Origin of the sequence: Sphingobacterium sp. N143 (genome assembly GCF_030325625.1) — a bacterium.
Taxonomy (GTDB): Bacteria; Bacteroidota; Bacteroidia; order Sphingobacteriales; family Sphingobacteriaceae; genus Sphingobacterium.
The window spans coordinates 403700-461370 of sequence record NZ_JACAIS010000004.1 but is presented as its reverse complement, the minus strand read 5'-3'; the positions used below and the strand labels follow the sequence as shown (position 1 = coordinate 461370).

Here is a 57671-nt window from a genome sequence, read left to right as displayed (position 1 = left end):
GAGCATGGTATATACAGCATTAAGGTCGATACCAATTTTGATAATGGAGGTATGCTTCATGTATTTGATAAATTGGGATATCAGTACTGTGGTGAAGTATATTTTAGAGGAGCGGCTCGCCGGGCATTTGAAAAACTTTTGAAATAAAAAAAGCGCTTTTTAATCAAATAAAAAGCGCTTTTTTTATTGTTTTGGATGGTATTAATCGATAATAATCAGATAATAATTCTTTTTACCTCGTTGAGCAACGATGTATCTACCATTGACAAAATTGCTTTCGGTAATAATTTGTTCACTATCCGTTGTTTTTGCACGGTTGATCGAAACACCGCCACCTTGAAGCATTTTACGTGCTTCACCTTTTGATGGAAATACTTGGGTATGTACCGCCAAAAGATCAAGGATATTAATTCCTGTATTGAAGTCCTCTTTAGTTATATGGAATTGTGGTATGCCATCGAATACCTCCAATACAGCTTCGTGATCTAGGTTGTTCAAAAATTCCAATGAACCGTTTCCAAAAAGGAATTCAGAGGTTTTTATTGCTGTTTCATACGCTTCTTCGGAGTGGGTACGGATCGTAATGTCTTTAGCCAGCGCTTTTTGTACAACCCGCAAATGCGGAGCAGCGTCATGCTCAGCGATAATTGCTTCAATTTCTTGCTGTGATTTCAGCGTAAAGATTTTGATCCAATTTTTGGCATCGTCATCGGATGTGTTTAACCAAAATTGATAATATTTATATGGCGAAGTTTTTTTAGGGTCCAGCCACACTGCACCAGACTCTGTTTTTCCGAATTTTTGACCATCAGCTTTCTTGATCAGCTGTGTTGTAATAGCGTATGCTGTTCCTTGATCTTGGCGGCGGATCATTTCACTGCCTGTAACAATATTGCCCCATTGATCGGATCCACCCATTTGGACTTTACAGTCGTGGTGCTTCCAAAGGTAATAAAAGTCGTAGCCTTGAATCAATTGGTAGGTAAATTCTGTAAAGGAAAGACCATTATCTCCTTCCAAGCGTTTTTTTACCGAATCTTTTGCCATCATGTAATTTACGGTAATCATCTTACCGATGTCACGGATAAAGTCCAAGAACTTGAAATCTTTGAACCAATCGTAATTGTTGACCATTTTGGCATCATTTTGACCTTCTCCAAATTCGAGAAATTTGCCTAACTGTTGTTTTAGACAAGCTACATTGTGTTGTAACGTTGCTTCGTCTAATAAGTTACGCTCTGCAGATTTAAAAGAAGGGTCTCCGATCATCCCTGTGGCGCCACCAACCAATGCTACAGGTTTGTGGCCCGCATTTTGGAAATGGATTAAGGTCATGATCTGAGTTAAGTGTCCTACGTGTAGAGAGTCGCCTGTGGGATCGAAACCGATATAACCAGCGACTTTTTCTTTATTCAGTAAGTCTTCAGTTCCGGGCATAATATCTTGCAACATGCCTCTCCAACGTAATTCTTCTACAAAGCTCATTGTTAAATGGATTTAATTTTTTAATTTACAAGATGCAAAGATAGGAGATTAAGCGTATATTGAGCGAATAAATCCATATAAAAGCACACACTAATAAGCTAGTATGAATTTTTTATCACATTTTTATTTTGAACGGTTTGCGACTAATCCCGAACGAATTGTAGGTGGTCTGTTGCCGGACTTATTGAAAAATGCAGATAAGAGTTTTGTACTGAAACCTCGACAATATGAAGATGAACTGATGGATAACCCATTGTTGAAACAACTTTATATTGGTTGGAATCGTCATATTGAGGTTGACCGCTTATTTCATAATTCAAGCTACTTCTTTCATCATACCCATCAATTAAAACTTAACATTCAATCGAGTTTGGTTGGTTTGCCAATTCGTCCTTCTTTTATGGCTCATATCGCTTTGGAGCTGTTGCTGGACCATATCCTGACGCTGAACAAGGCTGTTTCTATTGATAAGTTTTATACTGCACTATCCCATGTGAATGAGGATGCGATACGAAAGTTTCTGACAATAAATCAACTGGGCGATATTCCTAAATTTGAGAAATTTTACCAACAGTTTATTGAGTGGCAGTATATCTATGATTATGCTCAGATAGAAAAAATTACAGGAGCCCTTTTCAATATCTGTAAGCGCCTTTGGCAATTTGAAGTGCTCGCGGAGCAGCGTGAATTATTAACGGAGCAATTGAACTGGTATTTGCAGCATCAGATGGCGGACGCTCAGGAAATTTATCAGTATATTCAATACGAATTAGTAGACTTTAATTAGTCTGACAGAAAATACCAATAGTATAAGACCTTGAAAATATTTATTTTCGCATAAATTTTACGTATAAAAATCAATTTTACATGTCACATAGACTTTTTCGGAAGAAAAGTGTTGATCAGATTCTACATGATACCCAAAAAGAAGGTGGAACTGGTCTAGCAAAAGTTTTGGGAGTAACGGACCTGGTTTCATTGGGTATAGCTGCTATCGTGGGAGCTGGGATTTTCAGTACCATTGGGCTGGCAAGCTACGAAGGTGGTCCTGCCGTTTCTCTTTTATTTATTTTTACAGCTTTTGCCTGTGTGTTTACAGCATTGGCCTATGCACAGTTTGCAAGTACAGTACCTGTTTCAGGATCGGCATATACGTATGCATATGTGGCTTTTGGAGAGCTGTTTGCCTGGATAATAGGCTGGGCATTGGTATTGGAATATGCAGTTTCAAATACTGTTATTGCCATTTCCTGGTCGCAGTATTTTGCCTCCATGCTGGAGGGGTTTGGTATGCATATTCCTGCCTGGCTTTCAATGGCACCTGGTTACGCCTATGATGCTGTAGAAAAAATGAATGAACATGGCCAGGGCAGCCTGACGGCTATTGATCAGCATGGATTGGCGGCATTCAATAGTGCACCCCGTATAGGCGGAGTGCCTATTATCTTTGATTTACCGGCAGGAGTAATTACCTTTTTGGTTACATGGCTTGTATATATCGGCATCAAAGAATCTCAAAAAGCCAGTATGATTATGGTTATGATTAAGGTTGGAATTATATTGGCAGTGATTTTTGGTGGTATATTCTATGTGAAACCTGAAAACTGGACTCCTTTTGCACCAAATGGCCTTCAAGGTGTGCTGGGAAGTGTTGCGGCTGTATTCTTTGCCTTTATTGGATTTGATTCAATTTCTACGACTGCTGAGGAGTGTAAGAATCCTCAACGTGATTTACCTAAGGCAATGATCTATTGTCTATTGATCTGTACAGTTTTGTATGTGGCCATTACCTTGGTGCTCACCGGAATGGTGAATTATACGGAACTTAATGTAAAAGATCCCCTGGCTTTTGTTTTTAAGTATGTGGGATTTGACCATATGGCCGGTATTATTTCAGTGACTTCAGTTATTGCCATTACAAGTGCTCTATTGGTCTATCAACTTGCGCAACCGAGAATTTGGATGACAATGAGCCGGGACGGGCTTTTATGGAAGAAATTTGCGACGATCCATCCTAAATATAAAACCCCTTCCTTTGCAACCATTGTAACAGGATTGGTGGTGGCTATTCCCTCCTTATTTTTCAAAATGGATTTTTTTGTAGACCTGACTAGTGTCGGTACCTTCTTTGCCTTTATTTTAGTGTGCGCGGGAGTACTTTATATGGATTATTCAGGACTTTCTGCAAAGTCTAAATTTAAGGTTCCTTACATTAATGGTAAATATCTGGTAGGAGTCGGACTTTTGCTTGCCATAATCCTCCTGGCTATCTATGGTAATGATACTTTGAGTGAATGGAAAAGACTGTCTTTTCTGGAGATCGTGGAGCATAAGATGCTGGTGATTATTTTTTGGCTGACCTGGTTAGGACTGAGTATCTATAGCTTTAAAATGAATTTCTCTCTTCTGCCTGTTATTGGGATTTTAATCAACTTATACCTCATGACAGAGTTGGGAGCAAGCAATTGGATCATTTTTGTGGTTTGGTTGGTGATTGGATTAGGTGTGTATTTTATGTACGGTTATAAACATTCAAGACTCAATAAGCAGGCTATCGAAAGTTAGTGTTTCCGTACAATTTAAGATTTTAATATAATAAAAAAGGAGCTCACAGCTCCTTTTTTATTATATTAAAATCGCCACAATAAGATCCGGCTCACCTTATTACCTTGTTCCATGCGAATGACTTCGGATTCTTTTACATTAATTTTCTTTAATTTATGTTGTAAAAATCGGACATCTTCACGGTGGGCAACAAGCGTTGAGAACCATTTGACTTGATCCTTATGGAATTGACTTTCAAATATCATACGAGTTAAGAATGCTTTTTCACCACCATCGCACCAAAGTTCACTTCCTTGTCCCGCAAAAGTTTGGTTCACGGTAATTTCTTCTATTTTAGCATCTTTGATCCCGGTGGTTTTCCGGACAGATTGCTGTAAAGCTTCTGTCTGAGAGCTGAAAAATGGGGGATTGCAGATGACCATATCAAACTTTTCTCCAGGGAGAATAATGTCTTTAAATATAGCTTTTGGATTGTTCTGAAGACGGATCTGTATACTCTTTTTTAAACTCATATTTGTCCGTGTAATTTCAATCGCATTTTTATAAGCTCTTTTAATGATCTCTGATCCTACAAAACTCCAGCCATATTCTTGATGTCCAATGATCGGATAAATACAGTTAGCACCTACGCCGATATCGAGAATTTGGATTTTGCTGCCTTTTGGAATTTCACCATTATTGTCACGTGCAAGTACATCAGCGATATAATGGATATAGTCGGCCCTTCCAGGGATCGGGGGACAAAGGTTTTCCTGAGGAATATCCCAATGCTGAATGTGATAGTATTTTTTTAAAAGTGCCCGATTTAATATCTTAACAGCTTCTGAATTGTTAAAATCTATTGTTTTGACTTTATAAGCGTTCTCGGTAATGAAATCTTTTAAGGAAGGTTCAACTTTACTGAGTTCATCAAAATTGTAGTTGTCGAGATGTCTATTTCGAGGGTGTAATTTCTTTTTTGGATTAGCGTCTGCCATGATGTGTTATTTGCAACAAAAGTAATGCAATTCTATTGAATAAAAAAGGTGATGCATTGGCATCACCTTTATGTATTAATCTTTACGGATAAGATGGACTTCGGATGTCTGTGGAAAATTGAGCGGAACCCGTTCAATTGTAACAAAACTTGAGTCCAGACCAAAGCCTTTCTCTTCAGATAAACTCATTTTTTTGAGATAACCATAGATATCCATGATGACTTTTTCTATCCAGGTCAGCTGATTGGTTTTGGATAACACTTTTTCCAATACGACAAACTTGAAATCTCCGGGGATATTATGTTTACGGAGGGTGTCATATTGACTTGTAATATCAATTTCACCCTTCTTTACCATTTCTTCCACAGCTTTTCTAAAGAGCAGACTGATACGTTGTTCTTCCCGGAAACCTAATTTAAAATCTATCCGTATCAATTTCCCAGGGATAAGCTGGTCAATGGAATATTCCCGGGTATGGGGATGGTCCATAACATCTACGTGGACCAGCCAATAGACATCGGCCCGTTTAGGTTTTTTATTAATGATGGAGTAGATAATTTTGGCTTCAATCTCAGATTTGAAATTGGCACTCGTCAGATAGACCAAATGAGATGCGTACGGGGGGACGGATTTGTCTTCACTTAATTCTGAAATAATTGGATAGTACTTATTGATATTGATAAAATTGACAAAACGGTTTTTAATTTTCCGCGCTGTATACCAACAATACATTGTGCCGAATAATGCAATGGCTAGCAACAGTGTTAACCAGCCTCCGTGTGCAATCTTCACACCGTTACCGATCAGGAACGTCAATTCAATGGCAAAATATGCAACCAAGAATATGCCGATGAGAATGCGGCTCACTTTTTTCATTGCTAGGAAGTACCCCATCAATATTGTTGTCATCAGTACGGTAAGATTGATGGCCAAACCATAGGCGGCATCCATCTTACTTGATTCTTCAAAGACCCAGATGACGATCATACAGCCAATCCAAAGGATCAAATTGATCGATGGAACGTATAACTGACCCTTATGTTCACTGGGGTAGCGGATGGCGACCTTGGGCCAAATATTTAAACGTACGGCTTCAGAAATTAAGGTATAGGATCCTGAGATCATGGCCTGACTTGCGATCACAGCGGCAATGGTTGCAATAGCAATACCATAGCCGATAAACCAGTCGGGCATGATCGAGTAAAATGGGTTTGCTCCACCTAAAACGCGACCCTGCTGGGTCAATAACCATGCTCCCTGTCCAAAATAGTTCAATATAAGGGTGATTTTAACATAGATCCAGCTGATGCGTATATTGTTTTTGCCACAGTGTCCCATGTCCGAATACAAAGCCTCAGCTCCAGTAGTACACAAGAATACGGCACCGATCAGCAGCAGGGAGTGTGGATAGGTAATTAAAATATGAACAGCATAATATGGATTAATGGCCTTCATGACCTCGGGGGCTAAATGGATATGAGATAATCCCAAGACACCAATAATTGTAAACCAAATGGTCATTAGAGGGCCGAAAACTTTGCCGACAACAGAGGTGCCGAATCGCTGAATAATAAAAAGTAAAGAAATAATGGTAACGACAATAGGTACCGTTGGTAGCCCTGGGAACTTAATGTCCAAACCTTCTATGGCCGATGATATTGTGATGGCAGGGGTAATCATACCGTCGGCCAATAAGGTTGCTGCACCGATCATTGCTGGAAAAATTAACCAGGGAGCACGTTTGCGCACCAATGAATAGAGAGACAGAATACCGCCTTCTCCTTTATTGTCTGCACGTAGGGTAATCCAAACGTATTTTACGGTTGTCTGAAGCGTTAAGGTCCAGAATACGCAGGATAGTCCGCCCAAAACAAGATCTTTCTGAATGGCTCCTTGCCCCATAATGGCTTTGAAAACATATAATGGGGAGGTTCCAATGTCTCCAAAAACGATTCCTAAACTGATCAATAAGCCAGCGAAACTTACCTTATTAATACTGTTGTGATGACTATTATCTGCCATTTATCAATTGTTTTTATTTCAGAATATATTGCAAAAATATACTTTTTGCCTGTATTTTAAGCAGGTACATTTGCAGCGCCAAATTTTAGCATTTCCTTTGACATGCGCAAGAGCTGTTAAAATTTGTTAAAAGAATCGCATGGTCCTCAGCTTTACTAAAAAACTTTTAAACAAAATACTAACTTTGTTGTTGATAATTCAAATAGTTAGCGTTATATTTGATTAAACCGTAACCAGTATTTGAAGTCTAATTTAACACTATGGGGAGAAATCTACTTAAAGCAACTTATTTAACATTTTTATCCGCACTGATTTTGTGCAGTGGGATTGTTGAGGTGTATGCAAAATCTCCTTATGACCATACTTTTACACCGCATGTTTGGGAAGGGGATGATGCATTTGGCGATAATACAAGCAAGGATGCCGAAAAATTGATTAATAATGTAAAGGTATTCTATAATCCTATTGCTGAGCAAATCAATCTTTCATTCAAATTGGCCAAGTCTTCAGGTGTTTCTATCAAGGTGATGGATGCCTTGGGAAATGAGATCTTGCAACTGATGAATGGCAATCTGGATGCTGGTGTTCAAAATCTATCTTTTGAGCATGGTGGTAAATTGACCGCAGGATTTTATTTTGTTAGGGTGGTTGCGGGTTCGGAAACAGTTGTGAAAAGATTTTCTGTACGCTAGTAATTCATTCTGTTGATTTGAGAATAGACTAGAGATCATCAAAAAATATAAATATTAAGAAGGGGAATCTAATGATTCCCCTTCTTAATATTATACTTCTACTTCATCGATCCAAAGGCCATCATCCTTGATGATTTTGATTAATTCGTCCAAGGCCTGCCCCGAGCTGACATTCTTTTTGACAACTTCTTGGCCCCGGTATAAGGTCACTTTATCAGGACCGGCTCCGACGTAGCCATAATCTGCATCAGCCATTTCTCCCGGCCCGTTAACAATACATCCCATAATGCCGATTTTCAATCCTTTTAGATGATTGGTCCGGCTCCGGATCATTTGTGTAGTTTCCTGCAGGTCGAACAGTGTTCTTCCGCAGCTTGGGCAGGAGATATATTCTGTTTTTGATATTCTGGATCGTGTGGCCTGTAAAATTCCGAAAGAGAGTGAAGCTATACTTTCCAATGCGGTTGCTGGAGAGTCTATCCATATTCCTGATCCTAGACCATCGATCAATAAAGCCCCCAGGTCTGTTGAAGCGTATAGCTGGAGCTTCGAAATGGGCTCTTCAGGATTCATGAAATCGCCAAGAGGTCCGGAAAACGCGGCTCTGTCATAGCTTCTTTTTATGATCACAGGAGGATCAATACCTATTTCCTGGAGATTTCGGAAAAATTGCCGCTGGTCTGCCATTCCGTGCATATGGCTGGTTTCTAATATAAATACAACGGTTTTATCTAATTGTAAAGACTCGAATAGTGGGCTGATTAGATCTTTGTTGCGGATTTTGATCATATTCAGGACAGGATCTTTATCGGTGGTATGGGCAAACTCTTCGAGTGTATAGAGTGGGTGAATATTTGTCTTATCCTGAAGCTGGGACCAAGTAGAAAAATTGTAGACCTGCTTTAAATTTGCAGGCATGTTAAATGAAGGTAAATGATCACCCAAATAAACAAAATCTACTGATTGCTCACCCATATGGTATTTATCCAATAGCATGTCATAACGATAACCTACTTTAGCAAGAATTTGTGCGTCTTTTAGATTTTCATTTGAAATATCGATGACAATTCTTGGGACTAATGAGCCGCCGATAAAGGTATTTACTTCCTGGCTCAGGTATGGGGAATTTTGATTTTCAGAAGATAGCTGTATAATTTCTTCCTGAGGAATTTTTTCTAAATTTATTTTTCTCTTACTGTATCTATCGACTAAGGCAATGGCTACGGGTGCCTCTCGTTCTGGTTCCTCGGTAAGCGAGACCCGGACGGTATCCCCGAGCCCATCTTCCAGCAGTGTTCCGATGCCTACGGCAGATTTCACACGTCCATCTTCTCCATCGCCTGCTTCGGTGACCCCAAGGTGCAGTGGGTAGTTCATATTTTCAGAAACCATCTTTTCAACCAGCAAACGATAGGCCTTGACCATGACCTGAGGATTGGAAGATTTCATAGAAATACACAGGTTATAAAAATTAAGATCTTCGCACATACGAATAAATTCCATGGCGGACTCGACCATTCCTTCAGGTGTATCCCCATAATGACTCATGATTCTGTCCGAAAGTGACCCATGGTTCGTTCCGATACGCATGGCCGTTCCATATTCTTTACAGATTTTTACGAGGGGTGTAAATTTATGATAAATACGTTCTAATTCTAACTGGTAAGCAGCATCTGTATAAGAGAGCTGGTCAAACTTCTTTTTGTCGGCATAATTTCCTGGATTGACACGGACTTTTTCCACGATACGTGCAGCGACTTCAGCAGCATTTGGGGTAAAATGAATATCGGCTACCAAGGGTACCTTATAACCTCTTTTTCGGAGTTCATTTTTTATGTTTGCTAGATTTTGGGCTTCCTTAATGCTGGGAGCCGTGATACGAACATATTCACATCCGGCTTCTACCATCCGAATAGTTTGCTCTACAGAGCCTAAAGTATCCATCGTGTCTACCGTAGTCATACTTTGGATACGGATCGGATTGTCTCCACCCATGGGAATATCACCAATCTGAATCTCCCTCGTCTTCCATCTCGAATAATCTACCTTGGAATTACAATAGATTCCTGGTAACGTCAACATATTACTTGTGTCCATATATAACACAAAGTTAGCTTTTATTGACTAAATATCCGCTGTGAATTAATATCTTCTGATTTTTATGGATGCGATTCCGCCATTAATATCAAAATCGAATTTCTGGGCTGCCGAATCATAGTTCGTAGATTTTACTTCGCCCTCACTTTTAAGGAAATCTCCTTCGTAATCGGTTGAGGATAAAGCATTATCGCTTGTAATCCGGCATGCTGCATTTTTAGGGATTGCAATTTCTATGGATGAAGCTCCTGCGTCCATAGCGATTTTAGTTGTGGACATTGGCTGCCCCAGTTTGAGCTTTAAACTTGTAGCACCGGCATCAATGTCCAGCTCCTCAATTTTATAAGACGAAAGATCTAAGTTGGCATCAATTGCACCAATGTCAAAATTTAACTTCCAGATAATATTAGGATTTAAAGCAATATAGGTGTTGTTGTTTTTGCTGTCAAAATCCTTATTTTTGAATTTCCCTTTGAGGTTGATGTCTAGTTTGTCTGTAGACTCTCCATGGGTAGTGATGCCCAGTAAGTATTCCTTAGATGTATTATAAGCGGTGAAAATTTCGGATGTCGTGCTGCTGTCGTTTTTTAATGAAGTAGCTCCCAGATCCAGATTTAAAGTTGCAATTTGAATTTTGTCGTCCAAAGCTACCTTCAGTTTTTCGGTAGTATAGTTTGTTTTATCGTTAGGATCGTCACTATTTCTGACACCAAGAGTCTTACTTTTTAGTAATTGTGTTAATAGTGGTTCTTTCGGTGTCGATAATCCTACGAAGGTGAGGAACCCCAAGATGACTATGGTAGCGCCGATAGCAATGAATTGACCAATTTGTTGGTCCTTAGGTACTAACATACGAATTCCTGCAAGGACAATAAATAGTGGCCAATATCTGAAAACACCTACCCAATTGAATGAGATACTATTGAGTTGAGATAATAATAGAACAATTCCTATAAAAAGAATGGTAATTCCAGTTGTTATACGTTGTGTATTCATATCCTATTCCGTTTTGTTAAATTATACCTCAAAAGTAAATAGCTTTGTGGGATACTCTACCAAAGATTAGGCTATTATACATAAAAAATCGGTAAATGTGACTAATTAGTCGGTAAGTAATTTCGTTTTTCTCGTACTTTTTGGCTTTTCGCTTGTTTATATATTTGCTGGAAATAATTACCTTTAATAGTTATATAGGCTTAAAGTTCTAGATACTGAATAGACGAGAACTGAATTTAATTAAATAATATGATCTTTCATCACATTGGCGCATATCTCATTCTGTTAAAATCAGTCTTTAAAAGACCGGAAAAAGGCCGGATCTATTGGAAAGAAACCGTGCTGGCAATGACCGACATTGGTATAGGGTCGTTAGGACTTATCGTGATTATTTCTACCTTCATTGGAGCGGTCATGACCATGCAAATTGCTTTTCAGATGGTCTCCGACCTGATTCCCAATTCGATCATTGGTTCGATCAACAGGGACTCAAATATTCTGGAGCTGGGACCAACTATTTCAGGGCTGGTGCTGATGGGTAAAATTGGTTCATCAATATCTTCCCAGATTGGCTCTATGCGTGTGACAGAGCAGATAGATGCTTTGGAGATTATGGGAATCAATGCTCCAGGCTATCTGATATTACCTAAAGTACTGGCGGGTGTTACAATGATCCCGATGTTGGTCATTATTGCGATTGTCTGTGCGCTGGTAGGAGGCCTTTTGGGCGGTTCGCTTTCAGGGGCAGTTACTCCTTCGGATTATATATTGGGAATTCAAGACAGTTTTAATGGATTTACGGTGACAGTTGCTATTGTTAAGGCCATTGTTTTCGGGTTTATTATCACCTCCATTTCAGCTTATAAAGGCTATAATGTCAAAGGAGGAGCGCTGGAAGTTGGGCAAGCGAGTACTGAGGCTGTTGTGGTGGGATGTATCACCATTTTGGTCGCGGATTATGTCATTACGGCATTAATGTTATAAAGAGATTCTATGATTCAGATTGAAAATATAAATAAATCATTTGGTGACAACCATGTGTTAAAGGGGATTAGTGCAAACTTTGAACCTGGAAAAGTAAGCTTGATTATTGGTGGGTCTGGATCTGGAAAAAGTACCTTGTTAAAATGCATTGTAGGATTACATCATCCTGAAAAAGGAAAAGTATTGTTCGATAAACAAGATTTTACACGGATGAACTTTGAGGAGCGAGTGCCTATTCGTAAAGAAATCGGAATGCTTTTTCAGAATTCAGCATTGTTCGATTCGATGACCGTGGAACAAAATATCATGTTTTCCTTGGACATGTTTACGGAAATGTCCAAATCTGAAAAATTGGACCGGGCAAATCATTGTTTGGAGCAGGTGAATCTAGAAGGACGGAATAAATTGTTTCCTGCAGAACTTTCTGGGGGGATGAAAAAACGTGTAGGAATCGCCCGCGCCATCAGTATGAATCCCAAATATCTTTTCTGTGATGAACCCAATTCAGGCTTGGATCCAGAGACATCTATCGTTATTGATGAACTGGTGCTTAAAATTACGCAAGAATTAAAATGCACGACTGTGGTTGTTACACATGATATGAATTCTGTGATGGGAATTGGAGAGTATATTTTGTTTCTGCATAAAGGACAGAAATTCTGGGAAGGGTCCAATAAAGATATGATGAAGTCAGATGTGGAAGAGTTGAATAATTTTGTGTTTGCAAGTCCTTTAATGAAAAGTGCTAAAGCATCTATGGGCCAATAAGGAGTGAAAATGTCCAGTTTTTATATTCTTAATCTGTGTGCCTGAATTGCCTAAAGAAAGGCCGGATTTCATTTATATTGAAATTTAGTTTAGTTTTGTCGGAAAATTTTGATTTTGGCAGCAACAAATATACAACTATTGACTCCACAACATTGGAAGGACTATGAACTTATTGATTGTGGTGATTTTGAGAAATTGGAACGTTTTGGCGATTTGATTTTAATAAGACCAGAACCACAGGCCGTATGGCCCAAGGCTTTGGGGGATGCAGAATGGAACAAACGTTATCATATCAAGTTCAAGGGGCGTTCGGCAACTTCGGGAGAGTGGTTGAAGAAGAACCCAAAGATCCAGGACCGTTGGCATGTTCAATATAAAAATGACGATGTAGCTATCAAGTTTAGGTTAGGATTGACTTCGTTTAAGCATGTTGGGATATTTCCTGAGCAAGCAGTCAATTGGGACTATATTTCGGAATCTGTTCGTTCTTTCCAAACTGATAAGCCGAAGGTCTTAAATCTATTTGCCTATACGGGTGGAGCATCATTGATTGCGAAGGCTGCGGGCGCAGATACCACACATGTTGACTCCATTAAGCAGGTCGTGACCTGGGCAAATGAGAATATGGAGATTTCTAATCTGGACAATATTCGTTGGGTGGTTGAAGATGCACTGAAATTTGTAAAGCGTGAGCTGAAAAGAGGAAATACATATAATGGGATCATATTAGATCCGCCAGCGTACGGACATGGACCAAAAGGAGAAAAATGGAAGTTAGAAGATCATATTATGGAGATGATGACTGACGTGGTCCAATTGTTGGATCCCAAAGAGCATTTCTTGATCTTGAATACCTATTCTTTAGGTTTCTCCTCTGTGATTGTGGAAAATCTGATAAAAACAGCTTTTCCAAAAGTGGAAAATCTTGAGATTGGGGAGCTTTTTCTGCAAGCAACTGCTGGTCCTAAATTGCCCTTGGGGGTTTTTGGGAAATTCCGTAAAATAGCGAAGTAAATCTTACGGAAAGTAATGGCTTAGTAACGCGGGACGGTGATATAACGTCCCGCGTTTTTTTTGTTCAGTTGCTAAAAATGTATATCATTTAACCGAATTGATGCTTGTTGGAGCTGAAGGGGTATTGTGTTTATGATATTTTTGGGCATGGTAGATAAGTGCAGCAGCAGTTTATCATAGTACATGATGCCTGTCTCTAGCTGCGCTTTGAATTTGGAAATGTATTTTATTTTCTTATCGTTAATACTATTTTGATGATCTATCACATATTTTTGGAGATGATCGATATAGAGATTAAGCTCGTTGATGAGCATAAAAGGCCTATTGGTATTGTCGAGAAGGGAGATGCGACCGTAGATATGATCGATCATTTCCTTCAATGAATATTGTTTTTTGAACCACACCAGATTAGGTCCTGGACAGATGGATACAGCAGTCTGTTCCTTGTTCTTTTTGATGTTATATTTGAGATAAGCTGGAGCTGCCAAGCCTTCACATAGACAGGTTTTTTCCGTAATGGCTTCAAAAGCGCTATTGTATTCTCTTGGTGACAGGTTCTGTCTTTTTAATTCCTGAATTTTTTGATGTTGGTACTGCCGGGATGCGGTACAGATTGGCCTGTCACTGAATTCGGTATTTGAAACAAGAAATTCTTTTTTGCAGGGACTTCCCGGCCTACCTTTTTTGATACGTTCTAAACGTAGGCGTTCGGCAGTACTAGGTCTGAAATTGTTGAATGGAACTCCTAAAGGAGACGCTCCACTACAATAGAAGTCTTCTTTTTCTGCGTGTTCGAGTGCTTTTAATGTTTCTTGATCAACAGTAGTGGCTTCAGGGACCATTAAAAAGGGAGACCCCCATCCAACAGCATCAAAATGATAGTAATTCAGTAGAAACTGATGTTCGGTCGAGGTGCCGACACCACCTTGGACGGTATATTTAATCAGGGGTGGATGTGCCAGCTGTATTCCTTTTTGGGACCAGTATTCTTTATAAATTGTAAACAGTTCAGTTTTTAAATTTTCTTTTTTCTCCTTGAATTCTTCCAGGATTGGCCCCAATAGAAAACCGTCCGTTGCGAAAGCATGACCACCGCAATTCAACCCAGATTCTACCCTGAATTCGGATATCCATACACCACGTTTTGTCAGGTATTTTGCCTGAATGAGAGCTGACCGGAAATCACTTACTTTCAACACAACTTTTTTGTCGAATGTGCTGTCATTATGTGGGAAGAAAGTTGGTAATTCAGCGAGATAGGCATATAGGTTTGGATTCATTCCTGCAGAAAGAACAACGGAAGAATGTAGTGATGAGTTTGCAAACCCCCGTAAGGCTGCTAAGGCATCTGAGTATCTTTGTCCCAGATCGATGCCATTCTTATAATTCATCTTATCGACTTTGGACATGATATTGACATCAATTTCTCCTGGTTTAAGGTAGTTGATCAAAAGATCCTGAAGCTCGGTCTTAATCGCAAGATTTGTTTCAATTTCCATGGCATGATAGATTGGCTTTGAAGGATGAGCATCTGGTAAGAGCTGGAAATACTTTGTCAATTCGGAATCTGCCGTAAATTGTTGATGTTTCAGCTCTTCTAGCTGTTTATTCACCAAATGCTGAACCAGGTTGAGATAAGTTTTGATCCTCTTTGCCCGGTAATCTTCTTCCGTTTTTTGTATGGGCCGATAGGGAATCTGGTATTGTCCGCAGTAATAGCTGCGCATTCGCTCTATAAGTTCATCGTCAACGATAGATATTACGGACGAAATACCATACCGGGCAACTTTGATTGCCGAGTCTATGGAGAAAGCTAGCCCTAATACAGGGATATGAAAAGTATGCGTCATTCTTAAATATTTCTTTTACGAAATAATCGAGAATAATGTTACAAAAAAGTAATGATTGTTGCATTGGGGGATGATTGTAATCACTATTCGAATACAATGGTTTTATAGTCATTGCGCATGACACGATCTTCACTGAGTAAGCGGATTGCTCTGCTTAAAACAGCCTTTTCTATTTCCTTCCCAGCTGTTACCATATCTTTCACGGTATAGTTATGGTTGACATGACGTATATCTTGTACAATGATGGGGCCTTCATCGAGCTGGTCAGTGACAAAATGAGCTGTGGCCCCAATGATTTTGACGCCCCTTGCATGGGCTTGTTTGTAGGGATTGGCACCAATAAATGCAGGAAGAAAGGAATGATGGATGTTGACCAGTTTATTTTCAAAGATGCTGACAAATTCGGGAGATAGAATTCGCATAAATTTGGCAAGAATAATATAATCAAACTGATATTGGTTGATCTGCAGCATCAATTGCTCTTCAAAAGTTTCCTTAGTTAGATTTTCATGCGAAATACAATGGAATGGAATTTCAAATTTTTCAGTAAAGGAGCGGAGGGTTTCATAATTGCCAATAACAGCTTGAACTTCGGCGCCCCATGTTTCGAAATGCTGTCGTACAAGGATATCGGCGAGACAATGGTGTTCTTTGGTGACAAGGACAATGATTTTCTTACGGTTGCTGGGATTGATCTGTATTTGAGCTGCAGGTGGAAGTACTTCCATTAAGGAGCTGGTGAGCTGAGCAGGATCGGCAACCAGGCCATGACAGACCACACGGACGAAGAATTTATTGAATTCTTCATCCACATACTCGCGCATGGTAACAATATTGAGCTGATATTTTGCTAACGTATTTGAAATATTGGCGACCAGGCCAACGGCATCTTGGCATTGGATCAGGATTAAGGTTTGGTTGTACATGAAATATTGGTTGTAGGTTGGTTGGTAAAAAAGCGGGTTAAGATTAACCCGCTTTTTTTGTTAGCTCTTCTTCAAGGTCAACTTCTACGCGGAGATTTTCAACAATGTGTTTTTGTCTGTCCGGCGTGTTTTTACCCATATAGTATTCTAGTAACTGTTGGATCTTATTGTCTTTTGACAGGATAACAGGATCAAGACGGATGTCTTTTCCGATAAATAAACCAAATTCAGAAGGTGATATCTCGCCCAAACCTTTGAATCGTGTGATCTCAGGTTTAGCACCCAGTTTGGCAATTGCTCTTTGTCTTTCTTCGTCTGAATAACAGTAGATCGTTTCTTTTTTATTTCGGACCCTGAATAATGGTGTCTGAAGGATTGATACGTGACCTGCTTTGACCAGGTCCGGAAAAAACTGCAAGAAAAATGTCAATAGCAAGAGACGGATATGCATTCCATCGACATCGGCATCTGTAGCAATAACAATATTATTGTAACGGAGTCCATCTAAGCCGTCTTCGATATTCAGTGCATGTTGCAGGAGGTTAAACTCTTCGTTTTCATAAACGATTTTTTTGGACATGCCATAAGAGTTTAGGGGTTTTCCTTTGAGGCTGAAAACAGCCTGGGTCTGCACATCCCGTGATTTGGTAATTGATCCTGATGCGGAGTCTCCCTCCGTGATGAATAGTGTAGTCTCCTGATTGCGTTCATTTTTATCACTGAAATGAACCTTGCAGTCACGTAATTTACGGTTGTGTAAAGAGGCTTTTTTTGCTCTTTCATTGGCAAGTTTTTTGATGCCAGCGATATCTTTACGTTCACGTTCGGATTGAAGGATACGCTTTTGGAGCGCGTCTGCGGTACCTGGGTTCTTATGAAGATAATCATCCAATGCTTTTTTGACAAAATCATTGATGAAAGTCCTGACTGTCGGGCCTTCCGGGCCAACGCTTTGAGAACCAAGTTTTGTTTTTGTTTGCGACTCAAAGACAGGTTCTTGAACTTTGATAGCGATTGCTCCAATAATAGATGATCGGATATCCGAAGCGTCGAATTCTTTTCTATAGAATTCGCGTACCGTTTTTACAATTGCCTCGCGAAAGGCGGCCTGATGTGTTCCTCCTTGTGTTGTATGCTGTCCATTGACAAAAGAGTAATATTCTTCTCCATATTGTTGACCATGGGTCATCGCTATTTCAATATCTTCCCCGCGGAGGTGAATAATTGGATAACGCATGGATTCAGCGTCAATATTTCTTTCCAATAAGTCTTTAAGACCGTGCTCGGAGACAAATTTTTGATTATTAAAGTTGATGGTTAGACCGGAATTCAGAAATACATAATTCCAGATCATATTTTCAACAAACTCTAGTCGATATTTATAATTCCGGAAAATGGAATCGTCCGGATAAAACGTTACGGCTGTACCGTTGCGTTGCGTGGTATCTTTTTGTTCATCATTAACCAATTCGCCTTGGGAAAATTGAGCAATACGTGTGATATTTTGCCGGTATGATTGTACGGTGAACTGACTGGATAAGGCATTCACGGCTTTAGTACCTACCCCATTTAGACCTACGGACTTTTGAAAAGCCTTGCTGTCATATTTACCCCCGGTATTGATTTTAGAAACGACATCCACGACAGAACCAATGGGAATTCCCCGGCCATAATCACGTACGGAAACTTTATTTTCGTTTACCGTAATATCAATGGTTTTGCCGGCACCCATCACAAACTCATCAATCGAATTATCGACGACCTCTTTCAATAAAACATAGATACCATCATCATAGGCCGAACCGTCCCCCAACTTTCCAATGTACATGCCTGGACGAAGGCGGATATGCTCTTTCCAATCCAGGGACCTAATACTGTCTTCGTTATATGTACTCATAAATTTATGTGAACTTAGCTAACAAAAGTAAAAAAAATAAACTACGATATGTAGTATAAGACTAAATTTTTTAGATATTGATCGTTTGCTGTTTTTTTGAGAATTGTCCGTTTGTGGAAGAGTGCGGGTAGATCAGTGTTGCTGCTAAGGGTTGTCATGATAAGGACGACCTGGTTATGAACCGAATTGCCATATATGTTGAGGAATATTGAGTTTGAATCTAAGCTTTGGAATAGGCTATAAGAAAAAACAGAGATAAGCCAATAATTGGACTATCTCTGTTCAGTAGGGGGTGGAAGCAATATTATCTTCCAAAATCATCTTGAACACGGACGATGTCATCCTCATCCGAAGGGTTGCTGGCATCGGTATGCTGCCATATTTCGGCCAAGATGCCAAATCCATCCAATCCGATCAGGCGATGACGTTGACCTTGTCGTAGTCGAATGGTTTCACCTTCCCTTAATGTTGATACGACAGATTCTTCATCTGTATCGGATACCATCACACCGACATTTCCTTGAATAACCCGCCAGATTTCGGCACGACGGTGGTGGTATTGCCAAGAAAGTCTTTTGTCAGGTGCAACAATCAGAATTTTTGGACTTAATTTTCCGGAAATTTTTAATTCCTGAACATCCATTCCACCGAAATATTCGTTAGCGAATTCTTGCGCTTGAGATTCGTCAATAACAAAGAATCCTCCCCAAGGACGAGCTGCATCTGATTTTTCAATACGAAAACCCTTGGAAGTCAGCATCTCTTGTACTTTTTCAAACAATGCGATTTTATCTATAGCCATGTTAAAAATTCTAAAAATTTGTTAATCGTTAATTCAGCAGCTAAATATAAAAAAAATCCGTTAATAAATTTAGTTAACCGTTTTAGCTTTGTGTATTTCCCTCTCCTAAGCGGTGTTTTGCCGGGTGGCCATATCCAGAGGGGCAGTGGAAGTTAAGAAGGAAATCATTAGTTTTGTGATCAATCTAATTTCAAGATATGTCAAATTTTCAAGTAGACCGGGAAAATACGGCCTTTATGCAGGCTGTTGCGTTTGTTAATCAAACCAATCAGAATGTATTTATTACAGGGAAGGCAGGAACAGGAAAAACGACTTTCTTGAAGTATATTCGCGAGCATAGCTATAAAAAGATGGCCATTACCGCACCTACTGGGGTGGCGGCCATGAATGCTGGTGGAACTACCTTACATTCGTTGTTCTGGCTGCCTTTTGGGACTTTTGTGGAAGATTATGAATTGCGTTGGGATGAACAGGATAGTCATATTTACAACAAATCACGATTATTCAGTACGATTAAGCTGACCAAGCAACGCCGTGCAATTTTACAGGAGCTTGAATTGCTGATTATTGATGAGGTATCCATGGTACGGGCAGATACTTTAGACGCAATTAATGTGATATTACAGTCTGTTCGCCGGGATATGCGTCCTTTTGGAGGATTGCAGGTGTTATTTATTGGCGATTTGTATCAATTACCGCCAGTGGTCAAGGATGCGGAATGGAACATCCTTCGTGATCATTATTCTTCCGTATTTTTCTTTAATGCGAAAATTTTAAGGGATAGCCCTTTGGTGATGCTGGAACTCAATAAAATCTATCGTCAACAAGATGAAGGCTTTATTTCAATTCTGAATGCCATCCGGAATAACCAATGTACCAATGAGATGCTGACGACCTTAAATGGCTACTACCAGCAGGATTTCGTTCCGAAAGAGGAGGAGCAATATATTACATTGACATCCCATAATCGGAATGCGGATGAGATCAACAGTGCAAAACTTGCCTCGTTGCCCGGAAAGATGTTAAATCTGAAAGCCGTGGTAAAGGATGACTTTGCACAAGGATCTTATCCTGCAGAAGAAACATTATCTTTAAAAATAGGTGCACAGGTCATGTTTATCCGGAACGACTCTGGAGATGAACGAAAATATTATAATGGTAAGATCGGCACTGTCAAGGATATTGATACTATTCATGGTACGGTATCGGTTGTGTTTCCTGATGGTTCGGAGCAGGTGACCGTCAAAAGGGAAACCTGGGAAAATATCCGTTATAATTATGACAAGGGGCAGGATCAGATTAAAGAGGAAATCTTGGGAACATTTTCCCAGTTTCCGTTACGTTTGGCCTGGGCGATCACTATTCATAAAAGCCAGGGGCTGACCTTTCAAAAAGCGATCATTGATGCAGGAACATCTTTTGCTGCAGGTCAGGTATATGTAGCCTTAAGCCGATTGACAAGTTTAGATGGACTTGTGCTTAAATCCATTATTCCAGCCTATGCTATCCGTACAGATTATCAAGTTGTCGAGTTTGCGCAGCGTGCAGCATCACAATCTAATATCAATGAAATTTTGGAGCAATGCCAGCGGAACTATTTAGGTCAGATATTGATGAATGGTTTCCGATGGGATGGGTTGCTGGCGGAGACTTCAGAGCTGCTTAAATCCATGGATGATCGCAATATAGATGGCAAGGAAAATGCGATTCAATTTTTTCAAGAAGTCGTTAAGCAGCTTCAGACACAAGAAAAAGTGGCGCATAAATTTATTGTTGTCCTTTATGATCTTCTTCGGGACAAAGATGCAATAAATTATGATTTGATCTGTGAACGGTCAACTGCTGCGGTGAATTGGTTTTTGCCTCGAATGGATAAGAATCTCATCGAAGCATTGACAAAGCACATCGAAGAGTACCAGATTCGAAAAAGGACCAAGAAATATATTGATGAGCTGAAAGCAATATTATTAGATTATAAACGTAAGCGTGAGCAGTTGCAACATTGTCTGATTATTGCTGAAACATTATCCAAAAGAGAAGATTTTCAAGCGGCTATGCTCGATGTGGCTACGCAGGTTAGAACAAAAGAAAAGGATGAATTAGCGGCACAAAATACGGATGACGAAGGGGCCAAGAAACTGGATACAAAGGAAATTTCTTTAGAGCTGTTTAAGGAGGGGATGAGTATTGCAGAAATAGCAGGTAAGCGCGGGATGGTTGCGGGAACAATCTACGGACATTTAATTAACTTTGTAGGAACTGAAGTGGAAGCGACAGAATTGATAGAACAGGTTAAACTTGATCGTATTGTTGAAGTAATCCGTGCGAATCCAGATAAATCTTCTTCTGAACTTAAAATGCTTTTGGGAGCGGATATTGATTATCCAGATATTAAAATTGGACAAAAAGTTTTGGGACTATAGGGAGTAAGGATTAATGATGTATATTTGTCAACCTTTTATTATAAGCTAATTGAAAGAGGAGAAAACCAATAAAAAAATGAACAAATGGATTGTGTTCACATCCATGCCGATTCAAATGGGCGTAACAATATATTTATTTTATTGGGTAGGTAGCTGGTTGGACAGTAAATATGCCCTTACTGATGAATGGGGGATGAAGGGGATGACTATGTTGGGTGTGATCGTGTCCCTGTATCAATTCATTAAGCAGGCAAATCAAATTAATAAGAATGAATAATTATCTGAGAAGTATACTTATACTGCTGGTTGTTTTTGTGGCGAGTTATACCGCACATTATTTAGTGCTAACGGGTATGGGTACGGAAACAAACTGGTCCAAAACTACCTACAGCCTAGTTGGAATGTATGGTTTTGGTCTGGCGTCTTCTTTGTGTGTGGCCATACTGGTATTTTTTGCAAATTGGTCGATGCCGGAAAAACTAGGTGTTATATTTTTGGGACTGATATTGGTGAAGGCTGTTGCGGGATATATTTATGTTAAAGATGGTTTAAATACCTTTGAAAATGACTTTATAGAATATAACTTTTTGGCTGTCTTTTTTATATCGTTGTTTGTCGACGTATATCTCGCATTTAATGCTTTAAATCAAGTAGATAAAAAGGTTTAAACTATTTTTGGAAAAAGTTTGAACAAATGGTGAGATATGCCAAATAAAATTGTATTTTTGCGCAAAATTTTTTATTATTCAATAGTAATCTGAAATGGTGAATCTTAAGAGAGCACTTTTATTATTTGCAGTAATTTTTCTTGCTGTCAATCCTTTTACCTTAAAAGCAGCTGAGGAAGCGCATGGGGATGCGCCTAAAACCCAAGCTGAGGAAATCAAAGAGTATAGTCAACATCACTTACAGGATGATCATTATTTTTCTTTGTTTACCGATAAAAAAGCAGGAAAGCATTATGGTTTTCCATTGCCAGTAATTCTTATTGATAATGGATTGGTTGTTTTTTCTTCCGGAGAGTTTCACCATGGAGACTCTGTTGTAGAAAAGAATGGTCAATATTATGTGCTTTATCACGGAAAAATCTATAAAACAGATGCTGCTGGTACGATAAATTACGATGAAGAGCATCACCCAACAAATGCAAAACCTTTAGACTTTTCTATCACCAAGAATGTTGTAGGTTTATTATTAGCAGCATTCTTATTGTTCTGGGGTTTTATGAGCTTAGCAAAGACCTATAAAAAAGGTGTCAATAATCTGCCTAAAGGTGTAGGTCGTGTTTTGGAACCATTGGTGTTATATGTACGTGACGAGATGGCTGTTCCTAATATTGGTCATCGGTACAAAGAGTTTATGCCATACCTGTTATCTGTGTTTTTCTTGATTTTTGTGTTGAATTTATTGGGTTTGACCCCACTAGGATTTAACGTAACAGGAAATATCACGGTGACTTTATGTTTGGCTTTATTCACATTCTTTATTACCAATTTTAAGGCGAATAAAGATTATTGGAAGCACATTTTTTGGATGCCAGGTGTTCCAGTACCATTTAAATTTATTTTAGCACCTATCGAGGTATTGGGGATGTTTACTAAACCCTTTTCCTTGATGTTGCGTTTGTTCGCGAATATTACAGCGGGTCACTCTGTTGTGATGGGGTTGATCGCAATCGTTTATTTATTTCAACAACAATTGACTGTCGGGGGTAGTATCGGTGTGTCTATGTTGTTAACATTAGTGCTGTTTTTCCTGGAGTTGTTGGTTGCATTCTTGCAGGCCTTTATCTTCACCATGCTGTCATCCTTATTTATCGGAATGGCGGTGGAAGAACATGCACATCATTAATTGAATTTTTTTGTTAAATTTTATAAAATAATTATTATGTACAACTTAATTGGAGCAGGTTTAATCGTAATCGGTGCGGGTTTAGGTTTAGGTAAAATCGGTGGTTCAGCTATGGAAGCTATCGCTCGTCAACCAGAAGCAGCATCTAAAATTCAAACTGCGATGATCATCATTGGTGCCTTAGTTGAAGGTTTAGCATTCGGTGCTTTAATCTTAGGTAAATAATCCAAGTTGATTAAAAAGTTTACTAAATACAGTTTGCAACGGTTGGTTGCAAACTGTATTTAAACAAAAAAATACAAACACAAGAAAATTATAATTTACAATTGTATATAAATGGAAGCATTAATTAATCAGTTCTCGTACGGTTTGTTCTTTTGGCAACTAATCATCTTATTGGTTGTAATCTTTTTATTGGGTAAGTTTGCCTGGAAACCTATCGTAAATGCTTTAGATGATCGTGAGAAAGGAATTGCGAATGCATTGGAAGCTGCTGAAAAAGCTAAACTGGAAATGGCTCGTTTGACAAATGAGAACGAACAATTACTAAAAGAGGCTCGTGCGGAACGTGATGTTATCCTTAAAGAAGCTAAAGAGCTAAAAGAGAAAATCGTTGCTGAGGCAAGAACACAGGCACAATATGAAGGTGCTAAAATGATTGCTCAAGCGAAAGAGGAGATCGACGAACAAAAGAATAAAGCATTGGCCGAAGTGAAGTCTCAAGTTTCTTCTTTGTCTTTGGATATCGCCCGTAAAGTGTTAACAAAAGAATTTGAGGACCAAGGTAAGCAAGAAGCTTTAGTAGCAGATTTGCTGAATGATGTTAAATTGAACTAATCCGGTCACTCAAATTACGAAATAGAATTATGTCAGTATTTAAAGTAGCATCGAGATACGCAAAATCATTAATTGATTTGGCTAGCGAACAAGGCTCACTGGAAACAATTAAGGCGGATATGGATTCGTTCATTGCTGTTTTAAAGTCCAGCTCAGAGTTGCAGGCGGTTATAGCCAATCCTATTGTCCCGTTGGACAAGAAGAAAAACGTATTGGATGCTTTATTTAAAGATAAAATTAACCCGAATATCTTGGCATTCTTTAAGATCATGATCAATAAAGGTCGTGGTACTATAGTTTATGCCACTGCTCAGGAATTTGTTCGTGAGTACAATGAGGTAAAAGGTATTGTTAAAGCTACAGTTACATCTGCGGCACCACTTTCTGAAGCTAATTTGGCTGCAATGAAAGATGTACTTGCAAAAGAAACCAACGCTCAGGTAATATTGGTCAATAAGGTTGACCATAGTTTGATCGGTGGATTTGTTGTCAATGTTGGCGATCGTCAGATTGATGCAAGTATTGCTGGTAAGTTGAATAAGTTAGAAAGATATTTGAATCAGGGTAGCTAATATGCTGATCTTGGAAAATAAAATAAATCAAAAAACCCCTTATAATAATTAAAATGATAGAGGTAAGACCAGATGAAGTTTCGGCAATTCTAAGAGAACAATTGTCGGGCTTTAAATCAGAAGCCGAACTAGAGGAAGTGGGTACCGTACTTGCTGTAGGTGACGGTATTGCTCGTATTTACGGCTTAACTAAAGTTCAGTCCGGTGAGTTGGTTGAATTTGATAACGGATTACAAGGTATTGTATTAAACTTAGAAGAAGACAACGTCGGTGTTGTACTTTTAGGTCCTTCTGACGAAATTAAAGAAGGAGATACGATTAAGCGTACCAACCGTATTGCATCCATCAAAGTTGGAGAAGGTTTGTTGGGACGTGTAGTAAATACATTGGGTCAACCAATTGATGGTAAAGGACCTATCCAAGGTGAATTGTATGAAATGCCTATCGAGCGTAAAGCGCCAGGGGTTATCTACCGTCAACCAGTAACTGAACCCTTACAAACAGGTATCAAAGCGATTGATGCGATGATTCCAGTGGGTCGTGGCCAGCGTGAGTTGGTCATCGGTGACCGTCAAACAGGTAAAACTGCGGTTTGTATCGATACGATCTTAAATCAAAAAGAATTCTATGATGCAGGTCAACCTGTATTCTGTATTTACGTTGCTGTAGGTCAAAAGAATTCTACAGTAGCGAATATCGTTCGTACATTGGAGGAAAGAGGTGCAATGGCTTATACAGTTGTTGTCGCTGCTTCTGCGGCGGATCCTGCTCCACTTCAGTTCTACGCGCCAATGGCGGGTGCTGCGATCGGGGAGTTTTTCCGTGATACAGGTCGTCCAGCATTGATCGTTTATGATGATTTGTCTAAACAAGCTGTGGCTTACCGTGAGGTTTCTTTGTTGTTACGTCGTCCTCCAGGCCGTGAGGCATACCCAGGTGACGTATTCTACTTACACAGCCGTTTATTAGAGCGTGCGGCGAAAATCAACTCTTCTGATGATATCGCTCGTAACATGAATGACCTTCCTGAGTCTATCAAGCATTTGGTTAAAGGTGGTGGCTCATTGACAGCTCTTCCGATCATTGAAACACAAGCTGGTGACGTTTCGGCGTATATCCCTACTAACGTAATCTCAATTACAGATGGTCAGATCTTCTTGGAGTCTAACTTATTTAATGCTGGTATTCGTCCGGCGATCAACGTAGGTATTTCGGTATCTCGTGTGGGCGGTAACGCGCAGATCAAACCGATGAAAAAAGTATCAGGTACATTAAAGTTGGATCAAGCACAGTACCGTGAATTGGAAGCTTTCGCGAAATTCGGTTCCGATCTAGATGCAGCTACTAAAGCTGTTTTGGACAAAGGTGTTCGTAACGTTGAGATCTTGAAACAAGGTCAATATTCTCCAGTTTCTGTAGAGAAGCAAGTTGCAATCATCTATGCTGGAACAAAAGGTTTGTTGCGTAATGTTCCTGTAAATAAAGTAAGAGAATTTGAAGAAGAGTTCTTGACACAATTGGAACAACGCCATCCAGAAGTTTTGTCAGCGTTCAAAGCTGGTAAATTCTCTGATGAGTTGACTGCAGTATTAGAAACAGTAGCTAAGGATTTAGCATCAAAATATTAATTAGTAATGAGTATTTGGTATTGAGTCCATTGACTAGACTCAATACTCAATACTAGGTACTTGATACTTAAAACAAATATGGCAAATTTAAAAGAAGTAAGAAACCGGATTACCTCGGTATCATCAACACAGCAGATTACGAAAGCCATGAAAATGGTTTCGGCTGCCAAATTGAAGCGCGCTACTAACGCTATCTTACAATTGCGCCCATATGCGAATAAACTAAGAGATATTTTGGCTGATGTTTCTGCAAGTGTGGAGGGAAGTAATTCTCCTTTTACAGTAGATCGTGAGCCAAATAAGGTATTGATCGTTGTTGTTTCTTCTAATAGAGGTTTGGCCGGAGCATTCAACGCGAATGTTATCAAGATGACTAATAACTTGATCGCTAACAAATATGCCGAGCAGCATGCGAAGGGCAATTTGAGTATCATCGCTATTGGTAAAAAAGGTTACGATTTCTATTCGAAGCGTAATTTTGATATGATAGCTAACCACTCAGACTTGTTTTCTGATTTAAATTTTGGATCTGTTTCTGTCGTGACGGAATTTATCATGGAACAATTTAAGGAAGGTAATTTTGATCGTGTTGAAGTGGTCTATAACCAGTTCAAAAATGCTGCTGTTCAAGAGTTAACAGCGGAGCAGATTTTACCTTTATTACCTGCTGAGGAAAACACACAACATACGCATAAAGCAAAAATAGAAGCTGAAGTGGATTATATTATCGAGCCTTCTAAAGAGAAGATTATCGAAGAATTGATTCCTAAAGCTATTAAGATTCAATTGTACAAAGCCGTTTTGGACTCCAATGCATCTGAACATGGTGCTCGTATGACGGCAATGGATAAAGCGACGGAAAATGCTGGTGATTTGTTGAAATCATTAAAATTATCGTACAACCAGGCTCGTCAAGCGGCAATTACAACTGAATTGACCGAGATCGTATCTGGAGCTGCTGCATTATCGAACGGATAATTTACTAGCTGAATAAAATAAAAAAGGCGATATTCCATAGAATATCGCCTTTTTTATTTTATTCAATTTTTGTATCATTGAGGATATCATAACCAATGCAACGGCTGAACTATTTTTGGATGCACTTTATCTGCCTTTTTGTCCTTATTTTCTGGGGATACAATTTTGCATACAGTCAAACGAATACCTATGCATTCAAAACATTAACCACTGATCAAGGTTTGATTCATAACCATATAAACTGCAGCATGAGGGACCGGTATAACTATCTCTGGTTTGGTACAGAGTCTGGTTTGAGCCGTTTCGATGGTGTTCAATTCACCAATTTCCGTTATAGTAGTCATCAAGGGACAGGGCTTAGCAATAACGTTATTTCGGGGATTTTTGAAGGACCCTTAGGTAATGTATGGATTCGTACAGGTGCCAAGATGAACGTATACGATCAGCAATCGGGGCGAATCGTTCAGAATATGGATTCGATATTGGCCAATATGAATTTACCGATTAAAGAAGTTGATATGATTCGGGGGCTAGATGCAGATACTTTTGCCCTATTGTACAGTGATCGCACGCTCGTCGTATTCGATGCTGTTCGAAAAAAGTATAAAGAGGTGCTGAGTGAACCTGGTCATCGAATTTGTGATTTTGTTTTTGGAAAAAATGCAGATCTCTGGATCATCTATGAGGATGGCTTATTAAGCCTTTTGAACCTAAAGACCTTGGAAAGTGTCTCTAAATTAAGGTTGCCACTATCAGAAAAACAGATCAAGTATAATTTGTTTGAAGATCAAGATGGTGATATTTGGGTTTTTTCAAAGGAGACCCCTATTGGTGCTTATTGGCTTGATAGAAGTCAATGGAAAATCACTCATCTCCTGACAGAACTATCTAATCCATTTGTGGGTAATATTGTTCAAGATGACCACAATCATATCTGGTTGGGTACAGACCATGGGGGAATTAATGTTTTTCATAAAACAGAAAAGACAATACAAATTATTGGCAATGACCGGTATGATCTCCGGAGTCTGCCCTACAATAGCATAACTTCATTATATAAAGATAAATCTGGAATTATATGGGTCGGTACTTACAAGGGAGGCATTAGTTATTACCATCCACATTTACTTTTATTCCCATTGTTTCGAAATTATCTTGGGCTACCTAAATCACTTCCTTTTGATGATGTTAATAAATTTGTTCAGGACAGGAAAGGAAACCTTTGGATTGGCACCAATGGTGGAGGACTGCTCTATTATGATATCATGAATAATACCTATCGGCAATATCTGCATGAGCCCTCCAATCCCCATAGTCTCAGCAGTAATGTTATTGTTTCTTTGTTTTTAGATAAAGATGACAAGCTATGGATAGGGACATATCGGGGTGGGATGTGTCGATTTGATGGGAAAGCATTCAAAACATTCCATAAGGGGAATGGCAAGGATGAATTGAATGACGATAGTGTATGGGAAATTTTTGAGGATAGTTCCAATTGCCTATGGGTCGGAACCTTGGGGAGTGGCTTATACCGTTTTGATAAGCAAAAAGAAGTTTTTTCTAAGGTTGTTAATCCTCAAGGTGAATCCATTAATGGTACTTATATAGCTGTCTTGTTTGAAGATTCAAAGAAACAATTGTGGATTGGCTCAGCAACTGGCTTGGCTATAATTAGTCGGGCGGGTAAGATAACTTACTTAAATGTCAACAATACAGGGGGGAGATTAAGGAATGATCTGATATATGATATCAAAGAGGATAGCAAGGGTCGTATATGGGTTGCAACACAGGAGGGGGTACATATTATCGAGGGGAAGGAAATTAAGTGTCTTACACGTCAAGATGGGCTGATTGACGATGCTATGTTGACGCTTTTGGTCGATAATAAAGGGAATATCTGGGGATCGAGCAACAAAGGGCTTTCCGAAATTGCACAATCTGCGCATGCCGATAAATTTATTATTCGAAACTTTACCAAAGATTTAGGATTGCAGAGTAACGTCTTCAATGAGAATGCAGCCTTGAAGATGCTGGATGGACGACTTGTTTTTGGAGGACCGAAAGGGTTTAATTTTATTGATCCCGAAAAGATTCTAGGCTCAAAAAATCAACCTTTGCCTGTTCTATCCAATATTTATCTTTTCAATAAGCGTATTGCAGTGGGTGAACTGTTTTCAGGACGGGTTATTTATGATCAGGCCTTAGCCAGCTTAAAAGTATTGGAATTACCTTATCACCTTAATGCAATTTCATTGGAGCTATCTACTTTTGATTATTTGCAACAAGACGATCGCATTTATCAATATCAACTTCAGGAGTCTAGTAATGAATGGTTCGACTTTGAGCCTGGGACTATGCGTGCTAGTTTTACGAACCTGGATGCCAAGTCTTATCACCTGTATATCAGACATTCTTTAGATTCCAAAAGTTGGTCTGATAAGATGTTATTGCTGACTATTGCTATACAGCCACCACTTTGGTTGTCAGCATGGGCTTTTATTCTATATGCGGTTTTGCTTGTGATGGGGCTGTGGGGCTGTTATTATTGGGTTAAATTACGGATCAAAACACGTAACCAGCTTATCCTTGCCAATGAACAGGCCATGCAGGCAAAGGAATTAGATGCTTTAAAAACACGCTTCTTCACGAATATAAGCCATGAATTCAGGACACCTATCAGTTTAATTATGACACCAACACAGCAGCTGCTGGATCAGGAAGATGATGAAGGAAAGAAGTCAGATCTGAGCTTGATCAAAAAGAATGCAGATCGCCTCTTAAAATTGGTTAATCAGCTTCTTGATTTCCGGAAATTGGAAAACAGGCAACTGGTACTGAATGCGGAATATGGAGATATCATTATTTTTATCCAAGAGCAGCTTGATGGTTTTGTAGATTTTGCTCAAAATAATCAAGTCAATTTGACGATACATCTGCCATCAAGGCCTTTTTTTGTTTGGTTTGATAAAAATAAATTGGAAAGTATCATTTTCAATTTAACATCTAATGCAATAAAATTCAGCCCGGTGTCAGGCACTGTTTCGATCGATGTACGGATCGAGGAGGGGTTACCACATAGATTATTGTGTATCGAAGTTGGAAATACAGGTAATCCTATTCCGGAGGTGTTGCAAGCAAGGCTCTTTGAACGGTATTTTCAACATGAAGTCCATAATGGAAAGTTGAACCAAGGTACTGGAATTGGTCTTTCCATTGTAAAAGATTATGTTGATTTTCTGGAGGGGAAAATAGAGGTGACGAGTGACCCGAAATGGACTAGGTTCTATATTCGGCTACCATTGCATGAAGATCAAAAGATAATAGATATACCGAAAGATAAAGCTTCTGGGCAGCAACGGATATTATTGATTGAAGATAACTTGGATTTTCTCCATTACCTGGAAAAAAGTTTAAAGCCGGACTATATGATCCTTGGCACATCAACGGTAACCGATGCGAAAGCATTGATTGGGAAATATGCTGTAAATCTGGTAATTGCTGACCTAAATTTACCTGGCGAAAGCGGCATTGACTTTTGTCGTTATCTGAAAAGTCATCCAAAGTTCTCCCATATTCCTGTATTGATTGTAACTGCCGTTACCAATCAGGAGATCGAAGTGGAAGCATTGCAGGCTGGAGCAGCCGATTATATTACGAAGCCATTTAACATTAAGTTATTACAGTCAAAACTTACCCAGATATTTAACCAGCAACAGAATTTGGTAAAACGGTATCAAAAACAAATTAAAGTTGATTTGGTGCAACCTGAAGTGGCATCAGCAGACGAACAATTTATTTATGCGTTAGTGCAGGAGATTGAACGAGATCTAAGCGATTCGGCACTCTCTGTAGAACTTTTAGCAAAAAGAATGCATTTAACCCGTGTGGGGCTGTATAAAAAAGTTCTGGCCATTACGGGTTATTCACCTATGGAATATATTCGGCATATCCGTTTGAAAAGGGCAATGCATCTGGTCCAAAATTCTAAATTATCTATTGCAGAAATTGCTTATGAGGTTGGATTTAGCAACCCCAAACAGTTTAGTAAATATTTTAAATCTGCATTTGGTAATCTGCCTTCTTTTTATCGTAAAAACCTTTAAATCAGTTTTTTTTATTTTTAATTTTTGTTTCTTGTCGTCCTTATGTTAACAAAATGACCCCTAAAAGTTAACAAATCATACCCTTAAGACAACCGGTTGCACTCTACATTTGATCTATCCTTCATCGGATAAGGGAATTAATAAACCAAAAATACAATAACCAATAAATTATCATCGTTATGTGCAACTTAAAGTATGCTTTAAGCGGGTTGATGCTCTTCACAATGATCCATCAGGGGATTGGACAGATCAATAAATCAAGTTATGTTAAAACTCAAACAGGGGTAAAGGTCAGTTTCAAGAACTCAGAAACTTCCATTGATCAGGATGTGTATTTAGATGCTGTTACAGACAAGATTATTCGTGTTACAGCGATGCCTCATGGAAGATTACTTCCGACGGAGCCTAGTTTGGTCATTGTAGATTCCTTGCACCGTCACCTGAAGTCGCTGAGTATACAGCGCACTGATTCCACTGTTAACTTAAAAACAGCGAATCTACTAGCAAAAGTATCATTGCTTAGTGGGAAGGTTGAATTCTTTGACTTGGCAGGAAAGCCAATTTTTAAAGAATTGAAACGTAATACGAATTCATTTATTTCGGACAGTTATAACGGCGATGCATTTTACAGATTGACACAGGATTTCATCGTAGATCCTCTGGAAGGATTGTATGGTTTGGGGCAACATCAAAGTGCTGTGATGAATTATAACCGTGGCAAGCAGGTGACACTATTGCAGTATAATACGGAAATTGGGATTCCGTTTTTGGTGTCTACCAATAACTATGGGATACTATGGCATAATTACTCCATTACTAAAGCTGGAGATATACGTCCATTATTACCATTAAATGCATTTAAACTTATTTCGAAAGAAGGAGAAGAAGGCTGGTTGACGGCTACTTATGTCAATAAGAATAAGCCTGAGGAAGTGTATGTTTCCCGGCCAGAATCGATGATTGATTATGGCTATCTGACCGATCAACATAAATTTCCCAAAGAGGTAAAATTAGCCGATAGTAAAGTGATCTATGAAGGTCAACTTATTTCTCCTTATTCAGGCAAGCATGTGCTTCACTTTAAATATTCGGGCTACATGAAGGTTTGGATTGATGATAAGCTGCTAGCGGACCGTTGGCGACAGTCCTGGAATGCCGGAACGTTTGAGCTAGAAAAAGAGATTGCTCAGGGAGATGCACATAAGATCCGTATTGAGTGGCTGCCGGATGGTGGAGAGTCTTACTTTACACTTCAGTGGCAAAGCCCAATTCCGTCAGAACGACAAAAACTGTTTTCATTTCAATCTGAAGCTGGAGATGCTATTGATTATTACTTTGTGCAAGGAAATTCCATGGATGATGTAATCTCGGGTTACCGCCAATTATCAGGAAAGGCACCAATTATGCCGGTGTGGAGTTTTGGTTTTTGGCAAAGTAGAGAACGCTATAAAACCCAGGCTGAGATTGAAGAGGTTGCTTTGGCGTTCAGAAAGCGAAAAATCCCGATTGATAATATCGTTCAGGACTGGTCTTACTGGTCTGAGCCAGACTGGGGAAGCCAAAAGTTTGACCTCAAGCGTTTTCCAGACCCACAGGGGTTGATTAAGAAATTGCACGACCAACATTATCGGTTGATGATTTCGGCATGGCCAAAAATCAATGAAGAATCTACAGTATACAACAAATTCAAATCCAATAAATGGATCTATCCACGTAATATTTATGATGGACGTAAAGATTGGATAGGCAAGGGCTACACTTCTACCTTTTATGACCCTTTCAATAAAGGTGCTCGGGAGGGCTTTTGGAAATTATTGGACGATAACTTATTCAAAATTGGCGTAGATGCTTGGTGGATGGATGCCAGTGAGCCAGATGTACATTCTAATATTGATTTAGATGAGCGTAAATCAGTATTTCAACCGAGTATCGGATCTTCTGTACGTTATTATAATGCCTTTCCTTTGCAAAATGCCAAAGGCATTTACGAGGGACAAAGGGCAACTGATCCGAGTAAAAGAGTTTTTATTCTGACACGCTCCTTCTTTGCCGGCCAACAGCGTTATGCGGCAGCTGCCTGGAGCGGTGACATTGCTTCGCGATGGCATGATATGAAAGATCAGATTTCCGGTGGGATTAACTTTTCGATGTCTGGAACTCCTTATTGGACCATGGATGCGGGAGGGTTTTTGGTAGAAAATAGATTCCATCAACCCAATACAACTGATCAAGAAGAGTGGCGTGAAATGAATAGCCGTTGGTATCAATATGGTGCATTTTTACCCTTGTTCCGTGCGCATGGGCAGTTTCCATACCGAGAACCCTACAACATTGCACCGGAAGATCATCCCGCTTATAAGAGTATGCTCTATTATATCAATCTTCGCTATAAATTATTGTCATACAATTACAGTTTGGCTGCTAAAACATTTTTTGAAGATTATTCCATGATTCGGGGATTAGCCATGGATTTTCCAACAGATAAAAAGGGTTTTAACATCAATGACCAATATCTCTGGGGCCCCTCGTTGCTGATTAACCCCGTCACGGAAAAAGGTGCAACGACCCGAAATGTTTACTTACCGGAGGGCGTAAATTGGTATAATTTATATTCAGGACAAATCGTGCAAGGGGGGCAGGATATCCTTGCAAAGGCTCCTTATGAGCGTATCCCCGTATTTGTAAAGGCGGGGGCCATATTACCGATCGGGGGAACACTTCAATATACTACCGAAAAGAAACAAGATCTGGTCGATCTCTACATCTATGCGGGAGCAGATGGCGCATTCTCTTTATATGAGGATGAGGGGGTCAACTACAATTATGAAAAAGGACTGTATAGTCGTATTGATCTGAAATTCGACAATGCGACAAAGACATTATTTTTCGCTGACCGTGTCGGCAGGTTCGACGGCATGTTGAACAGTAGGACATTCAATATCATTTTTGTTCATCCAAAGCATGCTGCTGGTGTGGACACTAAAGCTAAGAAATCGCAGCATATTTTATATTCAGGGAAAGCAATACAGGTAAAACTCAAGTAAAACCAATTTTAAATCAAATAATATGATAAGCAAACAATTGTTTAACAAGGGCATTGCATTAGTCGTAATGACCAGCATGACCTCTTTGGTCTATGCACAATCCTTTACCGGATCGATTGTTTCCGCCGATTCTGGCTTGCCTGTCGTTGGTGCGAGCATTAAAGTAAAGAATCAGAAGATTTCAACCAGTAGTGATGGATCTGGGAAATTTACGTTATCGGCGAGCAAAGGTGCTATTTTGGTGGTTTCTTTTGTAGGGTATAAAACAGAAGAAATCCCAGTTACAGGGCCTAATATGATCATTCGGTTACAGCCAGCAACTTCAGATCTGGAGGAGGTTGTTGTTATAGGTTATGGTGTACAAAAGAAAAAATTAAATACGGGCGCCAACCTGAAGGTTGAAGGTGAAGAATTACAGAAAAGAAACCAATTAAATCCCTTGCAGTCTTTGCAAGGGCAAGCTCCGGGTGTATCTATCACTTCTACTTCCGGCCAACCGGGGGCCGATATGAAGGTTGTCGTCCGTGGTTTGGGAACAATAGGGAATTCAGGGCCCCTTTATGTTATTGATGGTGTTCCGGGGGGGGATATTTCTGTTCTCAATTCAGCGGATATTCAATCCATTGATGTCCTGAAAGATGCCGCATCTGCGGCGATCTATGGGTCGCAGGCTGCAAATGGTGTTGTTTTGGTGACCACTAAAATGGGAGCGGCCGGTAAAAGTCAGTTGACATTCGATGGTTATACAGGCATACAGAACGTAGCTCGTAAAGCCAAACTGCTGGATGCCGATCAATATAAACTTATCATGACTGAGCAGTCCCTGAATTCTGGAGCAGGCATGATCGATTTTGACAGTATGGCGGGGCTAGCCAATACCAATTGGATGGATTACATGTTCAAGGATAACGCGAAAATGGATAACTATAATGTTGGTTTGACCGGTGGATCTGAAAAATCGACATATGCTTTATCCTTAAATTATATTGGACAGGAAGGAATTGTGGGTGGTAAAGACGTGTCCAATTATCAGCGTTATGGCTTTCGTAGCAATTCGGAACATAAGCTGTTTGATAATTTTTTGAAAATAGGGCAACATCTCAATTTTAATTATATCAAGAATAGAGGAGTCAATGTAGGTAATCAGTACAACAACACATTGCGAGGGGCTTTTGCTACATCTCCATTATCACCCGTTTATTCTGACAATGGCCTATATGGAAGTCCATTCAATGATACGTCAAATTCCCCCTGGTATAATGGGGATAGCAATCCTTATGGAGTCATGATGACCAATTCCAATAATAGTAACGATGGCCAAAAATTATTGGCTGATATCTTTGCGGAGATCGAGCCGATTAAAGGGTTGAAGGTACGTTCCTTATTAGGGTTTAATTACTATGCATCTGAGTATAGAAGCTATACGCCATTGTACCGCTTTTCAATTTATACTTATAATCAAGATCATACGACAACTTCACAGAATATGAGTAAGGGGCATACTTTGACATGGACGAATACAGCTTCTTATGACTTTAGCTTACAGACTGAGCACCGGTTTTCAGCGATGGTGGGTATGGAGTCATTGCGTTATCAGGGGACTTATCTTTCGGGGGCGAACTGGAATCTGCTGTCACAGTTTAATGATTTTGCGCACGCTTATCTGGACAATACAACGGGGCAGGCACATTTAGATGATAATGGCAACGTTGTTGAAACACGAACAGTGTCTGGACGACCTGAGAATGTTGCTCGACGGGTTTCCTATTTTGGTCGTTTAGGCTACAACTACAAAGAAAAATATCTACTAAATGCCACCTTACGTGCAGATGCTTCATCTAAATTTTCCAGAGAGAATCGTTGGGGGTACTTTCCATCGGTATCTGCAGGTTGGGTGCTCTCTGCAGAGGATTTCTTTAAAGAAAACCTGAGTGCTGTCAACTTTTTGAAGTTACGTGCATCATGGGGCCAGGTTGGTAATCAGGATATTGCTGATTTTCAATATGCGGCACCGATCAGTACATCGACAGGGATCACATCGTCCAACCCTGGAGCACATTATGTCTTCGGTACAAACAATAATAACATCGCTGGGGCATATCCAAGTCGTTTGTCCAATCCAAAGCTGACATGGGAAACTTCTGAGCAGACTAATATTGGTTTTGATGCCAAGTTTGCACATAACCGTCTGGATGTGGTGGCAGACTTCTATGTGAAGAAGACAAAGGATTGGCTGGTGACAGCTCCGGTATTGGCAACTACGGGTACGTTGCCTCCTTTTATCAATGGTGGTGATGTTAAAAACACAGGTGTTGAACTGGGGTTAAATTGGTCTGACAAAATCAATGCGGTGCACTATCGCATCGGTGCAAATGGAGCGTACAACAAGAATACTGTAGGCAAGATCCCGACCGAAGATGGAATTATCCACGGGCAGACAGCCATGTTGTATGACAACTCCGAAGAATTTTACCGTGCTGCAAACGGCCAGCCAATCGGCTATTTCTGGGGCTACGAGACAGCTGGGCTATTCCAAAATCAAAGCGAAATTGATGCTTGGAAGAATGCAGGAAATGGTGTTTTACAGACTGCAGTACAACCTGGGGATGTAAAGTATGTCGATCAGAATCGCGACGGTATCATCAATGCATCCGATAAAGTGAATCTAGGTGTAGGCATGCCAAGCTTTACCTATGGATTCAATATCGGTTTAGATTATAAAGGATTTGATTTTTCAGTAAATGCTTATGGGGCTTTGGGGAATAAAATAGTACAGTCTTATCGGAATCATGCCAATAAGCAGGCTAATTATACTACCCGTATACTTGATCGGTGGACAGGCGAGGGAACGTCCAATATAGTTCCACGTGTCACTGAAACAAATGTCAATTGGCAGTTTTCGGATCTCTATATTCAAGATGGCGATTTTCTACGGATCAGCAATATCACGCTGGGTTATGATCTGTCTAAATTGATCAAGTGGGACTATGCCAAGCAGATCCGTTTTTATGTACAAGGGCAAAACCTATTGACTTTTACCAGATATGATGGTATGGATCCGGAGATTGGTTATGGTACGGACGGATGGGTATCAGGAATTGATCTGGGGTATTATCCTAGACCAAAGACGGTATTATTTGGCCTAAATGTTAAATTCTAAAATTGCGAATATCATGAAAAAATCAAACTATATATTTAGTTCAATCTTAATGAGCAGCCTGTTATTCAGTGCATGTTCTTCAAGTTTTTTGGATGTGGAACCCATAACAAGTGTTTTGGAAAATAATTTTTATAAGACGATTGCGGATGCCGATATGGCCCTGGTAGGCTGTTACGACGGGTATCAACGTACCACTTCAAACGGTAGTCAGTCGTTTTATATAACGTCGGAAGTTGCTGCAGACAATTGTTTTGGTGGTACTGGGACTACGGATGGGCGTAGCTTTCAGGCAATCGACCGTTTTGATGCTGCACAGTCTCCATCTGACAATAATATTTTTGATGGTACTTGGTCTGACTATTATGCTGGTATTTTCAGATGTAATACCCTATTGGGAAAGTTAGAAGGAACGGATTTTTCGAGTGATGCCAAAGCAAGAGCTCGCATTGAAGGTGAAACCAGATTTTTACGTGCACTGATGTATTTTGATCTAGTCCGTTTATTTGAAAAAATTCCATTATTGACGACGCCGACCAATGAAAATATGCCACAGTCGGAGCCTAAGGAAGTATATAAATTGATTGTTGAAGATCTCAAATTTGCAACTAAGAATATTCCAGCCGATGCTTACCCAAAATCGGCTTCAGCTACCAATGACGGTCGTGCCACAGCTTTTGCGGCACAATCACTACTGGCACGGGTGTATTTGTTTTATTCAGGATATTATGGAGCAGAAGATATTGGTGTCACGAAAGCTGAGGCCCTGGCTGGGCTGGAGGAAGTGATCAATAGTGGGCAATTTTCTTTAATACCTGATTTCAAGGCATTATGGCCAGCATCAAGTTATATTCCTGTTGCCAGTGATAATTCGCTGGATGTCTCCAACTATGCAGGTAAAGGGAATGCAGAAGTAGTATTTGCGCAGAAATTTAATAATACCTCTAATTATGAAGGGTATATCGATGGGAATCGTTGGGTTGTTTTTTTGGGGCTACGTGGGAAGAACTGGTCCCCCTATGGCCAAGGGTGGGGTGCTTGTACTGTCAGTAAGAAATTTTTTAACGAATTTGACAAAAACGATACCCGTAAAGTCGCTTCGATTATTGACATCGATGGCGAAAAGATAGCAGACTTTGACCTGAAAGATCAACGGGAATATACCGGATTTGCAATCAAAAAATATGCACCTACAGCCTTACCAGATGGAACATCAAATACAGGTGGTAGCAAAGATATGCAACTGTCACAAGATCAAGATTATTTTGTCATCCGTTACGCTGATGTATTGCTAATGGCTGCCGAGTTAGGATCTGCAAATGCACAAAAATATTTTGACGAAGTGCGTAAAAGAGCTTTTAAAAATAATTTTAAAGCAGTAACAGTGTCTAAAACAGCAATTTTACAAGAAAGAGCATTTGAATTTGCTTTTGAAGGAATCCGTTATTGGGATATTTTAAGACAAGGGCTGACAAATGCCGCCAGTATTCTTGAGACATCTGAGGATGTGCTCAGTGGCAGTGTTGCAGAAAAGGTGATGATAACAAAAGACAAGTTTTTGAAAACACGGGGTTTCATGCAAATTCCAAACAAGCAGATCACCCTATCCAATGGGAACTTGAAACAAAATGATGGCTGGAACTAATTGATTTAATATACTGAATGATGAAAAAGATAATAACATATTGCATTTATCTGTTGACCTATGTGGTCATATTCGGATCCTGTGCGCCAGAGAACTATACCCTAGGTGATGTTGATGTGACTTCGGCTGAGCTGGCAGAAGGGGCTGCTTATAAAATTGAACACGATGCAAGTAATCCAAACATTGTCTATCTGACAAGTTTGATGGGAACACAATACACCCCGCTGTGGGAGCATCCGCAAGGCCATAGTCAAGCGAGTAAGGTGACCTTGAAAATTCCGTTTGCTGGCGAATATATGGTGAAGTTCGGTGTTGAAACTCGTGGCGGGATTGTTTATGGTGATCCAGTGACCTTTAAAGTTGACCAACTTTATCCAGGATTTATCAGCGACGAAATGTGGACTTTACTGACAGGTGGACCTGATCAGGAAAAAACATGGTATCTGGATCTGGATGCCGCTGGATTATCACGTTATTATTTAGGGCCCGTATATTATTATGGTACAGGTGATTGGTATGGTAATTTAAACGGTTCTGCCGAACCGCTCAATAGCGATAGCTGGAACTGGCAACCAGACTGGAAAGGGAACACCTGGTTAATGGATGCCGGCGATTATGGTCAGATGACCTTTGACCTAAAGGGGAGCGCCAATGTAAATGTGAATCACAAGATGTTTGGTAAAGTACAGAAAGGTTCCTTTACGATGGATACGGAGAATAAGAGCTTAAAATTTTCCAATGCAACGATTTTACATGGAGCACCACAAGAAAAAATTGTAGCGGACTGGAATAATGTCCGTATCATGTCACTGACAAAAAACACGATGCAACTGGCAGTATTCCGGGATAAAGCATTGTCAGGGGAAGACCCCTGTCTTTTGGTGTTCAATTATATCAGTAAGGAGTACAAAGACGATTGGGAGGCGACACCATAGGTTTACTGTAATATGAAAAGAGTCATGATTTATACACTAACGTTATTCTTGCTATGCCTTGAACAGATAACGTTTGGACAGATAGGATTTAAAAATCCGGTTATTAGAGGATTTAATCCTGATCCGAGCATTTGCCGTGTCAATGAAGATTTCTATTTAGTAACCTCGTCCTTTGAATATTTCCCTGGACTGCCTATTTACCATAGTAAAGATTTGGTAAACTGGGAACAAATCGGGCACTGCCTTACACGGGATTCCCAATTGCAATTGCACAATGCTCCTGCTTCGGGAGGATTGTTTGCGCCCTCAATACGTTATCATGATGGCTTATTTTATGTGATCTGTACGAATGTGTCGGATAAGGGGAATTTCTACTGTACAGCTAAGAATCCAGCTGGTCCCTGGAGTGATCCGATTTGGGTCGACATTAAAAGCATTGACCCGGATATTTTTTGGGACGAAGATGGCAAGAGTTATTTTGTTACTCAGGGTGATGAAGGTATTCGGGTCACCGAGATTGATACAAAAACAGGAGCATTGCGTTCTGACGAAAAATTGGTGTGGGCCGGAACAGGGGGACGGTTTCCAGAAGCTCCACATTTATATAAGAAAGATGGTTATTATTACCTCTTGTTGGGTGAAGGCGGAACCGAATATGCGCATAGCGCAAGTATCGGACGTAGCCGTTCCATATGGGGACCCTATGAATCCTGTCCACTGAATCCCATTCTTTCTCATTCGAACAGAATTGGCCAAGGAAATGAGATTCAAGGTGTAGGGCATGCTGACTTAATTCAAGCAGCTGATGGTTCCTGGTGGACTGTATTTTTGGGTTTTCGCGTTACCCAACGTTATAGTTATTTCCATGTCTTGGGGCGAGAAACTTTTATGGCTCCGGTAAGCTGGCCTACCAATGGCTGGCCCCAAATCAACGGTAATGGTACGATTCAAGTGGCGATGGATGTGACAACATTGCCCAGGTATCCTTTCCCAAAGCCGATGGTTCGAGATGACTTTGCTGGTGAAAAGCTGGGATTACAATGGCAATATCTACGTAACCCTGATTCATCAAAATACTCGCTGTCCTTCCGTAAGGGGGCCTTGTGCATGTATACTAGTCCAACAACACTGGACCAAACACAACCGCTTTCGTTTATTGGGCGAAGGCAGACGGAACATAATTTTCAGGCTGGTACAAGCTTGGAGTTATCTGCGGATACAGATACTGAAGAGGCTGGCATAAGCCTTTTACAGACCAATTCACACCATTATGATTTTTTTCTCCGTCGTAAAGGGAAGGCTTATGTATTACAACTAAGAGCTGCTGTTGGATCATTGAAGTACATCGTCGCAGAAAAGGACATTTCAACCAATAAAATAGCGTTAAGCGTTAAAGGTACCGCACTATCCTATGAATTTGGCTTTGTAAATCCCAAAAGTGGCCGGTATGAAGTGATGGGAAATTTAGATACCCGTTACCTCAGTACGGAAGTTGCTGGGGGTTTTACCGGGGTAATGATCGGTTTGTATAGCAGCTCAAATGGCCATGAGACAAAGGCGAAAGTTTTCTATGATTGGTTTGATTATCAAGTCTCCACTTAAATTTTTTTATTTCTATTTCGGATTAATGCAAGATCATTTTATCAAAACAGTTTTAGTTTATTGGAACAGGATACCCCATAGGGGAGTTAAAATTATTGCTCTGCTGTCATGGATGACTGTCACCCTTCTTCATGCACAGTCTAGACAAGAACTGAATTTTAATGCAGATTGGTGCTTTAAATTAGACTCTGTTCAGCAATATATAGAAGGAGAGCCGGAAAAAGATTGGCGAACGCTTGATCTACCACATGATTGGAGTATTGAAATGCCTTTTCGGAAGGAAAGCCTGGCGGGTAGCGGAGCAGCTTACCTAGATGGTGGGGTAGGATGGTATAAGAAATCATTTGTACTTCCTGCTTCAAAAAAAAGGCAGCGTATTTTTATCGCCTTCGAAGGTGTTTATGAAAATAGTGAAGTTTGGATCAATGGAAAGTTCCTCGGAAAAAGACCCAATGGATATATCGGGTTTGAATATGAACTGTCCAAGTATCTGTATTGGGATGGAAAAAAAAATATACTGACCGTCAAGGTGGACAACAGCAAGCAGCCAAACTCCCGTTTTTATTCTGGTTCAGGTATTTACCGTGATGTTAAATTACTGATCCGAAACCCAGTTAGCCTGACCAGCTACGGAACATTTGTCAAACCTATTGAGGTCAATGTCCGTAAATCGACTGTAGCCATCAAGATGGAATTGGAGAATACGCAAAAAAATGTGAAGCATCTGACGGTACTGACACAGATTATCTCTCCTGTAGGAAAGGTAGTGTCGGAAAAACGTGAAGCGATCGATTCTTTAAAGACTGATCTTCATGTAATTAACCAAACATGCATCATCGAAAAACCGGAGCTGTGGGATATCGCAAGCCCGAAACAATATCAAGTGAAAATTCAAGTCCTTTCAAATAGTAAATTATTGGATGAACAAATCACGAGGTTTGGTTTACGGTCCTTTAGTTTTGATGCAGCTAAGGGTTTTTTCCTCAATGGCAAACATCTTAAAATTAGGGGCGTATGTTTGCATAGTGATTTGGGTAGCTTGGGCATGGCCTTTAATCGATCGGCGGCATTGCGCGTACTACGGATCATGAAAGAGATGGGAGTTAATGCTGTACGTACTTCTCATAATCCTGTAGCACCAGCCTTTTTGGATCTCTGTGATAGTCTTGGATTTATCGTTATGAGCGAGACCTTTGATGTTTGGAAAGGTCATAAAAATCCTTATGATTATCACTTGTATTGGGATCAATGGTATGAAAAAGACTTCAGTGACCATGTGAAAAGAGATCGAAATCATCCTTCGCTGTTTATTTGGTGTTTAGGGAATGAAGCTCAAGAGCAATGGCATTCAAAATCTGATGGAACAAATATTCCAATTTCGTTGGCAGGCATCGTTGATAGTTTAGACGGAACACGGCCAACAACGATTGCCAACAATGAAATATCTATGGATAATCCGGTATTAATGTCTAATGTGACGGACTTGATAGGGTATAATTATAATCATAAAAAATGGGCAAGTTTTCCTAAGGATTATCCCGGTAAGAAGTTTATTGTAACCGAAAGTACTTCAGCTCTTGAAAGTCGCGGTCAGTACGATCTGGTACCATCTGACTCGGTTCGGATTTGGCCGGAGCGCTGGGACATTCCATTTGCTGGAGGTAATCAAAATAAAAGTATTTCGGCCTATGATAATGTATATACACCTTGGGGTTCAAATCATCAAACCAGTTTGAAGCTTATGGAAACATTCGATCATATTTCGGGCATGTATGTTTGGACAGGATTTGATTATCTTGGTGAACCTACACCTTATACCTGGCCGGCACGAAGTTCCTATTTTGGGATTGTTGACCTAGCTGGATTTCCGAAAGATATCTATTATCTCTATCAAAGTGTATGGACAGATAAGCCAGTGTTACATGTATTGCCGCATTGGAACTGGAAAGAGGGTGATCAGGTTGATGTAGTCGTCTATTTTAACAAAGCAGACCGTGTGGAACTTTTTCTCAACGGGAAAAAAATAGGTGTACAGCAGCAAAGTGCCGAACGCTATGATCTTGTATTTAAAGGTGTCGAATTTGAACCGGGCACACTTGAAGCCGTTTCTTATTTTCAAAATAAGGAAGTCCTGCGGAAAAAAGTAAATACAGCGGGAGCTGCTCAACAAATTAAATTGGTTGCTGAAAATCCGGTAATCAATATGCAGCATAATGAACTTGCTTTCGTACAGGTTCATATTATCGATGCTGACGGGAATATTGTTCCAGATGCAGCTAATGAAATCAAATTTTCGGTGGAAGAAGGAGATGCCACGATCGTTGCTACCGATAATGGAAACACAACTGACCTGACCTCTTTTCAGTCATTATGCCGAAAGGCATATAATGGGAAAGCTCTGGCAATCATCGCCAGTAAACGTAGCGGAAAGATTATCGTAAAGGCAACGAGTAAAGGGCTTGTAGCAGGCCAGGTAGAAATCGTGGTGAACTAAATTAAACAAAATAAGATTTTGGAGAGTAGAACAGAAGATACTCTCCAAATCCAATATTTTACCATCTGATCAATGCTGATCCCCAGGTAAAGCCAGCTCCAAATGCTGCTAGACAGATTAGATCACCTTCTTTAATTTTGCCGGCTTCCCAGGCTTCACATAAGGCTATTGGAATAGATGCTGCGGTTGTATTGCCATATTTTTGGATATTGTTAAATACTTGGTCATCCCTTAAGCCTAAGGTTTTTTGGATAAACTGTGAAATACGCAAATTAGCTTGATGGGGTACTAATAAGTCGATATCTTCTGTTGTCAAATTGTTTTTGAGCAATGCTTCGTGAATGACTTCGGGAAATTTAACGACTGCTTTTTTGAATACGGCCTGTCCATCCATATAGGGAAATGCTGTGCCGTCTTCAAGCATCTCTTTTGTCATTAGCAAACCACCTAGTTCTTGATCAGGCCAATCCGGCATACTGTCCAACCAAATACCGCTGGATGCCCCAGGATAATACATGGCGAGCTTTTCTGCCTCGGCACCATCAGAATGCAGGTGTGTACTTAAAATTCCATGGCTTGAGTCTGTTGTAGGTTGTACGACTACTGCTCCAGCACCATCTCCAAAAATAACGGAAACAGCACGGCCGCGGGTTGAAAAATCTAATGCAAAAGAATGTTTTTCAGCACCGACAACAAGCACATTTTTGTACATCCCAGTCTTGACGAATTGATCAGCAATAGACAAGGCGTAGATAAATCCCGAACATTGATTGCGAATATCAAGTGCTCCTATTTCTTTCATGCCCATCTCTCGTTGAAGCAGAACAGCACATCCTGGAAAATAATAATCCGGTGATAGCGTGGCAAAAATGATGAAATCCACATCTTCATTTTTGATGTTGGCACGCTCAATCGCAATCTTAGCTGCAGCTACCCCCATGGTTGTTGTCGTTTCACCGATTCGATCGGCATACCTACGTTCTTTGATCCCGGTCCGTTCTTGGATCCATTCGTCGCTGGTATCCATAAAGCGTGTTAAATCGGTGTTGGTATAAACGTTCTTTGGAACGTAATAACCTATTCCCGCAATTTTTGACTGAAACATATGAAATTTGTCTAATTGATTGTATTCTTCCCTTTTATATTATGTCAATTTAGAAAAAATTATTCTATTTTTGTTCTATGAGTACCCAAACTGCGGAAGAAACCTTTACGTTGGAAGAGATATTGGCATCTGTCAAAGAGTCTAGTCGCCTGATCTTATGGAATGATGAAACCAATACTTTCGATCATGTGATTCATTGTCTCATGTATCATCTACAATATACCGAACCTCAAGCTGAAAAGATCGCATGGAAAGTACATACGCAAGGAAAATGTGCTGTGTTGGAAGGAACATTTACCGAAATGGAAATCTACCGTAAAATTCTTAAAGCAGAAGGACTGACGGTCTCGGTCGAATAGATATGCTATCTTTTTTGTTACGGTAATAATATGGTTACGCTTCCTTATTGTATATAAGTTTTAACATTTTTGTTGTTGAACTAAATTACTACAATAAACTAAGCTGAAGCTCTCATGTTGTTTAACGCTAAATCGTTTAAATTTTTATTATTTTTATTTTTTTTACCCTACGTTGTTTTCGCTCAGACAGGGCAGATCAAGGCTATTTTGATAGATAGCAAAACCGCTAAACCTATTTCATCTGCAAGTGCTGCTCTTTTGGATGCGGGCGATAATACTTATGTAAAGGGAGGTCAATCTGTCGATCAGGGTTTTCTTTTATTTTCAGGGATCAAACCAGGTAAATATAACATACGGATTACTTATGTGGGGTATGAGGTCTATACTGTGGAAGGTGTGGAAGTTACCGCCTCAAAAAGTACAGATCTTGGGCGCATAGGCCTAAATTCTACTGGAGAGTTGTTGGATGAGGTAGTCGTTGAGGGAAGAATTCCAGCTATGCAGATTGGAATTGACCGCAAAACCTTCAATGTGGGTGAGAGTTTGGTCAGTGCGGGAGGGACGGCAACAGATGTGCTTGCAAATGTTCCTACGCTACAAGTTGATCAGGATGGTTCGGTAAGTCTCCGTGGTTCTAGCAGTGTTAAGATTCTGATTGATGGCCGTGAGTCCGCATTGGCTGGAAATGATGTTACAGCCCTATTGCAAAGCCTTCCCGCAAATTCAATTGAGAAAGTAGAAGTGATTACCAATCCCTCTTCAAAATATGATGCTGAAGGGCAGACTGGTATTATTAATATCGTCTTAAAGAAAAATATAAGGACTGGCATGAATGGATCGGTCAATACTTCGGTTGGATCCTATGATAATTACATGGCTGGGCTGACATTAAATTATCGGGACAAGAAGTTCAATTATTTTGGTTCTTATAATTTCAACAAACGCCACATGGTGGGAAGTGGAAAGACTGACAATACATTTCTGAGTGATTCTAGTAGGAATTATAGTGAGTCTGCCTCTTCAAGAAAGGGTAAGAGCCATACGGTCAAGGCAGGATTGGATTATTATATGACGGATAAAACCTCCTTTAGTTTCTCGGGAAATCTGAGTGTTAGGGATAACAACCGTACAGAAGACTTGATGTATCAGTTTTTTAAACAATCTCAGCAAACAGGGAATAGTAACCGTACTTCAAAGCAACTTGAAGATGATCTTGGTTATGAATTTACGGCAGATTTTAGACATGAATTTAAGCGGCAGGGCGAAGAGCTGACGGGGAATGCAAGCTATGGTAGAGATAAAGAAGATGGTACGAACGATTTTTTTCAGCTTTATTCTGATGGCCGGCCAAATACCTCCCGCAAGAACGTTACTTCAGAGGATGGAAAGAATATCAATGTTCAGTTGGATTATGTTTTACCGTTATCTGAGGAAAGTAAATTTGAGACCGGATATCGTTCTCAAATTAGAAAATCATTTGATACACAATTTTCAGATTCCTTAGATGTCGCTCTAGGACAGTATGTGCCTGATTATAGAATAAGTAATGATTTTGATTTTACCAGTGCCGTACACGCCATCTATGCGAATTATAAGAATAAACTGACCGAAAAAATAGCCTATCAAATTGGGCTAAGAGCTGAACAGTTTGAACTGAAATCGACTTATTTTTCTAAAGACCCTGTAGTTGAAGAAAAAGAAACGCGAGCTAAGCAGAGCTTCTTCAGATTGTACCCAACGTTATTCTTGACGTATGATGTCGGCGATAATGGGGACAAACTTCAGTTTAGTTATTCAAGACGTGTCCAACGGGCCAGAGGATGGCAGGTCAACCCCTTTTTGAATGTTTCGGATGACCTCAATTATCGTCAAGGAAATCCGAATCTTAAACCGGAAGATGTACATGGTTTTGAGTTGAGTTTCGCCAAAACTTTTGGTAAGGTGAATCTAATATCTTCCGCATATTTTAATCATGCAAGCGAGGTTATTCAACCTTATGTATTTAATATTGAAGATGGCAGGACCTATAGTAGATGGGAAAATATGACAAGCCGGAATCTTTCAGGGTTTGAGTTTATTTCTAAGGTCAATGCAACAAAAGACTTCGACTTTACTTTTAACCTCAATCTTATCCATATTAAATATAATGCGAATCCCGAATATGACATCAAAGAACGGAGTGACTTTGCCTATAATACGAATTTAACGGCTAATTATCGCATTACTCCTACGTTCTCGGCACAGATGAGAGGCGAGTATAATTCATCAAGGGTAATGGCACAAGGAAAAATGAATGCCATGAAAGGAGTAGATATTGCCTTGAAAAAAGATGTGTTCAAAAAGAAAGCTTCCATTATGTTTAATGTGAGGGATGTATTTAACTCGCGGAAAATGAGTGGTGTGACAGAGACAGCACAACTTATGTCAGATTTTGAGCATCGCTGGATGAAGAGAATGTTTACCCTGTCACTTTCATATCGTTTTGGTAGTCAGGATTTACAGCGCTTCAAACGAAAAGAATCAAATACAAATGAAATAAATAATGGAGGGGAGGAATATTAAAAAATATTCCTCTTTTTAAGTCTAAATGTTTAAATTTAATTTTGAAACAAACCTAAAACTAAAAGAATGAAGTTAGTAAAAACAGTTTTAGCAGTGTCGGTGATGGCTTTCTCAGCGCATCTTACTACTGCCGTAGCACAAACGCAAAAAGAAGTTCCTGCTTACAAAATTTTGGACTTGCCACGTGTGGATATCAATAAATTCAAAAAGAATAAAGCAGGTGCTTATGTGATTTTTGATGGTACTTCCATGGAAGGTTGGCGGGGATATGATAAGACGGTAGTCCCTAAGCGATGGGTAATCAATGAAGGAGCAATCAAATTTGATAGCAAGGCCAATGTTGGCAAAGAGGAAGGTGGAGATTTGGTGTTCGCATATGATTTTAAAAACTTTGAACTGGAAATGGAATGGAAAGTGGACAAGGGAGCAAATTCGGGGATTTTTTTCTTAGCCAAAGAGGTAGAAGGTCAACCGATTTATATTTCATCTCCGGAATGTCAGGTGCTTGATAATGAAAATCACCCTGATGCAAAAATGGGAGTTGATGGAAATCGCAAGTCGACATCCTTGTATGATATGATCCCCGCAAAACCACAAAATGGAAAGCCATATGGAGAGTGGAATAAGGTCAAGATCGTAGTCAATAATGGTAAAGTTGAACATTTCCAGAATGGTGTAAAGGTTGTTGAATATACTTTATGGGATAAATCATGGATTGATTTATTGCAAAAAAGTAAATTTAGTGCAGAAAAATGGCCATTGGCTTTTGAATTGCTAAGCCATGTAGGAGGAGATAGCAAATCAGGATTGATTGGTCTTCAGGATCATGGCAATGATGTGTGGTTTAAAAATATCACTGTAAAAGTTTTAAAATAAGAAAAGCAGCTAAACGCTGCTTTTCTTATTTTAAAACCTACAATATGGACTGTAGTTCTTTTAGATCTACAATCATATGTGAAATATCATCTGGTTTCTCCATGGTCGTAGGATTGAAGAATATGGCATCCATACCTACGTTGAGCGCTCCCCGCACATCAGCATCAAGATTATCTCCAATCATGAGTGATTGTTGTGCATGGGTATTGGCCGTAGACATCGCAAACTGAAATATTCTAGGGTCTGGTTTATTTATTCCAATGACTTCGGAGATAAATATATTTTTAAAATATTTGTTGAGATTACTTTTTTCCAACTTTGTTTCACAGGCTTCTTTGAAGCCATTGGAAATTAAATGTAGATTGTATTTTTGACCTAGATAAGCTAAAGTCTCATGGGCATTTGGAAATAAGTTGGTCTTTTGCGGACAAATAGCCAGGTAATCCAGTTCGAATTCTTCTGGAAATAGTGCCGGGTCGATACCAAGCTGGGTAAAAGTGTCTGCAAATCTCGCTTTTCTTAATTCGGGTTTTGTGATTTTTCCATGATGATAGAGTCCCCAAAGACGATGGTTATTGACTGTATAAGTTTCGATGAAATGGGAGGCAGATTTCTGATTAAATAAACTGTCAAATCTGTATTTGAAGTAAAGCTCGTTCAGACTTTCCTCGGCATTTTTATCAAAATCCCATATGGTATGGTCCAAGTCAAAGAAAATATCCTTTTTTGTACTATTAAACATATACAAACTAAAATAAATTTGCTGGCAATCGCAATGTATTTATGTCAGGTGTGTTTAAAATTCTGATCAAAGCCCATCAATATGATGTAGAGATCATATCGACGGAGCTCTAGTCTTATTGGGAATCGGTTAATTTTCTTCTTTGTGTCATAATCTTTAGGATATTTCGGAATCCCTTGGTGAATAGCTATTTTTGTTACATGAAGAAAGCGCTGTTACTCTTTTATTTCCTGTTGTTTTATGCGGTGATGCAACTGATATGGTGGGGGGTCATGTTTATTCGTTTTGATCCAAGTAAAAAGAATATGATCATTGGCGAAGGTATTTTCTTCTTGATTATTTTTTTGTGGGGTGCATGGCGTTTGAAACGATTGGTAGAAAGAGAGCAGAAGTTACTGCAGCAGCAACAGAATTTTCTTTTGGCAATCACCCATGAGCTAAAGTCTCCTTTGGCCTCCGTTAAGTTATATATACAAACCATTCTAAGGAGAGACCTGGATAAGGAGCAGCAACAGACTTTTTTGCGGAATTCACTTAAGGACATTGAACGTTTGGACGATCTGGTGGAAAATGTTTTGATGACAACAAAATTGGACAGCCGCAATTATAGTATGCCAAAAGAGGATTTTAATTTTACCTCCTTGGTGGAACAGATTGTGGATAGACTTCAAAAAAACTCGTGTAGTTCGCAGGTTCTGAAACCTTATTTGGAAGCGGATATTATTATTTACGGTGATAAGTTTGCAATAAGTAATGTTGTGACTAATCTGATTGAGAATGCCATTAAATATTCACCGGCCTGTGCCATGGTGGATGTAAAGTTATATATAGAAAATAATAAGATAATTTTTTCTGTTGCAGATCATGGTATTGGTATCAGTGATGAGGAGAAAAAACTTATCTTTAATAAGTTTTATCGCGTAGGAAGTGAAGCGACTCGGAAAACCAAAGGCACAGGTTTAGGGTTATATATCGTAAAAACCGTGCTGCAGAAGCACGACGCAACCATTAAAGTTAAAGATAACACTCCTAAGGGGAGTATTTTTGAAGTAACATTTGAAAGAAATGCAAAGTAAACAAAGAATATTACTTGTCGAAGATGAAGAACACTTGTTAGAAGCTATCAAGTTGAATCTCGAAATGGAAGGTTACCGTGTAACAACGGCTACTGATGGAAAAAAGGCGTTGAAAGTCTTCAAAGAAGAACGCTTCAATTTAGTCATTTTAGATGTGATGATCCCAGAAATTGACGGATTCCAGGTTGCTGAAACTATTCGACTGCAAAATACAGAGGTCCCCATTATGTTCTTGACGGCCAAGAATAGCAGTGAGGATCGTATAACAGGACTGAAAAAAGGTGCTGATGATTATTTGGTAAAGCCGTTTAACTTGGAAGAATTGATTCTTCGTGTTGGAAATTTGGTGCGTCGTGGCTTGAAACCTGATGATTTGAAAGAACTGAATTCATATCAAATTGGTGATAAAACAATTTATTTTAATTCATATGAATTGCATCATGCAGATGGTACCATTACATCATTGACCAAGAAGGAAACGATGTTATTAAAACTGTTGATAGAGCGTCGTAATGAAGCTGTTTCACGTGAGCAGATCTTAGAAACTGTGTGGAACTATGATGTGTATCCTTCGACCCGTACGATTGACAACTTTATCTTAACATTCCGAAAATATTTCGAACCGGATCAAAAGCATCCAATTTATTTCCATTCCATTAGAGGAGTTGGCTATAAGTTTACGGACAATAACGCATAGGAAGAATGATGACAATTAAGGCTAGAATAGCCGTTATTTTTATTGCTGCGTTACTTTTGGGCTATGGTCTTTACGAAGGTCATTATCAGACCTGCGTCTTGTTGGCAGGAGGAATTGGCTATTTAATCTGGAGCCATTTTAGAGAAGGATCTGTTTTTTTAGCTACACAAGCTTTTCACCGTCAAGATTATGACAAAACGAAAAGTTTATTGTCTGAAATAAAAAATCCGGATACGCTTCGGAAAGGGCGACGCAATTTCTATGAATTTATGATGGGAAATATTGCGCTCAAGGAAGAACGTATCGATGAAGCGGAATATCATTTCCAATTGGCTTCACGTCTCCCCTGGAAAAAGGATAATGAAAAAGGGATGGTCATGATCAATCTGGCTAATATTGCGCTGCGAAAATTAGACTATGAAAGGGCTAAGGCATATAGCGATGTCGCTAACAAATTGCATTTGACGGCAAGGCAAACAAGCATTATTACAAAAATAGAAAACGAAATTTCAAAACATTTATAGTGAGTACTACTTTACAAAACGACTTATTGATTAGGGCTGCATTTTCGCAGCAAACCGAGAGACCTCCTGTGTGGATGATGCGTCAGGCGGGACGCTTTATGAAAGAATATTGGGATATCAAAAATAAGTATTCTTTCCTTGAGATGTGTAAAACACCAGAGATTGCCGCAGATGTAACCATGTTACCTGTGGATCTATTGGGTATTGATGCAGCTATTTTATTTTCTGATATTTTGGTTACTGCCGAAGCGATGGGCGGTGACCTGACATTTGAACAAGGCGTTGGTCCTCGTTTTTCTAATCCAATTCGTTCTGTTAAAGATGCAGAAGCGCTGTCCGTGAATTGTCTGGATAAACTGCAATATGTTGGGGATGCCATAAAAGTAATTCAACAACGCCTGGATAATCGTATCCCATTGATCGGTTTTGCGGGTGCTCCTTTTACCATTTTAAGCTATTTGGTTGAAGGTGGTTCTTCCAAAGACTTTAAGCTGACAAAGTTGATGCTAAACAATCAACCTGAACTGGCCCACCTAATTCTTCAAAAAATAGCTGATGTTACTGTAGAATATCTTAATATGCAGATTGCTGCTGGTGTCAACGCGATTCAATTATTTGATAGCTGGGCTTTGGCTCTTTCATGGAATGATTATCGTGATTTTTCTCATTACTATAATAAACAGATTATTTCTAAATTGAATCGTAAGGATATTCCTGTCATTTCTTTCTGTAAAGGATCCTCTGTCTTTGCGCCAATGATGGTAGAAGCCCAGCCGGATGTTGTCTCAATAGATTGGAATGCAGACCTTAAAAATATCAAACAGTCCTTACCTCAAGGTGTTGCGGTTCAGGGAAATCTAGATCCTTTTGTCCTGTATGCGGATAAGCCTGTTATCAAGAAAAAAATTATAGAGCTATTTGAGCGTATGCGAGGAGAGCATGGTTTTATATTCAACTTGGGGCATGGTATTATGCCGGATATTCCATTTGATCATGTGAAATATGCCATTGAGGTTGTGAAAGAATTTCGTTATTGATCTTTTAAACTTAATAAAAAAACGACTTGCCATGGCAGGTCGTTTTTTTTTTGAATGCCTGAACTATACGATTACTAGGGAAAATTTAAGGTGCCTTTTCTAGTCCCGTTAATGTATCCATATGCTGATTTTTTTAAAATGGTGAAAATGCGTGCAAAATATGTTAAGATGAGCACACTTACTTTTTTTGTAAATCTTGATTTATTTTATAGCTTAGTCCCAAAACCTAATAAATGAATACAGATACCCTAGTTGATGAACTCTTGATTAATGAAGAGGCACTGGAAGAAGTGTTTCATCATTATTTTGATGAGCTTTGTCGCTTCTTGGGGTATTATACCAGAGATGTTCAGTTAATCGAGGATTGTTTACAGGATGTATTCGTTAAATTATGGGAAGACCGAGACCAAATTCATATTTTTCATGTAAAAACTTATCTCTATCGAGCAGCCCGAAATCGTGTGCTCAATGCCTTGCGAAATGAAGGCACACGCACAGCGCATTTGGAGCGCTGGTTTAAAGAAGAAATGAACCGCCAGGAAGCTGAAGAATGCATCAATAGGGAAGAATTTTCTCATATCTATAGGGAAGCTATTGGACGATTGCCTGAAAAATGTAAAATAGTTTATTACTCCTGTAAAGAGCAGCAGAAGACATATTAGCAGGTGGCTGAGGAACTGCAGCTGTCCATAAAAACAGTCGAAAATCAGATGTCGATCGCTTATAAGAAGATACGTACACATATTCTTGAGCGCTATCAGGTACTTTACCCGGATTCAATATTCTTAGTTTTAGCCATGTGTGGGACTGGCATGCCTGTATTATTCTAAATATTTTTAAAAAATATAAAACCATTTAGGGGTTTTGGGCGGGATAAGTGTCTATCTGCTGTAAACCCTAAATAATGAATAACAATTATAGGCCCTCACTGGAGCAGCTGGTACGCTATCTGAAGAAAGAAAGCGATGTAAAAGAGTCTGAAGAAATTGTTGCTTGGCTCAGGTCAAGTGAACAAAATCGCTATTATCTTGTACAGTTGGAAAGTGAATGGACACATCTTAAAGAATCTCCTTTGTTGTTAGATCGGGTAGACCGGTCGCGAATCTGGACAAATATTCAGGAACGTATACAACCTGTTATCAAAACTGTTGTTTTTGACCGTCGCCGTTTCTGGTGGATGGGCAGTGCCGCTGCTCTTTTTATTTTTCTTCTAGGAACACTTGGTACATATTTTATTCAGCACCGTATTTCTGTCAATAGGTCCTTGCAGGAACAGACTATAGCCTATGCAGCAACAGGGCAGAAATCACAGCTCATCTTACCGGATGGAACAAGGGTTTGGTTAAATGCGGGGACAAAGATTACGTACTCCCAAGCGTTTAACCAACAGGACCGTAAAATTATACTTGATGGTGAAGCTTTCTTTGAGGTGGTTAAGAAAGAGGATTTATCTTTTATTGTAGAAACTTCTCATTTGGATGTGGAGGTAAAAGGAACCGCTTTTGATGTTTCTGCATACGCCGATGATGACAACATTGTTGTATCGTTGCTCCGTGGAAAAGTAGCTGTAAAAGATAAGAAAGGTTTTATGGTCAAAGAGTTACTGCCAAATGAATATATTCAGCTGGATAAGCGGAGTGGCAAATATAGCCAGATCAATAAAATGGATGCGTTACAATATAGCGCATGGACATCTGAAGAACTCGTTTTTGATAACGAGCCATTAGATGTGGTTTTAAGGAAACTGGAACGTTGGTACGGTGTCAATATAAATTGGGAAGGTATCGAAACCCAAAAGCATTACACTTTTAAGGTAAAGACTGAAAATTTACGTGAGATTTTAGAGTTGATGAATGTCATTACGCCTATCCAATATACTATAAAAGGAAAATCTGTAGATATTGTTTCAAAAAAGTGATTGGCAAAAGTTAAATAACGACCTATTGATAGCCAAAGTCTATGACCAAAAAATATATAACTGATGTAAACTACTTAAAATAAATATACCATAAATTATGAAAAAGAAACCTATTCTGATGAGTCTTTGGCTCCTCAGCCAGACTTTTTTTGCTGTAAGCGCGCAGCAATTGCTGTCAGAGAAAAGGGCGTCTTCAGACCTTAAATCCCTGATTGAAATTGTCGAAAAGAAATATGGCTATTCGTTTATGTTCAGCAATTCGGATGTTGATCTCAAAACACCTCTTTCATACGATGTACAAGCAGTGAGTTTAGAAGCGCTGTTGAAGGATGCTCTGCAGCGAAGCTCAATTACCTATGACATTTCCGGCAAAAGGATTTTGTTAAAACGTAAAGTGTTGAACAAGCAACAAACAGGATTGGTAAAGGGAGGTGTCGTGAATGAAAAAGGGGAGCCATTGGCCGGGGTAAGCATTCATGCTTCGGGAACTGGAAAAACAGTTGCAACTGATGCATCCGGAAGATTTTCACTGGAGATCTATACAAAGGATATTCTTCAGGTCAGTTATGTAGGGTATCAGCGTCAAGAGGTTAATGTACAGATTGGGAAAGATGTCAATATTACCCTCGATGGTGGGAATAAGGAACTTGAAGAAGTCGTTGTTATTGGCTATGGAACCCTGAAAAAATCAGATGTAACCGGTGCTATTGCGAGTATTAATACTAAAGATATGGCAAAACGGGCAACAACTAATCCTGCAGAAGCATTGCAGGGGGTAGCGGCGGGTGTCAACGTTCAGAAAAATAGCGGTATTGCCGGTGCTGGCGTACAGGTGAAAATCAGGGGTGTGAATACCTTTGGTAGCAATGAGCCTTTATATATCATTGATGGTTTTCCAGGTACGATCAGTAATGTGAATCCCAATGATATTGAAAGTATGGAAGTTCTGAAAGATGGTGCTGCCGCCGCAATATATGGATCTGTTGCGGCCAATGGAGTTGTGATTGTAACAACAAAGGCGGGTAAAGCCGGAAAAATCCTGGTAGACATCAATAGTTTTACAAATATAACGGAGACATCCAATCGTCTTCAAGTTCTTGATGCAGAAGGACATGGTTGAAGGAAGCATATTCATATTAATTACTTTCGGTAGGGTAAATATATCATCAGAAAACATAGGCATATCTTTGTTATGCTCAATGGAAGTGATAAATATAGTCGGTATGTCAATTCGTATTAAATGTATGGATTGGCCTTAACTTTTTCTTACTTTTGTATTTATGGTCTATTTATATGCGAAGGCAGTTCATATTATCTTTGTGGTTTGCTGGATGGCTGGATTATTTTATATTGTTCGGTTATTCATTTATCATACGGAGGCTAAATCCAAATCTGAGGGGGAGTATGGAGTTTTGCATAAACAATTTATAGTGATGGAAAGTAAATTGTGGTGGATTATCACAACCCCGGCAATGTATCTAACCATTATAGCGGCTTTGATTATGCTATATATTAATCCTGGGTTACTGACTATGGGGTGGATGCATGTCAAATTAACATTTGTACTGGGGCTGATGCTTTACCATTTTTCTTGTCAACGGATTATGTTCCAGCTCAAAGATGAATCTTCCAAATGGTCTTCAACAAAACTTCGTCTCTGGAATGAATTAGCAACTGTTTTGTTATTTGCCATTGTTTTTACAGTTGTGCTAAAGTCTGCATTAAACTGGATATTTGGAGTTTTAGGTCTATTGATATTGGCTGTTTCTTTGATGATGGCTGTAAAACTTTATAAAAAATTCAGGAATAAGAAAGCATCATAAAATGTTAAATTCTTAATTTCCTTAATCCTTTTTTATCAACGATAGTCGAATAATTGTAAACATAAAAAGGATGATGTATAAGAGATTTCTGACTATTTTTGTACTGCTCATTATAGCGACTGGAGCAATTGCGCAACGCCATAGACCGTACGGTGGAACATTAAACATTTACTCAGCAGATGTTCCTTTCTTTCTTTATATCAACAATGTTTTGTATAATAATAGGGCATCGAGGGATATTCGGGTGCCCAATATGAGAAATCCGCACTATAATCTGCGTATTGTATTTGCTGATAGGCAGCGAAGAACCTTGCAAGGGAGCGGGGTTCAGCTTGTCAATCGAAATGGACAATATATGCATGTAGTATTCTCAGTGAGCAATCAACGTGGAGCAAAGGGAATTATCTTGGAGTCCATGAATCCAATAGACCAATATCATGATGGTTATCGTGATGAATACGATCAAGAACAGCCTAACAGTGACCCATATGGGCCGACCGACAACGATGAGACATATCGTGAATACGATCAAGATAATGTGACGTATGACCAGCGGGAACAAAACGATCATACTATTGCCAATTATCCGGGTAAAAATGATTCTAATC

The 57671-nt window shown here is 39.5% G+C and carries 46 protein-coding genes (2 of these 46 running past the window's edge); 35 read left to right on the top strand and 11 right to left on the bottom strand.

Annotated features, from left to right (window positions below):
* Window positions 1-147, top strand: partial view of a GNAT family N-acetyltransferase gene (locus tag HX021_RS10970; RefSeq protein ID WP_286590353.1) — the final stretch only. The gene continues 363 nt to the left of window position 1, outside the view; 147 of the gene's 510 nt are visible here — the last part of the coding sequence; its start codon lies beyond the left edge, outside the window; the stop codon is at window positions 145-147.
* A gap of 54 nt (window positions 148-201) precedes the next feature.
* Here HX021_RS10970 and tyrS read toward each other — a convergent pair whose 3' ends face one another.
* Window positions 202-1485 (bottom strand): tyrosine--tRNA ligase, encoded by a 1284-nt coding sequence (tyrS, locus tag HX021_RS10965; RefSeq protein WP_286590352.1) that lies wholly within the window; start codon window positions 1483-1485, stop codon window positions 202-204.
* A 103-nt stretch (window positions 1486-1588) separates the two neighbouring features.
* Between tyrS and HX021_RS10960 the strand changes: the two genes are divergently transcribed.
* Together HX021_RS10960 and HX021_RS10955 are read left to right on the top strand one after the other, a co-directional pair.
* Window positions 1589-2272: an ACP phosphodiesterase gene (locus HX021_RS10960; protein WP_286590350.1), complete on the top strand. Its 684-nt coding sequence runs from the start codon at window positions 1589-1591 to the stop codon at window positions 2270-2272.
* 80 nt (window positions 2273-2352) lie between these two features.
* Window positions 2353-4050 (top strand): amino acid permease, encoded by a 1698-nt coding sequence (locus HX021_RS10955; RefSeq protein ID WP_286590349.1) that lies wholly within the window; start codon window positions 2353-2355, stop codon window positions 4048-4050.
* Between the two features lie 65 nt (window positions 4051-4115).
* On the opposite strand, the gene rlmF is transcribed toward HX021_RS10955, so the two are convergent.
* Both rlmF and HX021_RS10945 read right to left on the bottom strand, forming a co-directional pair.
* Window positions 4116-5027 carry a 23S rRNA (adenine(1618)-N(6))-methyltransferase RlmF gene (rlmF, locus tag HX021_RS10950; protein WP_286590348.1) on the bottom strand — a complete coding sequence of 304 codons (912 nt, stop codon included), beginning with the start codon at window positions 5025-5027 and terminating at the stop codon, window positions 4116-4118.
* A gap of 75 nt (window positions 5028-5102) precedes the next feature.
* Window positions 5103-7049 (bottom strand): KUP/HAK/KT family potassium transporter, encoded by a 1947-nt coding sequence (locus HX021_RS10945; protein ID WP_286590347.1) that lies wholly within the window; start codon window positions 7047-7049, stop codon window positions 5103-5105.
* Between the two features lie 260 nt (window positions 7050-7309).
* On the opposite strand from HX021_RS10945, the gene HX021_RS10940 reads away from it, so the two are divergent.
* Entirely contained in the window at window positions 7310-7741 is a 432-nt protein-coding gene (locus HX021_RS10940) for a T9SS type A sorting domain-containing protein (RefSeq protein ID WP_286590346.1), read from the top strand.
* A gap of 90 nt (window positions 7742-7831) precedes the next feature.
* Here HX021_RS10940 and ispG read toward each other — a convergent pair whose 3' ends face one another.
* Both ispG and HX021_RS10930 read right to left on the bottom strand, forming a co-directional pair.
* Complete coding sequence (gene ispG, locus HX021_RS10935; RefSeq protein WP_286590345.1) at window positions 7832-9838, bottom strand: (E)-4-hydroxy-3-methylbut-2-enyl-diphosphate synthase; 2007 nt, start codon at window positions 9836-9838, stop codon at window positions 7832-7834.
* A 45-nt stretch (window positions 9839-9883) separates the two neighbouring features.
* Window positions 9884-10834 (bottom strand): toast rack family protein, encoded by a 951-nt coding sequence (locus HX021_RS10930; RefSeq protein ID WP_286590344.1) that lies wholly within the window; start codon window positions 10832-10834, stop codon window positions 9884-9886.
* A 249-nt stretch (window positions 10835-11083) separates the two neighbouring features.
* Here HX021_RS10930 and HX021_RS10925 point away from each other — a divergent pair, with 249 nt between their 5' ends.
* The 3 genes from HX021_RS10925 to HX021_RS10915 all read left to right on the top strand — a co-directional run bounded on the left by HX021_RS10925 (window position 11084) and on the right by HX021_RS10915 (window position 13600).
* Window positions 11084-11818: an MlaE family ABC transporter permease gene (locus HX021_RS10925; RefSeq protein ID WP_286590343.1), complete on the top strand. Its 735-nt coding sequence runs from the start codon at window positions 11084-11086 to the stop codon at window positions 11816-11818.
* 9 nt (window positions 11819-11827) lie between these two features.
* Window positions 11828-12586 (top strand): ABC transporter ATP-binding protein, encoded by a 759-nt coding sequence (locus tag HX021_RS10920; RefSeq protein ID WP_286590342.1) that lies wholly within the window; start codon window positions 11828-11830, stop codon window positions 12584-12586.
* A gap of 108 nt (window positions 12587-12694) precedes the next feature.
* A complete protein-coding gene (locus HX021_RS10915; protein WP_286590341.1) occupies window positions 12695-13600 on the top strand; it encodes a class I SAM-dependent methyltransferase in 906 nt (301 codons plus the stop codon).
* 71 nt (window positions 13601-13671) lie between these two features.
* On the opposite strand, the gene HX021_RS10910 is transcribed toward HX021_RS10915, so the two are convergent.
* The 4 genes from HX021_RS10910 to HX021_RS10895 form a co-directional block, all read right to left on the bottom strand.
* Complete coding sequence (locus HX021_RS10910) at window positions 13672-15450, bottom strand: hypothetical protein (protein WP_286590340.1); 1779 nt, start codon at window positions 15448-15450, stop codon at window positions 13672-13674.
* Between the two features lie 83 nt (window positions 15451-15533).
* Window positions 15534-16376 carry a formyltetrahydrofolate deformylase gene (gene purU, locus HX021_RS10905; RefSeq protein ID WP_286590339.1) on the bottom strand — a complete coding sequence of 281 codons (843 nt, stop codon included), beginning with the start codon at window positions 16374-16376 and terminating at the stop codon, window positions 15534-15536.
* A gap of 43 nt (window positions 16377-16419) precedes the next feature.
* A complete protein-coding gene (locus HX021_RS10900; protein ID WP_286590337.1) occupies window positions 16420-18273 on the bottom strand; it encodes a DNA topoisomerase IV subunit B in 1854 nt (617 codons plus the stop codon).
* A gap of 304 nt (window positions 18274-18577) precedes the next feature.
* The gene (locus HX021_RS10895) at window positions 18578-19075 is read right to left on the bottom strand and encodes a cupin domain-containing protein (RefSeq protein ID WP_286590336.1); all 498 of its coding nucleotides are present in this window, start codon (window positions 19073-19075) and stop codon (window positions 18578-18580) included.
* 197 nt (window positions 19076-19272) lie between these two features.
* Between HX021_RS10895 and HX021_RS10890 the strand changes: the two genes are divergently transcribed.
* The 16 genes from HX021_RS10890 to HX021_RS10815 all read left to right on the top strand — a co-directional run bounded on the left by HX021_RS10890 (window position 19273) and on the right by HX021_RS10815 (window position 44344).
* The gene (locus tag HX021_RS10890; protein ID WP_286590334.1) at window positions 19273-21498 is read left to right on the top strand and encodes a helix-turn-helix domain-containing protein; all 2226 of its coding nucleotides are present in this window, start codon (window positions 19273-19275) and stop codon (window positions 21496-21498) included.
* A gap of 76 nt (window positions 21499-21574) precedes the next feature.
* Window positions 21575-21775 (top strand): AtpZ/AtpI family protein, encoded by a 201-nt coding sequence (locus tag HX021_RS10885; protein ID WP_286590332.1) that lies wholly within the window; start codon window positions 21575-21577, stop codon window positions 21773-21775.
* Window positions 21768-22166, top strand: a complete 399-nt coding sequence (locus HX021_RS10880) for a hypothetical protein (RefSeq protein ID WP_286590331.1) — start codon at window positions 21768-21770, stop codon at window positions 22164-22166. Before HX021_RS10885 ends, HX021_RS10880 begins: the two co-directional genes overlap by 8 nt.
* A 94-nt stretch (window positions 22167-22260) precedes the next feature.
* The gene (gene atpB / locus HX021_RS10875; RefSeq protein ID WP_286590330.1) at window positions 22261-23349 is read left to right on the top strand and encodes a F0F1 ATP synthase subunit A; all 1089 of its coding nucleotides are present in this window, start codon (window positions 22261-22263) and stop codon (window positions 23347-23349) included.
* Between the two features lie 36 nt (window positions 23350-23385).
* Complete coding sequence (gene atpE, locus HX021_RS10870) at window positions 23386-23574, top strand: ATP synthase F0 subunit C (protein WP_028070619.1); 189 nt, start codon at window positions 23386-23388, stop codon at window positions 23572-23574.
* 111 nt (window positions 23575-23685) lie between these two features.
* Window positions 23686-24186 (top strand): F0F1 ATP synthase subunit B, encoded by a 501-nt coding sequence (locus tag HX021_RS10865; RefSeq protein WP_286590328.1) that lies wholly within the window; start codon window positions 23686-23688, stop codon window positions 24184-24186.
* A 29-nt stretch (window positions 24187-24215) separates the two neighbouring features.
* Window positions 24216-24758 carry a F0F1 ATP synthase subunit delta gene (locus tag HX021_RS10860; protein ID WP_286590327.1) on the top strand — a complete coding sequence of 181 codons (543 nt, stop codon included), beginning with the start codon at window positions 24216-24218 and terminating at the stop codon, window positions 24756-24758.
* Between the two features lie 53 nt (window positions 24759-24811).
* The gene (gene atpA, locus HX021_RS10855; RefSeq protein ID WP_286590326.1) at window positions 24812-26386 is read left to right on the top strand and encodes a F0F1 ATP synthase subunit alpha; all 1575 of its coding nucleotides are present in this window, start codon (window positions 24812-24814) and stop codon (window positions 26384-26386) included.
* A gap of 78 nt (window positions 26387-26464) precedes the next feature.
* The gene (gene atpG / locus HX021_RS10850; RefSeq protein WP_286590325.1) at window positions 26465-27364 is read left to right on the top strand and encodes an ATP synthase F1 subunit gamma; all 900 of its coding nucleotides are present in this window, start codon (window positions 26465-26467) and stop codon (window positions 27362-27364) included.
* 95 nt (window positions 27365-27459) lie between these two features.
* Window positions 27460-31467 carry a hybrid sensor histidine kinase/response regulator transcription factor gene (locus HX021_RS10845; RefSeq protein ID WP_353621032.1) on the top strand — a complete coding sequence of 1336 codons (4008 nt, stop codon included), beginning with the start codon at window positions 27460-27462 and terminating at the stop codon, window positions 31465-31467.
* Window positions 31468-31646: 179 nt separating this feature from the next.
* Window positions 31647-34511: a TIM-barrel domain-containing protein gene (locus HX021_RS10840; RefSeq protein WP_286590323.1), complete on the top strand. Its 2865-nt coding sequence runs from the start codon at window positions 31647-31649 to the stop codon at window positions 34509-34511.
* A gap of 22 nt (window positions 34512-34533) precedes the next feature.
* Complete coding sequence (locus HX021_RS10835; protein WP_286590322.1) at window positions 34534-37671, top strand: SusC/RagA family TonB-linked outer membrane protein; 3138 nt, start codon at window positions 34534-34536, stop codon at window positions 37669-37671.
* A 13-nt stretch (window positions 37672-37684) separates the two neighbouring features.
* Entirely contained in the window at window positions 37685-39313 is a 1629-nt protein-coding gene (locus HX021_RS10830) for a RagB/SusD family nutrient uptake outer membrane protein (RefSeq protein ID WP_286590321.1), read from the top strand.
* Between the two features lie 17 nt (window positions 39314-39330).
* A complete protein-coding gene (locus HX021_RS10825; protein WP_286590320.1) occupies window positions 39331-40248 on the top strand; it encodes a hypothetical protein in 918 nt (305 codons plus the stop codon).
* Window positions 40249-40272: 24 nt separating this feature from the next.
* The gene (locus HX021_RS10820) at window positions 40273-41850 is read left to right on the top strand and encodes a glycoside hydrolase family 43 protein (RefSeq protein ID WP_286590319.1); all 1578 of its coding nucleotides are present in this window, start codon (window positions 40273-40275) and stop codon (window positions 41848-41850) included.
* A gap of 25 nt (window positions 41851-41875) precedes the next feature.
* Complete coding sequence (locus tag HX021_RS10815; protein ID WP_286590317.1) at window positions 41876-44344, top strand: glycoside hydrolase family 2 TIM barrel-domain containing protein; 2469 nt, start codon at window positions 41876-41878, stop codon at window positions 44342-44344.
* A 58-nt stretch (window positions 44345-44402) separates the two neighbouring features.
* Here the strand turns inward: HX021_RS10815 and HX021_RS10810 are convergent, their stop codons facing one another.
* Window positions 44403-45449 (bottom strand): 3-oxoacyl-ACP synthase III family protein, encoded by a 1047-nt coding sequence (locus tag HX021_RS10810; protein WP_286590316.1) that lies wholly within the window; start codon window positions 45447-45449, stop codon window positions 44403-44405.
* Between the two features lie 77 nt (window positions 45450-45526).
* Here HX021_RS10810 and HX021_RS10805 point away from each other — a divergent pair, with 77 nt between their 5' ends.
* The 3 genes from HX021_RS10805 to HX021_RS10795 all read left to right on the top strand — a co-directional run bounded on the left by HX021_RS10805 (window position 45527) and on the right by HX021_RS10795 (window position 49246).
* Window positions 45527-45808, top strand: coding sequence for an ATP-dependent Clp protease adaptor ClpS (locus HX021_RS10805; RefSeq protein ID WP_286590314.1), 282 nt, complete (start codon window positions 45527-45529; stop codon window positions 45806-45808).
* 207 nt (window positions 45809-46015) lie between these two features.
* The gene (locus HX021_RS10800; protein ID WP_286590312.1) at window positions 46016-48370 is read left to right on the top strand and encodes a TonB-dependent receptor; all 2355 of its coding nucleotides are present in this window, start codon (window positions 46016-46018) and stop codon (window positions 48368-48370) included.
* 66 nt (window positions 48371-48436) lie between these two features.
* Window positions 48437-49246 carry a 3-keto-disaccharide hydrolase gene (locus tag HX021_RS10795; protein ID WP_286590311.1) on the top strand — a complete coding sequence of 270 codons (810 nt, stop codon included), beginning with the start codon at window positions 48437-48439 and terminating at the stop codon, window positions 49244-49246.
* 37 nt (window positions 49247-49283) lie between these two features.
* Here the strand turns inward: HX021_RS10795 and HX021_RS10790 are convergent, their stop codons facing one another.
* The gene (locus tag HX021_RS10790; protein ID WP_286590309.1) at window positions 49284-49988 is read right to left on the bottom strand and encodes a YjjG family noncanonical pyrimidine nucleotidase; all 705 of its coding nucleotides are present in this window, start codon (window positions 49986-49988) and stop codon (window positions 49284-49286) included.
* A gap of 200 nt (window positions 49989-50188) precedes the next feature.
* On the opposite strand from HX021_RS10790, the gene HX021_RS10785 reads away from it, so the two are divergent.
* The 9 genes from HX021_RS10785 to HX021_RS10745 all read left to right on the top strand — a co-directional run.
* Window positions 50189-51064: a sensor histidine kinase gene (locus HX021_RS10785; protein ID WP_286590308.1), complete on the top strand. Its 876-nt coding sequence runs from the start codon at window positions 50189-50191 to the stop codon at window positions 51062-51064.
* The gene (locus tag HX021_RS10780; RefSeq protein WP_286590307.1) at window positions 51054-51761 is read left to right on the top strand and encodes a response regulator transcription factor; all 708 of its coding nucleotides are present in this window, start codon (window positions 51054-51056) and stop codon (window positions 51759-51761) included. The genes HX021_RS10785 and HX021_RS10780 overlap by 11 nt, the downstream gene beginning before the upstream one ends.
* A 5-nt stretch (window positions 51762-51766) precedes the next feature.
* Entirely contained in the window at window positions 51767-52285 is a 519-nt protein-coding gene (locus HX021_RS10775) for a hypothetical protein (RefSeq protein WP_286590306.1), read from the top strand.
* A complete protein-coding gene (gene hemE / locus HX021_RS10770) occupies window positions 52285-53322 on the top strand; it encodes a uroporphyrinogen decarboxylase (protein WP_286590304.1) in 1038 nt (345 codons plus the stop codon). Before HX021_RS10775 ends, hemE begins: the two co-directional genes overlap by 1 nt.
* A 233-nt stretch (window positions 53323-53555) precedes the next feature.
* Window positions 53556-53984 carry a sigma-70 family RNA polymerase sigma factor gene (locus HX021_RS10765; RefSeq protein WP_286590302.1) on the top strand — a complete coding sequence of 143 codons (429 nt, stop codon included), beginning with the start codon at window positions 53556-53558 and terminating at the stop codon, window positions 53982-53984.
* A gap of 242 nt (window positions 53985-54226) precedes the next feature.
* On the top strand, window positions 54227-55240 hold the full coding sequence (locus HX021_RS10760) for a FecR family protein (RefSeq protein ID WP_286590301.1): 1014 nt from the start codon (window positions 54227-54229) through the stop codon (window positions 55238-55240).
* 97 nt (window positions 55241-55337) lie between these two features.
* Entirely contained in the window at window positions 55338-56360 is a 1023-nt protein-coding gene (locus tag HX021_RS10755; protein WP_286590299.1) for a TonB-dependent receptor plug domain-containing protein, read from the top strand.
* A gap of 160 nt (window positions 56361-56520) precedes the next feature.
* The gene (gene hemJ, locus HX021_RS10750; protein ID WP_286590298.1) at window positions 56521-57063 is read left to right on the top strand and encodes a protoporphyrinogen oxidase HemJ; all 543 of its coding nucleotides are present in this window, start codon (window positions 56521-56523) and stop codon (window positions 57061-57063) included.
* A 70-nt stretch (window positions 57064-57133) separates the two neighbouring features.
* Window positions 57134-57671, top strand: partial view of a proline and serine-rich protein 1 family protein gene (locus tag HX021_RS10745; RefSeq protein ID WP_286590297.1) — the 5' portion only. 266 nt of this gene lie beyond the right edge of the window; only the first 538 of its 804 coding nucleotides appear in the window; the start codon lies at window positions 57134-57136; the stop codon falls past the right edge of the window.

Excerpts from the sequence above, each read along its gene's own strand:
- HX021_RS10880 (WP_286590331.1), top strand. The coding sequence starts at position 21,768 with ATGAATAATTATCTGAGAAGTATACTTATACTGCTGGTTGTTTTTGTG.
- HX021_RS10960 (WP_286590350.1), top strand. The coding sequence starts at position 1,589 with ATGAATTTTTTATCACATTTTTATTTTGAACGGTTTGCGACTAATCCC.
- HX021_RS10940 (WP_286590346.1), top strand. The coding sequence starts at position 7,310 with ATGGGGAGAAATCTACTTAAAGCAACTTATTTAACATTTTTATCCGCA.
- atpB (WP_286590330.1), top strand. The coding sequence starts at position 22,261 with ATGGTGAATCTTAAGAGAGCACTTTTATTATTTGCAGTAATTTTTCTT.
- HX021_RS10885 (WP_286590332.1), top strand. The coding sequence starts at position 21,575 with ATGAACAAATGGATTGTGTTCACATCCATGCCGATTCAAATGGGCGTA.
- HX021_RS10755 (WP_286590299.1), top strand. The coding sequence starts at position 55,338 with ATGAAAAAGAAACCTATTCTGATGAGTCTTTGGCTCCTCAGCCAGACT.
- HX021_RS10830 (WP_286590321.1), top strand. The coding sequence starts at position 37,685 with ATGAAAAAATCAAACTATATATTTAGTTCAATCTTAATGAGCAGCCTG.
- HX021_RS10790 (WP_286590309.1), bottom strand. The coding sequence starts at position 49,988 with ATGTTTAATAGTACAAAAAAGGATATTTTCTTTGACTTGGACCATACC.
- HX021_RS10840 (WP_286590323.1), top strand. The coding sequence starts at position 31,647 with ATGTGCAACTTAAAGTATGCTTTAAGCGGGTTGATGCTCTTCACAATG.
- atpA (WP_286590326.1), top strand. The coding sequence starts at position 24,812 with ATGATAGAGGTAAGACCAGATGAAGTTTCGGCAATTCTAAGAGAACAA.
- HX021_RS10925 (WP_286590343.1), top strand. The coding sequence starts at position 11,084 with ATGATCTTTCATCACATTGGCGCATATCTCATTCTGTTAAAATCAGTC.
- HX021_RS10785 (WP_286590308.1), top strand. The coding sequence starts at position 50,189 with ATGAAGAAAGCGCTGTTACTCTTTTATTTCCTGTTGTTTTATGCGGTG.
- purU (WP_286590339.1), bottom strand. The coding sequence starts at position 16,376 with ATGTACAACCAAACCTTAATCCTGATCCAATGCCAAGATGCCGTTGGC.
- HX021_RS10805 (WP_286590314.1), top strand. The coding sequence starts at position 45,527 with ATGAGTACCCAAACTGCGGAAGAAACCTTTACGTTGGAAGAGATATTG.
- HX021_RS10945 (WP_286590347.1), bottom strand. The coding sequence starts at position 7,049 with ATGGCAGATAATAGTCATCACAACAGTATTAATAAGGTAAGTTTCGCT.
- HX021_RS10775 (WP_286590306.1), top strand. The coding sequence starts at position 51,767 with ATGATGACAATTAAGGCTAGAATAGCCGTTATTTTTATTGCTGCGTTA.
- HX021_RS10835 (WP_286590322.1), top strand. The coding sequence starts at position 34,534 with ATGATAAGCAAACAATTGTTTAACAAGGGCATTGCATTAGTCGTAATG.
- HX021_RS10895 (WP_286590336.1), bottom strand. The coding sequence starts at position 19,075 with ATGGCTATAGATAAAATCGCATTGTTTGAAAAAGTACAAGAGATGCTG.
- HX021_RS10845 (WP_353621032.1), top strand. The coding sequence starts at position 27,460 with ATGCAACGGCTGAACTATTTTTGGATGCACTTTATCTGCCTTTTTGTC.
- HX021_RS10860 (WP_286590327.1), top strand. The coding sequence starts at position 24,216 with ATGTCAGTATTTAAAGTAGCATCGAGATACGCAAAATCATTAATTGAT.
- HX021_RS10825 (WP_286590320.1), top strand. The coding sequence starts at position 39,331 with ATGATGAAAAAGATAATAACATATTGCATTTATCTGTTGACCTATGTG.
- HX021_RS10760 (WP_286590301.1), top strand. The coding sequence starts at position 54,227 with ATGAATAACAATTATAGGCCCTCACTGGAGCAGCTGGTACGCTATCTG.
- atpG (WP_286590325.1), top strand. The coding sequence starts at position 26,465 with ATGGCAAATTTAAAAGAAGTAAGAAACCGGATTACCTCGGTATCATCA.
- HX021_RS10910 (WP_286590340.1), bottom strand. The coding sequence starts at position 15,450 with ATGACGCATACTTTTCATATCCCTGTATTAGGGCTAGCTTTCTCCATA.
- HX021_RS10955 (WP_286590349.1), top strand. The coding sequence starts at position 2,353 with ATGTCACATAGACTTTTTCGGAAGAAAAGTGTTGATCAGATTCTACAT.
- HX021_RS10930 (WP_286590344.1), bottom strand. The coding sequence starts at position 10,834 with ATGAATACACAACGTATAACAACTGGAATTACCATTCTTTTTATAGGA.
- HX021_RS10795 (WP_286590311.1), top strand. The coding sequence starts at position 48,437 with ATGAAGTTAGTAAAAACAGTTTTAGCAGTGTCGGTGATGGCTTTCTCA.
- HX021_RS10820 (WP_286590319.1), top strand. The coding sequence starts at position 40,273 with ATGATTTATACACTAACGTTATTCTTGCTATGCCTTGAACAGATAACG.
- HX021_RS10765 (WP_286590302.1), top strand. The coding sequence starts at position 53,556 with ATGAATACAGATACCCTAGTTGATGAACTCTTGATTAATGAAGAGGCA.
- HX021_RS10890 (WP_286590334.1), top strand. The coding sequence starts at position 19,273 with ATGTCAAATTTTCAAGTAGACCGGGAAAATACGGCCTTTATGCAGGCT.
- HX021_RS10810 (WP_286590316.1), bottom strand. The coding sequence starts at position 45,449 with ATGTTTCAGTCAAAAATTGCGGGAATAGGTTATTACGTTCCAAAGAAC.
- HX021_RS10900 (WP_286590337.1), bottom strand. The coding sequence starts at position 18,273 with ATGAGTACATATAACGAAGACAGTATTAGGTCCCTGGATTGGAAAGAG.
- rlmF (WP_286590348.1), bottom strand. The coding sequence starts at position 5,027 with ATGGCAGACGCTAATCCAAAAAAGAAATTACACCCTCGAAATAGACAT.
- hemJ (WP_286590298.1), top strand. The coding sequence starts at position 56,521 with ATGGTCTATTTATATGCGAAGGCAGTTCATATTATCTTTGTGGTTTGC.
- HX021_RS10865 (WP_286590328.1), top strand. The coding sequence starts at position 23,686 with ATGGAAGCATTAATTAATCAGTTCTCGTACGGTTTGTTCTTTTGGCAA.
- HX021_RS10920 (WP_286590342.1), top strand. The coding sequence starts at position 11,828 with ATGATTCAGATTGAAAATATAAATAAATCATTTGGTGACAACCATGTG.
- HX021_RS10780 (WP_286590307.1), top strand. The coding sequence starts at position 51,054 with ATGCAAAGTAAACAAAGAATATTACTTGTCGAAGATGAAGAACACTTG.
- ispG (WP_286590345.1), bottom strand. The coding sequence starts at position 9,838 with ATGGACACAAGTAATATGTTGACGTTACCAGGAATCTATTGTAATTCC.
- atpE (WP_028070619.1), top strand. The coding sequence starts at position 23,386 with ATGTACAACTTAATTGGAGCAGGTTTAATCGTAATCGGTGCGGGTTTA.
- HX021_RS10815 (WP_286590317.1), top strand. The coding sequence starts at position 41,876 with ATGCAAGATCATTTTATCAAAACAGTTTTAGTTTATTGGAACAGGATA.
- tyrS (WP_286590352.1), bottom strand. The coding sequence starts at position 1,485 with ATGAGCTTTGTAGAAGAATTACGTTGGAGAGGCATGTTGCAAGATATT.